Below are 57,671 nucleotides of genomic sequence, written 5' to 3'. Positions count from 1 at the left end.
ACTTTCGTGATCGAAGCCGCCGAGATTGCCCTGGGGCTGCGCCCTGGTCGGTCCCGCAGTTTTGCGTTTGAAAACCTTGCGGGCTTCGACCCTGACCGCTGGCAAGACATGCGCAGCGAGTCAGAGGTCGCTGAGTGTTTTCTCACCTTCTGTGGCTCTGACCGCAACGCCGGAGCTATCGAAGCCGCAACAGCCAACGCCCATAGAGCGCAGGTTAACGCCAACACGCGTTTTCAACAGCTTTCCGTCAGTGACATCAAACCCCCTGCGGGACCCGCCGGGCTGGTCATTGTGAACCCTCCCTACGGGGCGCGAATTGGAGATGAAAAGCGTCTGCGCTCTGTCTACGGAGCCTTGGGTAAATCTTTGATGAGCCGGTTTCGAGGATGGCGTGTTGGGATTGTGACCAGCGCTCCGGCTTTGGCTCGGGCGACCCGCCTGCCTTTGCTGGCGCCCGGTCCGGTCGTGGACCACGGAGGCACCAAGATCCGTCTGTACAAAACGGATCCGCTGCCATGAGAGTCTCGTGACCTGTTTAGCCCGTCCGTTACCGATCCAAAGACGGAAGATTAGGATGATCGCTTCTCAAAATCCTCTTGCGCATCGGCAAAGCCGCGTATAGATCACCCGCCACGGTCGGAGTGTAGCTCAGTCTGGTAGAGCACTGTCTTCGGGAGGCAGGGGCCGGAGGTTCGAATCCTCTCACTCCGACCAATAATTCCAGATACTTAGCCCGTTTAGCTATGACCCTTGTTGAGGGTCGGTCCGGATTATGCGGCTTTTGAGGCGGTTTTTGGTGAGTTCAGCCTCCTCAGAAACCGAAAGGCCGCTGACTGGGCTGGCACCCGCGTCAACGGCCAAATCGAAAAGATTGCTCAGACTGGATACCAGATCGCGCCCGTGATCGCAATCGCGGGAGGGGCCGATGTCTGAGCTTCTGCCCTTCTGCAAGATCAAGCTGCAATTCCTGCTCGAGATGGTCACCGACCACGAGTTGGACGACAACGCCCTGCGCGTCGCCCTCTACTTGGCGTTGGCCCATGCGGACCACGAGACCGGCGAGAGCCGCCCATCTTTTGAGACCATCGGCGCGGCCATCGGCAAGCACGCCAAGTCGGTCAAGCGGGCGCTGAACAAGGTCGAGGCGGCGGGCTACATGACCATTGAGCGCGGGACCAACAAAGGGAACTCGTCGCGCTATCGTCCGACCGAAGCGGCCCTGAAACGGGCAACGGATCGTCGCCAGGAGGGGGACAAGAACGCGCCCTGCTTCGGTCAAAAGAGGTTCCGGGTCTGCAACATGGGTAAGCACTGTGTGCATTATCACGTTATCAACTGAGCCATCATCCAGGGGCAGCGACGCTCCACCAGCGACCTCAAACTCCACATTGTCGTGGCCCCCAACCCGCGCTCTTGCTTCGGTCACAAAGCCTACAGACGGCTCGAAACCAATGACCCGCGCGGGTTTGGCCTTCTCCGCAATGCGGCGCGTGACAGCTCCCGCACCGCACCCGACTTCAACCGTCAGGCTATCTTTGGCAAACTCAAGTTTGGTCAGATAGTTTTAAACGATCTTTTCCATTGTGGGATCGGCCTGACGCGCGTCCATCGAGTCGGCAAATGCGGAAATGAACTCCGCACCCGCAGCATCTACATCTTGAAACGGATCAGCCATCCCAACCACCCTCCATTAATGCTCAGTATTTTCTACCAAAAAACCCTAGCATCACCTGAACCAAGAACAAGCCGTGCCAAAATGGGTATACTTGGGACAAACAGGAGGTTCATGCCATGCGTCAGCTAGTTTCAAATGGAAATCCGATGGAAGAAATCGTTGGGTTCAGCCGAGCAGTTCGGGTTGGTCCACACATATCTGTTGGCGGCACCGCACCTGTCGATGCTGAAGGCAAGACCGTAGGGGTCGGAGATGTATTTGCCCAAACAACCCAGTGCTTTGAAATCATCAAGGCGGCTCTCGAACAGGCAGGTTCCGGAATTCAAGACATTGTTCGGACGCGAGTCATACTGACAGATATCGACAATTGGAAAGAAGCCATCGAGGCAAGGAAGAAGTATTGCGTCGATGCACGACCCGTCGACACAATTATGGCGATCAATCGGTTTGTGAACCCTGAATGGTTGGTCGAGATCGAAGTCGATGCAATCATAGCCGACGACGCATAGCTGAGAAGGCCACTACGCGGTTACGTAGCTGTCACTTACAGCTCGCAACTGCCTTGGATGTGATCTCGTTGCCTTATTTGGCCGATTGTCACCAAGTGTCGTCAGAACCTTCCTGGATACAGACTCATCATGTTCTGCACGTCCAGTTCACTCGAAAACGCAGCGGGATTACTCCAGATCACGTCATTAATATAGTCGCGTTCCGCGTGAAGATCGTTGGCTGTAGGCTGCGGCTTACGGGTTTCGGGGCAGGCTCTTTTGGTCCAACCGAACAGTCCACCAAATACGGTCCAGATGCTGGGTGACATTGTATGGGAAGCCATCTCATGTTCCTTTCCGAGTTACTTGCGCTGTCGCAACAAAGGTAACTGTTCACCTGTTTTTCTGGTATCCGGCACAAGATTGTGCTGTTCTACAAAAATGAAGAATGGGTTCCGAAATTGGTCGGATATTCGTGTGTTCCTCTCCGTCTTCAGAGAAGGGTCGACGCTTGCGGCCTCTAGAAAGCTAAAGGTCTCCCAACCAACGGTTGCCCGACGCATTGATGTTCTCGAAAGAGAAACAGGCTTAACGCTTTTTGAGCGCGGTACGCACGGGTTCAAACCAACCCCAGAAGCCCTTCGCCTCGTTCCTCTCGCCGAAGCAATCGAGGCTTCAGTCCGCGAATTTGCCGATTGCGCGAAGGAATTGACGTCGACACAGCCCATCCGGATTACAGCTTATTCAGCAAACTTCTCTGCACGCATGATTGAGATCGTAAACGAGTTCTCTGCCGACAATCAGGATGTCGCATTCGAGTTCTTGTCCAGCGTTCGGGCGCTGGACCTGATGGCCGGTGAGGCTGATATCGCGTTGCGCCTGGCTCGAACCGATCCCGATCCTGACCTGATCTGTCGTAAGATCAGCACGGCCCGCTGGTCTTTGTTCGGCAGCAGAAATTACGCGGACAAATTTGGCTTGCCGGAGTCAACCGATGATCTGGCCGGGCATCGGTTTGTTACCTTTCAGCGGGACGATGTTCCGAATGTATTCCACGAATGGTTGACCAATCATGTGGCACCGGACCAGATCGCTATGTCTTTCACTGAACTCGAGCTGATGCATGCAGCGATCAGATCAGGCCAAGGCCTTGGGATCAGCAATGTGAAACTGGTTGAAACAGACGACTCCTTTATCCGGTGCTTCGACGAAATCCCCGAACTTGCGGTGCCGCACCTGATGCTCATTTCGCCGGAAGCTTATCGCCGGCCCGAGGTCAGAGCCTTCGTCAAGTTCTTCGCACCTCGCTATGCGGCAATCTACAAGTGATGGTTATCCCCGCATTGGACCGCGAACTGACGCTGATGCCAAGGGCGGAGAGCATCAGTAAAGAGCCCCGAGCGAACCTCGCATTCAGGCAGTTGGAGTAGAGGGCCGCATCATCTATCGTCGAACGCATGTCGAACAAGGGACAACAGTTGCAACGAAGGTTGGCGGCAATTCTAGCCGCGGATGTCGTTGGGTATTCGGCGCTTATGCACAAAGATGAGCAAGCCACAATTCTAATGCTTGATCACCTGGAAAGCGACATCGTCACCCCAACGATAGCCGGCCAATCAGGTCGTGTCGTGAAGAGCATGGGCGATGGTTGGCTGGTGCAATTTGACAGCGCGGCGCAAGCTGTAACCGCAGCAATGCAGCTACAAGAGCAGTTGGCTGAATACTCGTTAATAAACATGCGGATCGGTGTTCATGTGGGTGACATCACAGAAAAAGGTGATGACATCCTGGGTGACGGTGTGAACATTGCCGCACGGCTTGAGAGCATTGCGCCAACCGGTGGTATCGCAATTTCTGAACCCGTACATCTGAACCTTGAACACAATCTGGCAGACGCTTTCAAAGCAGTTGGGAAGAAGAGGCTCAAGAACATCCAACGCAGCCTGGATGTGTGGATTCACGATGGACCACAACTGAGTGCACCGCAAAGTTCGCCTTCTTTTACAGAGACGAGCTTGCCAAAGCTATCCATCCATCCTGTCACGTGCAGCGACCAACGCGCTGAGCTCAAGGAAATGGCCGCAGCTCTCACTTCAGATTTCGGTTCTTATTTTCGGACGATCAACTGGTTAAACGCGGCAATAACCTCCACGGAAGCATCAGAGGGATATGCACTTCGCGGCGTGCTGCGTGGACACGGCGACCGATTGCGTCTGGAAGCACGCTTAAATGACTCTTCTGGTTCTGAAATCTGGACTCAGAAGTTCGACGGTTCGGTCGAAGCTATCTTTGATTGGCAAGACGAGGTTGTAGAAAAGCTGTTGGATGCCGTTAGCGGGATCTTGATCCAGTCGCTGACCGCAAAGCTCTCTGCTTTACCTGAAGACGAGCTGACTGCCGAACAGTGCGTCTTGATGGGCATGATCACATGGTCGGAGGCCAGCATCGACAGCTATAAAGAGACGTTGTCGTACCACGCCAGGGCCATCGAGGCCAAACCAACCCTCGCCGCCGCTTATGCCGAAGCTATTTGGACAATGAATGGTGCGAGAACCTATGATCTTCGACGCGATCTGTCATCCAACTACGAGAAGCTGCCACACTGGATCGAGGCCGGACGACACATGGCGGGTCAAAGCCCAACGCTTGATCTGAGTGTTGCAGTGGCTGACTACAATGTCGACGGGGACGCGGATCGACTTTCCGTGGCGCTGGAGCAAATCCGGCAACGAGCGCCACTAGATGCCCGCCTGCATTTGTTCATGGGTTGGGGATACAACTGGGCCGGGTTTCCTAAAATGGCACTAAGCTGCTTTCAGACGGCGCTCCGGTTGGGCCGATATGGGGCCGTTTTCGTGGGTGCTTCCGGAGGGGCCGCCACCTCTTGCGTAATGCTTGGTCGAGACCATGATGCTATCGCCTATGCTGAGGCAGGTTTGCGCTTTTCAAAGAACTATGCCGCACTTCACAGCACGAGAGCCGCTGCTCACGCTATGCTTGGGGAACCTGAAAAGGCGTCTGCGGCGTTGGCGCAAATGCTGCAAATGGAACCTGATGAAACGATCTCGAAATGGCGTAGCAACGTGGACTATGGCGGTTCAGAAGGCGCTGAACGTTACTTTGAAGCGCTTCGCCGGGCAGGGTTGCCAGATTAGCGGTGCCGGAACCAAGTTGCGCTGGGAAAACCGGCAGCTTGATCGCGCATTTCAGTAACTGCAAAGCTCGGATTTGAAGGGCCGCTTAGGGCTGCGAGCGGTCAATCATGCTCATCGCAGAAAATGGCAGCGCTGAGCCCAAAGCGGACTGAAATGTGCTCACCAAAAATGAAGTGCGGCGATAGACATTCTCTTGAGCGGTCTAACCCATCACTAAATGCATTCACCGCCATCGATAACCAAGGCTTGCCCCGTCATAAAAGCGGATTCATCTGAAGCTAAATAGACGATCCCATGGCCAATCTCTTCAACTGTCGCCCACCGACTCATAGGGATCGCCTGCTCGATGTAGCTTTCCAGTTTGGCACGGCCACCCATCTGCTTTTCGAAGCCTGCATTGAAGGGGGTGTCTACAAATCCTGGACAAAGGGCATTGAAACGGATTGCATGGACGGCGTAGTCGGCTGCCATCTGCCGGACCATCGCAACAGCTGCGTGCTTTGTAGTCGCATAGGCGATCATGCCCCGGTCGTATTGAACCCCAGAATTGGAGGCCGTGACGATCACGCTGCCTCCACCTTGTGATTTCATATGGGGGACGGCTGCGCGCGCGGCAATGAAGTGAGCGCGGACATTCAATGCCCAAGAAGCATCCATTCCATCTGGTTCCACTTCTTCCAGCGTTCCTTCGATCTGCAACCCAGCATGAGAGTGCAACACGTCAAGCCGACCGAAGTTTTTTACTGCTTCGTCTATGGCTTTGGTAAGGGCATCGTCATCGGTCACATCAAGCTGTATGGCAGATGCTTGATTCCCCTGCGCAACGATCGCGGCCACAGTGGCTTCAGCAAGTGTTGCATCGCGATCCGTTACCACAACATGCGCACCCTCTTGTGCCATTGCCATTGAACCCGCCCGACCAATTCCTGATCCCGCGCCCGTCACGAGCGCGACTTTACCTGCAAGCCGCATTTCACTTGGCTCCTTTATTTAACTATTCGATTTTGAGGCGCCTCGGCGCAAAAGCAGTTGCGCTGCAACGAGCAACAAGAGCGACGCGCCCATAACCATAGTGCCGATGGCATTGATCTCGGGCGTTACGCCGCGCCGGATGGATGAGAATATGTAGATAGGCAGGGTTGTTTCTGAGCCAGCTACGAAGAACGCTATGATGAAATCATCAAATGAGAAAGTGAAGCTGAGCAGGAAGCCCGCCAAAATTGCCGGTGCTATCAACGGCAGGGTCACCTGCCGAAAGGTGCCCCAGGGCGTCGCAAAGAGGTCAGCCGATGCTTCCATGAGGGCACGGTCCATACCCGATAGCCTTGCACGTACGATGATTATGACCAGCGCCATTGTGAACATGGTGTGTGCGGCGACAAGCGTGGGCATCCCCATGGAAAGTTGCGGGGGATTTGCTCCATCGGGCCATAGGCTCGCAAGAAGCGGGTTTAGCCAGCCAAATACGGTGACCAGGGCAATGAGTGTCGCGATACCGATGACGATACCTGGTATCATTATCGCAATATAAATCATCGCATCGAATAAAGTTCGGAGCCATCCCTTAACCCCTTGTAAAGCGATGGCCGCCATGGTTCCGAGTGTGGATGCGAGGCAAGCAGTTATGAATGCCGCAAGCAGACTGGTCTCGAGCGCGTCCATAACAAATGGGTTGTTGAGCGCTTTGCCATACCATCGGGTCGAGAACCCCATGAACTGGCTTGCGTGTCGTCCGGCATTAAAGCTGAAAAGCGCGATGATGCCGATTGGAATATAGAGAAAAAGGTAGACGCAAATCGCGTACAAGCGCATCGGACCCTCACATCAGCGAGACATCTTCGCGCTGGCCACCCAGGCGCGAGATGAATTTCATGTAAATTGAGACAGTGACAAGCATTACGACAACCAGCGTCATTGCGACCGCCGATCCGTACGCCCAGTTTCGAGACTGCAGGAACAGGTCCACCAGCGCATTTCCGACGAAAAACACTTTTCCGCCACCTAAGATCGCTGGGATCAGAAATTCGCCCATGAGTAGGATGAAGACCAGCATGCAGCCAGTTGCGATACCTGGTATTGACAGAGGAAGTGTTACCTGACGGAACGTACGCCACGGAGTAGAGCCGAGATCCGCTGAGGCTTCCAGAAGGCGTTTATCCAGTTTGTCCAAGCTTACAAAAATTGGGAAAACCATCAACGGTAGATACCCATAGACAATCCCCACAAGCACAGAGAACGGCGTATTTATCAGGCGGACATCATCGATGCCGATCGACTCTAGTAAAGCGGGCAAGCCACGCCCCCCAAGGATGAAAATCCATGCGTATGATCGGATCAGGATCGATGTCCAGAACGGCACGATCACCAGGATCAACAGCGAAGTTCTCCACTTTGGTGAACAACGCACCGCAAGAAAGTAGGCGAGCGGGTAGGCAATTACCAACGCAGCGATAGTCCCCAGAGGTGCAAGGATCAAGGTGTTCTTAAACGCCGTCCATCGCGCAGGAAGGTTGGCATATTGTTCCAAAGTGAACGCTGGAACATAGCCTCCGGCGGCACCCCGTTCGCCAAAGGAAAAGACGAAGACGACCAGTAGTGGAAGGGCAAGCATTACCAAAAGCCATATTCCTGCCGGTGCCAGCAACAGTGCTTTTCTGCCTCGTTCGGTCATATTGTCCTCGTCTTTTCCGATATTGCGGCCTTGCCGCTTAGGCCGACTTGAAGCGGGCGAGCAACTCGGCACGGTTTGGATCGGTTAGCGTAGCCGCCGCGCCAAACTCGAGCGCATTCAGAAGGTCAGCTGCCGGATAAAGGATCGGATCTTCCAGCAATTCCTTCGGCAGCAACGCATTGGTGCGAGCATCAGCCGATGGATAGCCATGAGCGAGGACTTCTTTCGCATTAACTTCCGGGTTCAGCAGGAAGTCGATCAAGGCATAAGCGGCATCCATATGGGGTGCGCCCTTAGGAATAGCGTAGTAGTCGGACCAGAGTTCACCGCCCTCGGCTCCCAGAACGTAGGCGATTTCAGGCATGTCGACATTCATCTGCTTGCCGTCACCTGTCCAGCACATCGTCATCCACGCGTCACCGTTACGCATCGGTGGCTGATAATCCGACGAGATTGCAAACAGATGCGGTTTAGCATCCAGCAACAATTTCTCGGCATCCGCCAGTTCCTTCTCATCGACCGAGTTGAAGGAGTAGCCGAAGTATTTCAGGGCATTACCGATGGTGGTGAGTTGGTAATCATGCACCATTGTCCGACCTGAGTAACCTTCCATAGTAAGGTCCCAGAACTCTTTCCAAGTGGTTGGAGTCGGAGCGCCGTCAAGCTTACTAGTATTCACTGCAAAGCCGGTCGTGCCCCAGTTTTTCGGCACCGCGTAAAGCTGGCCATCGACAGAGCCGGCATCTGAAAAGCGCTGTTCGAATGAACCTGCGTCGTAGTTTGGCAGTTTGGACGTATCGAGCGGGATGATCAGATCTTCGCCCACATACGTAGTGATCGTGTAATTGGTTGGAACGAACACGTCCCAGCCAGACCCTCCGGCTTGCAGTTTTGCCAACATCTCTTCGTTCGAGCCAAAAACATTGACCTGAACGTGGGCGCCAGTGGCTTCCGTGAAGGCTTCGAAGTTCATCTCGTCATGGTAGTTCGGCCACGTGGCGAGGATCACTCGGTCGCCAATGTCTCCGGCAGCAAATGCCGGGCGTGGACGCAACCCAGGCATAGCCGTGCCCAGAACGGCCGTTGCCATCCCAAGACCTGTCACGCCCAAAAAATGTCGCCGTGTGACCGAACCCTTTTGGTACCGGCGAAGCTCTTCCATGAACTTTTGCTTGGAAATAGTCCCATTATCCTTAGTCATTGTGAACCTCTCTGTTGTTGGATTGCGGGATCTGTTAATTTTCCAGGATCAGCAGTGCGCCTTCGCCCCATGAAACAAAGGCCTGTTCTCCTGCATTGAACGTCCCCTCGTTCAATTCCGCTTGCCTTGGCACAAGTACGTGGAAATCACCCAGTGCTTCGTTGCGCGCAAGGTATTCTGTGTGCTCCCCAAGGAAGATCCGATTTTGAATGGTAACTGGCAAAGCAATTTCAGCTGCGGGCAGCGCGCGGGTCAGCGTGATCTGTTCAGGACGGATACTGACGCAAACTTCCTGCCCTGCATCTATTGGAATCTCCGGAGTTCCGTGCACCTTTTGGCCACTCGCTAAACGCACAGTGATTTGGTCGGCTACTGCGTCAGTTACAGTTGCATCAAAGAAATTTGAGGTGCCTACAAATCCAGCCACGTAGCGGCTGCGGGGCATGTCATAGAGTTCGCGTGGGCTGCCAACCTGCACAATACTGCCGCCTTCCATCACACAAATTCGGTCGGACATTGAAAGCGCTTCTTCTTGGTCGTGCGTGACGAGGACAAAAGTTATTCCCAGTTGTCGTTGCAGGTTCTGCAGTTCAAACTGCATTTCTTTTCGAAGCTTTCGATCCAGAGCAGCCATTGGTTCATCAAGCAGCAAAAGCTTGGGCTCGTTTACGATCGCACGCGCCAAAGCGACGCGTTGCTGCTGACCACCAGACATCTCCCAGATGCGACGTGGGCCAAACCCACCAAGACGGACAGTTTCCAGCGCTTGCTCAACCTTTGTCGCGATTGTTTGTTTGTCTACGCGTGGTCGTCGTTGGCGCAGGCCGTACGCGATGTTGTCGAACACGCTTAGGTGAGGAAAAAGAGCGTAGTGCTGAAACACCATGTTGACTGGGCGATGGTGCGCATCCAAGTCGTTGACGACTTCGCCATCGAGCAACACCTGACCTTCGGTTGGTTTCTCGAAACCCGCCAGCATCCTAAGTGCAGTGGTTTTGCCGCAACCAGATGGGCCTAAGAACGACAGGAACTCTCCTTTCCCAATGGAAAGATTCAGGTCTTTGGCGGCGACCACATTCCCGAAGGTCTTGGTCACTCCTCTGAGTTCCGCAATCGTCTGCATGGTGACGCTCATGTCAAAGCTCATATACTGCTGTTTTCCTTTTGCTTGATTTTTTGGCATTTGCTGGCATACCACTCAAACAAGGAAAAAGTAACAATAACTCGGATTAACTGTATATACCACAATTGGGGTATAGAGGTGCTTTTCGAAAATCTGGAGCGGCGTGTGTACGATTGGATGGAAGAGGCCGGCAGGGTCGTAGAGAAGATCGGAACCCCAGAATTTCCATGTGCTTTGGCAGATGGCTTACGGCAGGTCGCACCATTTGATTTTACGGTGGTGTTTGGCCATGTCGGAACCGAAGCACCAATAGACCTTCACGACGATTTTCCCAAAAGCAAACGGCGTATTTTTGTTGAGGATTACCAAGCAGGGCCCTACGTACTTGATCCATTTTTTTTGGCCGCGACAAAACCGATAACACCGGGTCTGTACCGCATGCGCGATATCGCACCGGACAGGTTCTATCAGGGCGAATACTATCGCAGCTATTACAAAAGGACTGGGTTAGCAGAGGAGATTGGCTACTTTATCGATATCCCAAGCACTGGGATGGTTGTGGTCTCGCTCATGCGATCAGCGAAGCCTTTTTCAGCCAAGGAAATTCGTCATTTGCACGCTCTATGGCCGCTCGTTCGGGCAGCCTGTTGCAAACATTGGAGTGACTTTCCAACGATGGCCCGCGGCGCCGCAGCGAATGGCGTTAGTCGTCGCGTTGATCTAGCATTCCAGGCATTTGGCGATGGCGTTCTGACGCCACGAGAACGAGAAGTCGTTGAGTTCACATTGAAGGGCCATTCGGCAGAAGCTGTTGGCACAATTCTCGGCATCTCTCCAGGCACAGTCCGCATCCACAGACGCAACATTTACGCGAAACTTAGGATCAACTCGCAGGGTGAGCTTTTTTCAAAGTTCATTGAAAAGGCTCTTTAAAAGGTTCCTTGAACACCCACTTTATCCGTTTTGCCGACCTTGCTACCTTGTGACCCGGAAAGCACCAAACATTTGGACGGCACTGTCTGATAGCCAAGGAACCCAAAGTGAGAGGATTGGGACGCCCGGGACCCGTGTCGGGCTAAATTAATACCCGGGAACGCTTTCGGGCCATTGTCTATCTAACCGGATCAGCCGTTTTAAAAATGGCGTCAAGATTCGAAAGGCAAAATTTCATGGACGCACCAGTTATCCAGTTGATTTTTATGTTCATCTTGCTGGTTGTCGTGATCTGGCTTTATATCCTGCCGATCACGATGGCGGGACGGCGCAACCGATCTAGTTTTATCTGGTTCCTGATCGGTTTGGTTGGATCACCCCTTTTGGCTATCCTTTTGCTGCTGGCTCTGGGTGACGCACCCGAGCAACCAACAACCTAATTTTGCGGACGATACCGTCTGACACCCAAAAGGGCTTAACCGGAGGGTATCTAGACGCTCGTGAGCCATAAAGGACTGCTCAGCATGCAATGAGGGTGCCAATTGAGACCCTATACTTCCGAAAGTGAAGACTACTAGTCCTTCTCACTCTCCACAACCGTGTACTGTAAACCCAAGGATGGCCGATTTGTTTGGAGAACCATAGACCGCTTTGCCCGTATTGCTGCCGCTCGCGACATTTCAGCGAGCGTCTGTCTCGAGCCCAAACCGACACTTTAGGTTCAGTGATTTAGAGGTCATTGCGATGCACCCTTCCATCCTTCATGACAAAACGGATGACCGACGGGAATAACCTAGATTCGGTTAGGATTTACACAATCCAGAATTTTCTGAGCAGCTAACTGAACCGACTTTCTCAACTGCATGATCTCTGAGTTCGCAGCCAGCCGGGCCTTCATCTCTGCGTCCCCAAGGAGTTGGTTAATCGAATTATCCAACTGCTCCGGTGTCCAATCCCATCGATTTACCCTGAGTCCGACACTGGTCTCAACTGCCCGCTGGGCGTTATCGTGTCCGTCCCAGCAATAGGGAAGGATCAGCGACGGGACCCCGAAATACAGCGCTTCGCAAAAGCTGTTGTTGCCGCCGTGGTGAATAAACAGATCGCATTGTTCAACCACGGAAGGCTGCGGAAACCATTCCTGCAGATGAACATTGTCTGGGACTCTGGAATAGGCGTCGATTTGGGCCCCGACATTGACCAGAAACCTCATGTCCATTGTCTTGAATACGTCGAACAGGCTCTCAAAGAATGGGACATCCATGGCACCCAGACTGCCAAAACTCACGTACACCAGAGGCCCGTCGTTACGGGGCATTTGAGGTACACGGTAAGGACCTTCCTGGCGAACGCAGCCTTCGAGAAAGGTGAATTGTCCAGAGTCCAGTACCTGATCACGATCATGGCGAATGATAGATGGCGCTAAAAGAAGGTTTTGATGCGGTGATGTTTCTAGGAACTCACCTTCAGGCAATAGCTCAAGCCCCTTATCCAGGCGAAATTTGTTGTAGCGAGCATGAATTGGGCCAAGGGTCTCCAGGTACTGGTCTCGGAATGCCGCACACCCGGCGGCGTCAGATGCCGGCAGACCGGACAGGTACGGCGGTAGGCAGTTGTCTGGCAACTCGGTTTCCGCGCAAGAAATAACCCTGACCCATGGGCGCTCGGATCGTACGATGGCCGGGAACATGATGACGTTGTCGAGGACGACGACATCTGGGTTGGTCCGCTCTAGCGCCGTTTCCAACCCCTGTTCGACCGATTCCGCTGTCTCGACGATTGCGTTCCAAACGGGCTCTACATAGGTGGTCAGTTGGTCAGTTGGATGCATGTTAAAATGCGGCAGATGATGGCTCAGGAATTCCTGCCAGTAGGTCTGGGTTTCCTCTTCTGTCAACTCTGATTGAACAGGGACGGCGAACTCGTCAAAACCGTAATCTGCGAATACGCCACCAAAGCCACCGTGGGTCAGGAAAACGGGGTGTGCACCCATTGCGCGAAGTTCCTGAGCGATCCCCACACAATTCAGTGCAGCCCCAAAACTAGCTTCGGGGAAAAACGCGATTACGGGTGCTTCCTTGCGGTTCATCATTCACTCACCGGATTGACCCGCAGGTTGCTTGGACTAGCGCCGGAGCACCACGATTGGCGACGCTGGGCCTTTGGTGCATTGAAAGCCGCAAGTGCACCCTCATCTGATCCGCCGCAAGATCGAAATGATCTTGTTCGATGAAATCAAGTATACGCAGATGTTCATCGAGCGCCTGCCTCATCCGAAAGTCGATCATACCGAATGATCCGCCCGGCAGGTGGCGCAACCCATGATGGGCCATGAGAGCAGAAGCTAGATACTGGTTTCCGGACGATCGAGCGATGAGCTTGTGAAAGGCAAGATCCGCGTCTTGAAAATCCTGGCTATTGAAAGAGTTTTCCGACTGCGCCAGAAGCGCTTCGGTCTGGCTGCGGACCAGATCGGCGCGCTTGGTGTCCAACTTGAAACCGTCGGACAGAATGGCCTGCGGTTCCAGTATCAGACGAAATTCGTAGCTCTCTATTCGTCCGGAGCGGTCTCCCGGCATGCGCGTGAAAACCCAGGATTGACCTTCGGCTTTCTGAATCACGCCTTGGGCCAGGAGGGCTTCGAGCGCACGCTGTGCAGCGCTGCGGGAAACCGAATATCTGCGGATCAGGTCTGTGACATTGATGGCACCGTCCAGGCGTCGGGCGCCGCGATCTCGTAGGATGGCACCAGCGAGATCCACACCTGCTCCGACCGCATGCTGGTTGAGTATCGAATGCCCCTTTTCGGGTTCGCATTCTAGGACAAACCCGCCTTCTGCCGCTTTGCGTGCCATCCCCTCCTTTTCCAGCAGCCTCAATGCGGATCTAACCGGAGTGCGAGAGACGCTGCACGAATCAGCAAGGGTTTTTTCCACCAGTCTGTCGCCCTGATGCAAATCGAGATCCATCGCAACATCCAGTATTTTTTGAGCAAGTTTCAAGTATTTGCTTGGTGGCATAAGAAGACGGCTTTCGTCATACCTAGTTAATATACAATAAAAACGGTATCTTAAATGGCTTCTCCGGGCCATACAAAAATGATTCAAAAAAATGTTGAGTTTTATTTCATCAAAAAATACCGTGATTGCATCATATATCTCGCCCCAGAAGCGAGCGCGGATGTCAAGGGAGGAAGACATGACCAACAAGTTCACCAATTCGTTCCGTTTGCCATTTGCTTGGCTCACCACCGGGGCGGCCTGCGCACTCAGCTTATTCGCCGGAGCGGCCCAAGCAGAAAAAATCGTGATCTCGAACTGGGACGGCTACATGCCGCCGGACCTGCTGGAGAATTTCACCAATGAAACAGGTATCGAGGCCGAGCTCTCGGTGCATGGCACTAACGAAGAAATCATGGGCAAGGTCGTAGCCGGTGGAGGCAAGGGCTACGACGTTCTTTTCGTCTCGTCGCCTTTTGCCGAGGCGTTAAACAACCTGGGGCTGGTGGCTGCAATCGACCACGACAAGGTTCCGAATGCCTCTAACCTGTATGACGAAGCTAAAGAACTAGCCCATGATCCGGGCAACAACTATTCAATGCCATACGCTTGGGGCACGACGGGCTTATGCTACCGGTCTGACCTGATGGCAGAGCCAACTTCGTGGAACGATCTGCTCAAACCCTCTGAAGACCTTAAAGGCAAAGTGACAATGCTCTCGACGGATCGCTGGCTGATGGGGGCTGCTGCGCTAGCCCTCGGAAAGTCGCTTAACGATACGTCGGATGAGACGTTGGCGGCTGCAAAGGACCTGCTGGTTGCGGCGAAGCAGGATCTGCTGGCCTACGATGACGCAACTTTTTATCTGAAGTTGGTATCGGGCGAGGCAACGATGGTTCACGCCTGGGATGGCTGGTGCAACTACGGCATCGGTGAAAACGCGGACATCAAGTACACGATACCATCAGAAGGATCGGATCTGTGGGTAGATGCGCTAGTCATCGCGGATGCATCTGAAAACAAAGATGCGGCGCATGCCTTTGTGAACTATGTCTTGGGCGCGGACGTCGGTGTCTGGGTTGCCAGCAATATCCTTTACAAAACGCCGAACAAGGCTGCGATGGAGGCGCTGGACCCGTCCTTGATCGAAACCTTCCCGAACATGGGAATGTCGCCTGCAGACCTTACCAAGTACGAGCAGTTGCGCGATCTCGGCAATGGCCAGAAACCCTTTGCACGGACCGTGACCGAAATCATGGCCGCACAGTAAGTGATCAAACCCTGAGCAAAACCCGACCCGAACAAAGGGTCGGGCCTGTACGACATCACTCCACAGATTGCCAAGTATATGACCAATCGACTGAAATCGGTGATCTTGCTGGGGCCGGGCCTGGGCTGGCTTGCGCTTCTTATGGTGGTGCCGTGTGGCCTTATTTTTACCTATGCGTTCTTTGAACGCGGTATCTATGGCGGCATCGACCACGTCTTTACGTTTGAAAATTTTGTGCGGGCCGCCGATCCTCTTTACCTCGGGATCTTCTTACGCTCGGCCAAGATCGCGTTTCTGGCCACGATAATCGCGATCCTGATCGCCTATCCGGCGGCCTATGCCATCACGCTGGCGCCGCGCCGTTGGCAGACCGGTTTGCTGATCTTGGTGATCTTGCCGTTCTGGTCCAACTACCTAATCCGCACTTACGCCTGGATCGTGATGCTTAACCGCGAGGGCTTGATCAATAATACTCTCCAGGGGGCAGGCTTGATCGATGAGCCGCTGTCTCTGCTTTATAACAATTTCGCGGTGATCGTTGGGCTTGTCTACAACTACACCCCCTTTGTGGTTCTGGCGATCTATTCGTCGCTGAACCGCATAAATGTCGAAACCATAGAAGCCTCGGAAGATCTTGGAGCGCCCGCTTGGACCACTTTCTACCGGGTGATACTGCCACAGACCGTTCCCGGGATTGCGGCAGGTGGTGTCTTTGTTTTTGTATTGTCGATCGGCAATTTCATTACGCCCGATTTGCTTGGCGGCGGGCGACTTCAGATGGTTGGAAACCTGATCTATGACCAGTTCCTGAGCGCCCGCGACTGGCCGTTCGGAGCAACGCTGTCGATGTTCCTGATTGCGATTATGATGGGGCTTTTGTTCGCACAGGCGGTATTGGCCAATCGCGCAGCGGGACAGAGAGGGCAGGACTGATGCGGGACCGATCCAACATGGGCCTGAAGCTGCACCTGGTTTTGTTTTACACCTTTCTCTATGTGCCGATCCTTGTGCTCATGGCGTTAAGCTTTAACCGGGCCGGACTTCCAACTGTATGGACCGGGTTTTCGTTGGAATGGTACGGCAAGTTGTTTACCGCGGATCCAATACTGTCGGCGGCGCGCAACACGCTAATCGTGGCCTTAATCTCGACCGTTCTGGCGACAATAATCGGCACGCTTTTGGCGGTCGGTGTCGAGACACGGCGTAATTCTTCAGTTCTAGACGCGGTTCTGTTCGCACCGATGATCATCCCCGACATAGTTCTGGCCATCGCGCTCTTGTCCTTTTTCACCCTACTCAACATGACGTTGGGGCTTCATTCGATCATCCTCAGCCATGTCGTATTTAACATAGCCTTTGTTGTCGCCGTGGTGCGTACGCGGATGCGCAATTTCGACCATTCGATACTTGAGGCCAGTGCCGATCTTGGGGCCAGCGAATTCACCACCTTTCGCCGCATCCTGCTGCCCGCCATCGCGCCGGGGGTTATCGCCGGGGCGCTGTTGTCTTTCACCCTGTCTGTGGACGAATTCATTATTGCCTTCTTTACCGCCGGTGCTGGGCAATCCTCGACCACGTTGCCGATGCAGATTTACGCAATGATCCGATTTGGCGTCACGCCGGAAATCAATGCGATGGCTACCATCGTCATGTTCGTTTCATTCACGCTGGTCTTCTTCGCACAGCGTACCGACAAAGAGGTTTTCAGCCGATGAACCAAGGGGTTCAACTCAGGAATATAACCAAGCGATACGGTTTGGTGACCGCGATCGACAATGTTTCACTGGATATTCGCGATAACGAGTTCTTTGCACTTTTGGGCCCATCGGGCTGCGGCAAGACCACACTATTGCGGACGCTGGCGGGATTCGAAACGCCACAGGAAGGACAGGTAATCGTTGCCGGGCAGAACGTGACAAACATACGTCCCAGCAGGCGGCCCCTGAACCTGATGTTCCAATCCTATGCCTTGTTTCCGCACATGAGCGTCGAAAAAAACATCGCCTATGGGTTAGAAATGGAGAAATTGCCTAAGGACGAAATTGCCACGAGAGTGGCCGAGGTTCTGGAAAGTGCGAAACTTTCGGGATTTGCCGGGCGCAAGCCGGATCAGCTTTCTGGTGGGCAGCGACAGCGGGTTGCTTTGGCGCGCGCGCTGGTCAAAAGGCCAAAAGTCCTGTTGCTGGATGAGCCCCTTTCAGCTCTGGACAAGAAACTACGAGAAGAGATGCAGCTGGAGCTCAAACGGTTGCAACACGAGGTGGGGATTACATTTCTAATTGTGACCCATGACCAGGAAGAGGCCTTGGTCATGGCCGACCGGATCGCGGTCTTGCATGATGGTAAGCTGGCGCAGGTCGGTACTCCTCACGAGCTCTACGAACACCCCGGATCGCGCTTTGTTGCAGATTTTATAGGCGTGATGAACTTTCTGGATGGTAACGCCGTCGACGGCGGTGTCGATGTCCACGGGGCGGGAATGCTGAGGGGCGTTTCCGAGCTGCGCGGTGCTGCCACGATTGCTGTGCGCCCGGAACGGGTCAGCCTGATGCAGACCGCCCCTCGAGATGGGCGCAACTGCCTTCCAGGCACTGTCGAAGAAGTCGCCTATCACGGATCAGACCTGGGTGTGCATGTGCGCGTTCGCGGTGGGAGGAGCACCCTTTCCGCCCGCGTTCCCGCCAGCCAAGCCGACCGTGAAAATATCCAGCCGGGTCAGGATGTCCACTGCGTATGGGACGCGAAACATTCCCGCATCCTTCCCAACTGCTAAGCCAAATCTAACCGGAGACCTACAATGTCACAGAAAACCATCGCCTTCTTCCCCGAAGCTGCCTTTGGCCCTGCGCTGAATTCGGTTGGCATCGCGCAGGCCTGCGAGAAACTGGGCCATAAGGCTGTATTTCTAAGCGATCCCGGCTTTGTCGAGGTATATGAAGGTTATGGGTTTGAGGCGCATCCTGTTGCCCTGTCCGAGCCGATGGAACCCGAGGCGATGGCAAAGTTCTGGGAGGATTTCATCAACGGTCACATCCCAAATTTTCGCAAAGCCCCGATTGACCAAATCGATAACTACGTCAAGGATTGCTGGGAGGCGATCGTCGACAGCGCAAAATGGGCGCAAAAAGATCTGCCCGAGGTATTGGCAAAAATCAAACCAGATATGATCTGCGTGGATAATGTCATTATGTTCCCAGCCATCAAGCAGTTCGGCGTACCGTGGGTGCGGATCATCTCATGTTCCGAAAACGAAATCCCGGACCCGATTGTGCCGCCGCACTTATCGGGCTGTCGGGTGGATGACCGCGAGGGCATGGAGGCCTATGAGGCAAAGTTCCACGATGTGATCAAGCCGATCCACGACGACTACAATGCGTTCCTAGCCAGATGCAACGAAGACGCCTATCCGATTGGAGAGTTTTTCGAAGCGTCGCCCACAATGAACCTTCTGCTTTATCCCGAGCCGGCAAAGTACGAACGGCAGAACCCACTGGACCCAAACCGGTTTCAGTATCTTGAAGGTTGCGTGCGCGAAGAAGAACCCTTTGAGGTGCCAACGTTTAAGTCCAACAATGACAAACCACTTCTCTATGTATCTTTCGGGTCGCTTGGCGCAGGCGACACCGACCTGCTAAAGAGGATCATTTCGACCATTTCCAGGTTGCCCTACCGGGCGCTCGTAAATGTCGGGGATTACATTGACGAATACACAGACATTCCCGACAACGTGCACATACAGAGCTGGTATCCCCAGCCTTCGGTAATTCCGCAGGTTGACGCGGTGATACATCATGGCGGTAACAACTCGTTCACAGAGTGCCTATATTTCGGCAAAACAGCAATCATTATGCCCTATGTCTGGGACGGCCACGATAACGCCACCCGTGTTCAGGAAACCGGCCACGGGTTCGGGTTTCACCGATACGACTGGACCGATGATGAATTGGCTATTGCCCTCGACAAATGTATCAACGATCCAGGAATGCAGGCGAAGATGGCGGCAACCTCTGCTCACATGCAGTCACGGCATGGCCCGACCAAGGCAGCTGGCATTCTCGACGAAATCCTGAAAGCCGCGGAATGAGCAGCGCCCCGCATCTTTCGGAAATCTCGACCCGCACCGACCTCACGGACTGGGGGCTACAGCCGGACATGATTGAAGGCCAGTCGCATTCATCGGGTATGCTGGTTCACAAGGGTCCTGACAACCGGCCGGAGATCGGCGCATGGGTCTGCACTCCAGGCCGCTGGCGCCTAACGATACCGCGTGACGAGTTCTGCTATTTTGTGCAGGGCCGCGCGGTCTATCGGTCGGATGCAGGCGAAAGCATCGAAGTTACGCCCGGAACGGCCGTACTATTCCTCGCCGGTTGGGTAGGGGAATGCACGGTCGAGGAAACATTGCGCAACACCTACTACCTAACGGACCGCGAACCTGAAACATGACCACGCCACGTATGCAAAACCCGCTCCAGCAGACTGATCTTGTCGATTGGGGGGTAATCCCGACGATGATTGAAGGGCAATCCCGCACCTCGGGAAAGCTGATCCACAAGGGGCCTGACGGCCAGTCCGAATGCGGCCTTTGGGTCTGCACTCCCGGTAAGTGGGAATGTCACGTCACCAAGGACGAGTTCTGCCACTTTCTGGAAGGCCGCTGTACCTATATCCATGAAAGCGGCGAGGTAATTGAGATTACGCCCGATACGGCGGCCTTTTTTCCGCAGGACTGGAAAGGCGTTTGCACTGTCCACGAGACGGTCAAGAAAGTGTACATGATCCGCTAACGGCGCAATGCCTGTCAAACAAGGGGGCTGCCCAATGCGTGACCCGTTCAAATCTACCTACTACCTCAACCCCAAGCATGTGCCATTGGAGGGTGGTGGGACCACTCTGGTCAACCCGTCTACCTTGCAGCCCGTCGGGGTTTTTGGTGAGCCGTCGCCGCAGATCGTGAACCAGGTCCTGGACCGGGTAAATGCGGCGCAAAGGAGGTGGTCCGCGATGGACTGCAAATCTCGCGCGCGGGTATTGCACCAGATCGCCAACGACATCGAAAGCGGCGACATGACTGAGATCGCCCGCTTGATGACATTGGAAACGGGCAAACCTTACCCTGAATCGATCGGCGAGATTGCGAACATCCCGCCGGTTTTCCGCTACTATGCCGAGATGGCGCGCAATGACGCGGGCAAGATTGCCGGCACGATGCAAACTGGATCTTTTCAGTATCAGACATACGAGCCCTACGGCGTGTCCGTGCATGTGGTTCCGTACAATTTCCCCCTCATTCTTGGCTGCTGGTCGATGGCCGCATCACTTGCGGCAGGTAACGGTGTAGTGTTGAAAGCCTCACCTGCAGGAACTTTGTGCACGATGGCGTTCATGGAGTTTTTTCGGGCGTTGCCCCAAGACCTGATTGCTTGCCTGCCGGGTGGTGCAGACGTGGGCAAACAGCTGATTGCCAGCCCCAAAACCCATGTGGTCGCTTTTACAGGGTCCGTGCCGACAGGTCGTGCAGTCGCAGTGGCCGCAGCGGAGAACCTGAAACCCGCAGTGATCGAGGCTGGGGGAAGCGATCCACTGATCGTCAGTAAACACGCCGACATCGCGGTCGCTGCTGCCGGGGCGGTTACCGCTGCATTTTTGCAGTCGGGCCAGGTTTGCACATCGTCTGAACGGATTTTTGTAGTGGATGACGTGTACGACGATTTTGTCGATGAATTCGTGACCCGAACCCGGAAACTGCGCATCGGCGACGGAATGGGGGTGGCGGAAATCGGACCTTTGGCCTCCAAGGAGGCACGCGACAAGGTCGAGCGTCTGGTGCGCGATGCAACTGAGAAAGGCGCGGTGGTTGAGGTAGGAGGCGGTACCCCGGATCACGTCGGGCCGGGTTGGTTTTTCGAACCAACGATCCTGACCGGCGTGACGACGGACATGGCGCTAACTCAGGAAGAGGTTTTTGGGCCAGTCGCCTCGGTCATTCGGGTGAGCGACTTTGACCAAGCGCTTGAACTGGCAAACGCGTCACAATTCGGTCTTGGCGGATGCCTGTTTACCGGCGACTTGGACGAGGCATTTCAAGGGGTGAACAAGCTACAGGTGGGGATGGTCTGGGTCAACAACCCGCTCGTGGACAACGATGCCTTGCCTTTTGGCGGCGTCAAGAATTCTGGGCTTGGGCGTACGCTAGGCCTTCAAGGCCTCGAGGCTTTCAGACGACCCAAGATGGTCGTGATTGATCCGAAGGCGAAGGAGGCGGACTGGTGGTATCCATATCCCGACGACTGGTTCTATTCAGATGACGTACAGGGCGGGAGAAAGCACACCGGCTAGGGTGATGATCGGTGCGACCTGATCGACTCTACAACTGAAGATGAGCTAACGGCAGGATTGTCCGCGTCTTACCCATTTGCGGGCAATGACGCGGATGGTAGTGTTTCCCGATAGCATACATTCGTGCATCGAGCGGCGAAGGTGCAAGGAGAGCCCTGAGCGGCCCTCTCAAATTTACGCTGCGTGTGCATAGTGTAGCGAATTTTCTGCGCAGGCGAAAAAGTCCGCGCCGCCACGCGGCGGCGATCTCGGCCATTCGCGCATCGCGCAGCATTTATTGAGGTGGGAATTTACAAGTCGCGGACTTAGCAGCCAATAGCGTTCACCGACGCAGTGTCCGCACCCAGACAATTAGGGAACATTCAAGTTCGCGACCCAGGGCTGTGTATGTCTATCTCAGCAAGTGCAGTACTTGTACGCCTAAAAATAGGAAAGCGGACGTTAAGAGTTGAACTTTAGGAAAGTGTCCGCGTCCGCTTATGCATGCTTCGCGAGGTTGGTGTGGTGTTAAGTCCCTGCGCTAGATGCTCCACAGATCATTGACCAATGGTCGCTCCCAGATCACTGTCAGTCATGACTCATGAGTCATGAGTTAGGCAAAGCGCAAGTTGCGACCAGACTCCACCGACTAAACAGCTTGAGCTTGCGCGAATGGCGCACTGATCCATCGGTTGCGAGTGTTTTGGGCATTTTGCATGGCATGCGGACAAGACGGAGGGACTGTCAGGCATCTGCACTTATCAAGTCGCTTGCCTTTTCGCCTATCATAATTGCTGGCGCATTAGTGTTGCCACTGACGATATCCGGCATAATGGAGCAATCAGCTACCCTTAGGTTCTTTATTCCATGCACATTTAGTTTTGCGTCGACAACGGACATGCCATTGCTTCCCATCGCGCAAGTTCCGGTTGGGTGATAGATTGATGCGGTGTTGGATCTGGCCCAATCTAGCGTGCCTTCGTAATCGTCGCAACTCAGCTCTGCCGTCGGTCGAAATTCCTCGGAAATTTTTGAAGCCAGAGGGGCCAGTTTGGCAATCCCACGTGCGATATTCACGCCATCGACGATCGTTTTGCAATCCGTTTCCGTGGACAGGTAGTTAGGGACGATTTTGACGTGTTTAGACGGATCGGGACCGTTCAACCGCAATTCTCCGCGGCTTTCCGGGCGCAGTTGGCACACCGACATCGTGAACGCTGAAAACGGATGCACTCCCTCGCCAGGACTGTCAGCGGACCAGGGTTGGACGTGAAACTGAATGTCGGGGGTTTCAACCTCGGGGCGGGTTTTCATGAAACCGGTGGCAAGGCTGGCGGCCATGGTCATCGGGCCTGCGCGGAACAGCGCGTATTTCAGGGCAATTCGCGCCTGATTGAACAGGCTGCGGACTTCGTCATTCAAAGTCGGCTCGTTACATTTAAACACAAGCCGCGCCTGTAAGTGATCCTGCAAACCCTTGCCGACACCCGGCAGGGCGTGCAGCGGTTCGATACCGTTTTCCTTTAGATGATCTGGGTCTCCGATTCCCGACAACATCAGAATTTGGGGGGAATTGATCGCCCCACCGGACAGAATGATCTCGCGCCGGACTTTTAGAGTTTGTTCAGCACCCGAACGATCCCGATAAACCAGTCCGGTTGCCTTTTTCCCTTCTAAAACCACCCGCGCTACCAAGGCATTGGTAATGATGTTGAGGTTCTGACGACCCCGGATAGGTTTTAGATACGCCACGGCTGCGCTGCAGCGTCGACCATTGCGGGTGGTCAACTGAAAGTACCCGACGCCCTCTTGTTCGGCCCCGTTGTAGTCTGGATTGAACGGATAACCTGCGGCCTGCGCTGCAGCGACCCATGCGTCGCAGATGGGACGTTGGATGCGCATGTTGGACACAGACAAAGGTCCACCGACACCGTGGAATTCATCCTCGCCGCGCTCTTGATCCTCGCAGCGTTTGAACAGTGGCAACACGTCCTCCCAGCCCCAACCTTCGTTGCCCATCTGACGCCAACGGTCGTAATCCTCTTTCTGGCCGCGCACATATAGCAACCCATTCAAAGAGGATGACCCACCCAGCACCTTACCGCGTGGCCAATCGATGGATCGACCGTTCAGGCCGGGATCGGGTTCGGTCCGATAACACCAGTCGACCGATGGATTGTGCATTGTTTTGAAATAGCCAACAGGGATGTGAATCCACGGGTTCGTATCGCGGCCACCAGCCTCAAGCAGCGCAACCGTCGTATTGGGATCAGCGCTTAGCCGATTGGCAATGACACAGCCCGAAGACCCCGCGCCAACAACCGCATAATCCACCTCCATGACTGCCTCCTCCGAAAGTTGCTGAAAAAAACTCTATGCAAGTTGATCGAATTATACTAGCCTTTTTTGATACAAAACGTCTCAATAATTGTGATCAGGGAGGTAAGCAATGGAGATTGGTCGGAAACTAAGTGGTATTTCGCGTCGGAATTTCTTCCGAGTTGCGGGCCGTTACGGCATGAGCTCGACCTTATTGGCAGCAGGCGGGTTCGGTGGCGCAATGAGCCTGGCGAATCTGGCACAGGCTGCCGAATCAACTTACGAGAAACGCTTTTCGAAAGAACCGAAGCACACGCTGAAATTCGGCGCGTCGGGCTTCAACACCCGCAACCTGCTGATTGAACGCGCAGGCGCAATCGAGTTCGCACGGGATCTGGAAGAGCGAACGGATGGCGAGATTCGGATTGAATTCATCGGTGACAATCAGATCTGCGGACAGTTGAGCTGTGTTGAGAAGACACAGCAGGGTATCGTCGACATCTATGCGGCATCGACCCAGAACTCTGCCGGCGGTGCGCCCTATCTGAACGTGCTGGATTACGCGTATATGTTCCCCAGTCGCGCGGCACAGTATCATTTCTTCTACAGCCCGGCGAGCCAGCGCATCCTGCGTGATCCGCTGGAGAAACGGCATGGGCTGAAGTTCCTGTTCACTCATTGCGAATTGCGCGGTCTGCAAATGGGATCGACCTTTTCAGACAAACCGACCGTCACCAAACTGGAAGAACTGTTTGGCACCAAAAACCGCGTGACCGGCACGCAGTTGGGCCGGATTGCGATGCAGTTATTGAACCTGAACCCGGTGCCGGTGGCATGGGAAGAGACTCTGGACGCGCTCAAGACTGGTCTGATCGACGGGGCCGAAACATGGGCCTCGGCCGTTGCCTATGCCAACATGGCGCCGGTGGTCTCGCAGTCAGTGAACCTGAAATTCTTCTGCGGAACCGAACATACCTCAATGTCAGCAAAGGTGTTTGATGGGCTGAGCGGCGAGTTACAGGATGCTGTGATGGAATCTTCGTACTTTACGCAGGCGCTGATTCAGGGCGCGAATGAGGCGGCGCTGTTGAACACCGTGGGCTTCTCGGACCCGCAACTGCCTGACACGATCTTTGCCGAAAACGGCGTGCGCCCGGCATTTCTGGCGGATGATCAGATCAAACTGGCCGAGGAAATGTGCGCCCCAAACTACAACCCCGAGCCCTGGGCGCAATGGCGTGAACGCCTGAACAAATGGGCAGGTGGCATCGATACCTATCAGGAAATCTATGACATCGCGCGTGAGATTCCAGCCGATACACTACCGGAAAATGTCGAGCCGCGCCGTTGGTGGAAGGGCGAAGCCTGATAAACTTACACGAACCGGCCCCAGGCGGGCCGGTTCATCCAATTACCGACTGGGAGGACGGGGTACATGTCGTTTTGGGCAGACATAGGCGCAATTTTCAGCGCCTTTCTCAGCCAGGATTCGTTCGAGATTCAATCCGCACTGGAATCCGACGCGACCTGGGTGTTGGGCGCGATTGTCTCGGCTCTGGGCGGGTTCGTGATCATGCTGATCTATCGGGCCGTGCCCTTCATTGAACGGCATCTGGAACGATCGGTAATGGTGTATTCCTACCTTGCCATTGCCTTGATCATCTTTTGGGGCGTGATCGACCGGTTCGTGTTCAACGATCAAGAGCCCTGGTCGACCACTATTCCGCCGCTGCTGTTCATGGTGATGGCGTGGTTCGGGGCCTCGTATAACGTCCGCCTACGTACACATCTGAGCTTTAGCGAATTCCGCTCTGCCATGCCGCGCAGTGGTCAATTGGCCTGCCTGATCCTTGACGCCTTGCTGTGGTTCATATTCGCAGTGATCGTCATCGTGACCACGTCCCGGCTAGTCGCCCTTTCGGCATCGAACTTTCAGATCGTTCTGGGGACTGACAATATCATGCAGTGGTGGTTCCTTCTGGCCGCACCACTGTCGTTCTTTCTGATGGTCGGTCGGGTGTTTCAAAACCTCGCCGACGATCTGCACAACTGGAAAACAGGTGAGCCGCTGATCAAGCAGGCCGTGATCGGAGCAGACTGATGACAGATGGAACCATGGTCACACTGATCTCGCTTGGGGTCACTTTTCTGTTCATGTTGGGCGTGCCGGTCCTGTTGGTCATCGGTTATTGGGTCATAGGCTGTTCATTTGTCCTTGGCCTGACGCTGGACAACATGGGTGCCGAATTGCTGAACGTGTTCAACAAGGGTTTTGCCCTGTTGGCGATGCCACTGTTCATCCTGACCGGAGACCTGATCAACAAATCGGGTATTGCGCGGCGTCTCAGCGATTTCGCCTATGCCTGTCTGGGCTGGATACGCGGCGGGCTGGCGATGGCCTCGCTTGGCGCCTGTGGGTTGTTCGCAGCAATCTCAGGATCCAACTCGGCGACGACAGCAACCATTGGCTCAATGCTGCATCCCGAGATGGTGAAAGGCGGCTATGACGAACGTTTCAGCGCGGCCACAGCGGCGGCGGGTGGTACGGTGGGCATCATCATTCCTCCGTCGATTATCTTTATCGTCTACGGATTTCTTATGAACCTGCCGATTTCCGAACTGTTCGTTGCAGGCATCCTTCCGGGGGCACTGATGGTCTTTGGCATGCAATTCGCGTGCTGGATCATTTGCCGCATAAACGGTTGGGGGTATCTGATCCCGTTACAGCTGAACCGAGTGTTGAAAACCGCCTTTGGTGCATGGCTTGGGTTCTTCGCAATTGGACTGGTGCTTTGGGGCATCTATACGGGCAAATTCTCTCCGACCGAAGCAGCGGGCGTGACGGTTGGATTCTGTGTGATCGCAGGATTGGTCAGCTATCCGATCAACCGGATCATGGGCGCGCGGAATGATATTTCGCCGACCGAGAAGAGCTATGCCGAGATGTTCGTAGTCGAAGGGTTTACTATCCCCGAGATCCCATCGATCGTGATCCGTTCGGCCCAGATCACCGGAATTCTTGCACCGCTGATCGCGATTTCGGTGGTGATGCAGCAGATCCTGTCCTTGCTTGGCGCACAGCAGACCATTGGGGATTTCGTAACCTCAATGGGTGGGTACCATGCGGTTCTGTTCACCTCGATGGTGGTCGTCTTCTTCTCGGGCATGGTGCTGGAAAGCCTGCCTGTGACGATCATTCTGGCCCCGATCCTTGCCCCGATTGCGGCGTCAGTTGGAATTGATCCGATCCATTTCTCAGTGATCTTCCTCGTGGGGGCGTCTATCGGGTTCATCACTCCGCCATATGGCTTAAACCTGTATGTGGCCTCTGGCGTGACCGGAGTGCCCTATTTCCGGCTGCTGCGGTACACAGTACCTTATCTGGTCGCATTGCTGTCGGTGTGGATTTTGGTGTCACTTGTGCCCGATCTGGCCTTGATCCTGCTGCCAAATAACTAGACTGTTAAGGAATGGCCGCAACGGAAACACAAGATAAAGAGACACAGATACCGACCAACTTGCGCCTTCTTCTCATCCTTGAGGAGGTTGCGCGACGCGGGGTCGCCGTCAAACCGTCAGACCTGATCGAGTCACTGGGCCTGGCCAAGCCAACCATCCACCGCCTGTTGCAAACCGCAGAAGCCGAGGGCTTCCTGCAGCGCGATCTGGATGGGCGTTCATACGGCCCTGGACACCGGCTGCGATTGCTTTCGGTCAATACGATGTCTTCCGAGCACCTGCGTACGGCGCGTCTGGCGATCTTGCGCAGCGTCGCCGAGCAGGTTGGTGAAACCTGCAATCTCGCCATTCCAGACCGAGAGGGGATGATCTATCTGGACCGGGTGGAAACGAAGTGGCCACTGCGGATTCAACTTCCGGTTGGTACTCAGGTACCCTTCCATTGTACGGCCAGCGGCAAGATGTACCTGTCCACACTTCGGCAAAAAACGCTGGGCGGTTTTCTTTCAGCGGGAAATCTACAACCTCAGACGGAGCGCTCACTGACTGATCCCAAGTCGCTGCGAGCGGAGATCCAACGTATCACTGAGAATAGTTATTCCACCGATGACGAGGAATTCATGACCGGAATGACTGCCCTAGCTGTACCCGTTCAGGATGGGCAAGGCCGATTGGTAGGCACGCTTTCGGTTCACGCGCCGACACAACGTCATGACGTCAACAGTCTGATGTCGTTTCTGGGAATACTGCAAAAAGGGGCGGATGAGCTTTCGGCTCTTTTGACCGAGTGACTAGTACCGGAGATGACAGTCAAAACGTAAACTTTTTTACTAACTGCGAATTCGGTAATCGACCGGTTTGGAGAATTCTGCACCTCAGTGAGTGAGAGTGTGATCAAAGTCCAGTGTGCGCCGTTCGTTCAGCGTTGTAGAGTCAACATTTGCGCACTGCTGCCATTCCTGGCTGGTGCAGCATCTGCCGCTCTGGGCTCCGAACGGCCCAATGCATCCGCAGCGTTTCCCAAAGAACGCGCAACCGACAACGGCCATTCAAATCACAAGTAAATTGAGGCGTCAGCACGGTGCTGATGTCTGGGTTTGGCGGGAGGATTGGAGGGCGCACTATGCCAAGAGTCCAACTTCCTGCTGTCACCCCGAAACGAAGAGCCTGGAACAAGGGCCGGATCATCGGCCAGAAACGACCACTGTTGCCGAAACAGGTCTGGGCGATCCGCGCGCGGCTCGAACTGTCGGGCAACCTGCGCGATCTTGCGCTTTTCAACGTGGCTATCGACAGCAAACTACGAGGATGCGATCTGGTGAAACTGGCGGTTGCTGATCTGGTCAAGGATGACCGCGTGCGGGAGCGAGTTTCTGTGATCCAGAGTAAAACCAAGCGGCCCGTTCAATTCGAACTGACGGGAAACACGCGCGAAACTGTCCTGGCTTGGGTCAAGTCGCCCGAGATGTTTGCGTGCCGGTGCATGTTCCCGAGTCGGTTCCATGACCGCCCGCACATCTCGACGCGCCAGTACGGTCGGCTCGTCCGCGACTGGGTGACGGCGATTGGTTTAGAACCGAGCGGGTACGGCACCCATTCGCTTCGCAGGACAAAGGCGGCCGAAATTTATCGAAAGACCGGCAATCTTCGCGCAGTTCAGCTGCTACTTGGTCACACCAAAGTGGACAGCACCGTGCGCTACCTTGGCGTTGAGCTGGAAGATGCGTTGAGCATCGCCGAGCAAATCGACATTTGAACCACGTTGGCGGGCGGCACTTGCCGTTCGCCAATCCGAACCGGACCTGCGTTCGCGCCGCAGCAGCGGTTCGGATCGAGCCCCTGTCTACCATTTGATTGACGCGTGATCTAGCCGACGATAGGCAGAGTTCTATGGAAAACACTACGATAATCGCAACGACTTGGTGGCTGGCCTCCTAACAAGGTGGCCGGATGACCAAACGTATTCCGAGGCCGCCGCATGGGCGGCCTTTTGTTTTCCGAGCTTCCCGATGCGCTGCCTCTCTCGTTTCATGGGAAGACGCAAATGAACAGACCAACCATTCTGACAGGCGACCGCACGACGGGGCCGCTTCACATCGGGCACTATGCAGGCTCGCTTGCAAACCGGCTGCGCTATCAGGACAGCCATGAACAATTCCTGCTGCTGGCGGATACCCAAGCCCTGACCGACAACGCCCATGACCCGGAGAAGGTGCGGCGCAGCGTGATGGAGGTCGCGCTGGACTATTTGGCCGTGGGCATTGATCCCTGTCGCACCACCATCTGCCTGCAATCGCATCTTCCGGCGTTGGCCGAGTTGTCGATGCTCTACCTGAACTTCGTCACGGTCGCGCGGCTGGAACGGAACCCGACGATCAAGGACGAAATTCGCGTGCGCGGGTTCGGACGGGATATTCCCGCCGGATTTCTGTGTTATCCGGCGGCACAGGCGGCGGACATCACAGCCTTCAAGGCGACGGTCGTGCCGGTCGGCGAGGATCAGGCCCCGCTGATCGAACAAACGAATGAGATCGTGCGGCGCATCAACGCAACCTCAGGCCGCGCCGTGTTGCCCGAGGCGCGGGCGATCATCCCCAGGGCGGGCCGGTTGCCCGGTATCGACGGCAAGACCAAGATGTCGAAATCCGGTGGCAACGCCATTGCGCTGTCCGCGTCGTCCGAGGAGATCCGAAATGCTGTCAAGGCGATGTTCACCGATCCGAACCACCTGCGTCTCGAAGACCCGGGCTGCATCGAGGGCAATGTTGTCTTTACCTATCTCGACGCCTTCGATCAGGACCAGGACGGGCTTGCCGAGCTCAAGGCACAATATCAGCGCGGCGGGCTTGGCGATGGCAAGATCAAGGCGCGTCTGGAAGCTATCCTTCAGGACCTCGTTGCACCAATTCGCGAGCGCAGGGCACAGCTCTCTGAGGACCGGAGATACGTTATTGACGTGATCAAAGAGGGCACGGAACGGGCGCGAGAGCGCACCGAGGCGACAAAGCGCGATGTGGTTAGTGCCTTGGGTCTGTTCCAGTTGTAGGCGGGCAGTGGCGGGCGATCCGGATGAAGGTCCGTTTCGTCCGCTCCTCGTGTGTCGACCAAAGCTGCGGCGAAAGAGAGATTTGGATTAGGCCGAATTTTGCGCCGATGAATGACCGCAAACGAGAAATCCTCTGCGATGCAACAAATGGCGTGTCGCGCCTGCGAGGGGTTTCTGCGTCAGCAAAAGCGGCGTGAGCAAAAGTCGGCTCCATCCCGCAACTCGGAGTTTGCAAAGCACGATTTTGAAGGTCCGGTTTGGGTTGCCCTTGATCACTGATGGGATGGCAAGCGTTTCTTGCGGTATGCTGAAGCCGGCATACCCACATATCTTCGAAAGGCATTTCGGAAGCTTGATGGCTCGGTATATCCAACTTCAGCAGCTATTTCGTCGATGGGCAAATCGGTCGTCTCAAGCATTTGCTTGGCTTCCTCTACCCTGAGAGTCTGAATGTACTCGACTGGCGTCTGCCCCGTGGCTTTGCGAAACCGCCGCAACAGACTACGCTCCGTCAAACCGCTTCGGGCGGCCATGGCGGTAACCGGGGTTGGCAGGGCATAGTTATCCGCGGCCCAAACCTGAGCATCTGCAACCAGAGCATCCTCGTGCTGTGCTCCCGCAGTCAAAGAAGCGTAGTGCAACTGTCCTTCAGTGTGAGGCTGGAGCAGATAAATCTTGGCGAGGCGTCGGGCCTCATCCTGGCCAGCAACTCGGCCGACCAGATACAGAACCAGATCACCCCACGCAGACGCTCCGCCTGCCGTCACGATCCGGTGCCCGTCACCCGCAGGTATCAGAATCCGTTCACGGCGCACGCGGACATCCGGGAATTTCCGGGCAATGACATCACAGAAACTCCAATGGCTGGTGGCATCAAGCCCATCCAGCAATCCTGCCGCCGCGAGTAAGAGCGCACCAGAACAAACAGAAGTTATGATCGCGCCGTCAGCATGCGCCTTGATAAGCCACGGGACCACAACCGCGAATTCATCTGGCAACGGTGCGTCAGGCGCAAGATGCAGGTCAGGAACGATTACCAAGTCAGGCTGACCAAATTCGGCCAGTGATCCGTCCGGCGTGATACGTCGTCCGTTGATGTCGACATAGGGTGCTCCATCTACCGACAACATCTGGGCGTCAAAAACCTTCGCCTTGGGACGGGCCCCATGCAGCATTTCCCAATCCCGGCCGACCGAAGCGAGCGCATCGAGAATACTGTAAGCCGTCGAGGTTCCGACGCAGGGCAAAGTCACAACCACTGTACGGCAGGGAGCTTTGAATGCTGGCATCGATATGTCCGATATTCACCGATTTGGTCATTTGCAGGCATATCACGACTCGCAAGCTTGCGGCAATACCGACGCAGAAACAGACGAGATGAACCCTAATAGTACCGGAGAAACCACATGAACGAACAAGCAGCAGTCACTTTTGATGAGGCCAAGGCAGAGCGCTTTGGTGAGCAGATGGTCGGCACATTAAATAGTGCCGCGCTCGCGCTGATGACGTCGATTGGTCACCGTACCCATCTATTTGACGCGCTCGCCGATTTACCTAACGCCACCTCCTCAACTCTGGCCGAGAAGGCTGGCTTGGCCGAGCGCTACGTACGCGAATGGTTGGCCGTGATGGTGACATCGGGCGTGGTCGAATACGCCCCCGGAGCTGGAACCTACACTCTTCCCCCTGAACACGCGGCGTTGCTTACCCATGCGGCAAAACCCGACAACATGGCTGTAACCTGCCAGTTCATTGGTGTCATGGCTTCGGTCGAGGAAGATATGGTCGCGCGGTTTCGAGATGGTGCGGGCACCCATTACCATGACTACTGCCGATTTCACGAAGTGATGGCAGAAGACAGCGCCCAGCTGGTGGTATCAGCCCTGATCGAGCACATCCTTCCTGTGGAACCTGGCCTGATCGAACGTCTTGAGCGCGGCATCGATGTTCTGGATGTAGGTTGCGGTGCGGGCCGCGCGATGATGGAACTGGCACAGGCCTTCCCCGCAAGCCGCTTTGTCGGGATCGATCTATGTGAGGACGCCTTTACTGAAACGCAAGTCTCAGCGGCACGCATGGGTCTGAAGAACCTAACGTTTCGTGCGCAGGACCTTTCCAAAATCAATTCTCTGGGAAGTTTCGATCTGATCACAGCGTTTGATGCGGTCCACGACCAGAAAGACCCGCAGGGACTATTGGACCTTGTCTACCGCTCGCTCGCCGAGGACGGATTGTTCCTGATGCAAGATATAGGCGGGTCCCGGAACCTGGAAACCAATATCCAAAATCCGTTTGCGCCCCTGCTTTACTCCCTGTCGCTGATGCACTGTACCCCAGTGTCGATTGGACAAGGCGGGCCAGGCCTCGGTGCAATGTGGGGCATTGAGACAGCACAGGAATATCTCGCCAATGCAGGCTTCGGTCAGGTCAAGACCCATCACCTGCCTCATGATCAACTCAACGCATACTTTTTCGCGCGCCGTTAAGCGCACTGTTTTTGGAGTTCTCAAATGAAAGTTCCTCATTCAACAACCGCCATCATTATCGGAGCCGGTCTTTCCGGGCTGGCTGCGGCCTTTGAGCTGCGCGCCCGGAATATCCCGTTCACCATTCTGGAAGCGTCCGACAGGGTGGCCGACCCGTGGCGCGCACGGCATCCGAAGTTGCGACTGAACATTCATCGCCATTTCGCCAGCCTCCCCGGACATCACGCACCTCGTAAAGCGGACACCTTTTTGCCCCGAGATGCTGTTGTCGACTACCTGAGCGAGTATGCGCGTCAGTTTGCTTCCGATATCCATTTCGAGACCCGTGTCCTGTCAATCCGCCGTGAAGACGACATCTGGCAGATCGAAACCAACAGGGGCACCTATTTCAGCGCCCACCTGATTGTCGCAACGGGGCGGGAGAAAGTGCCTGATATGCCCGTTTGGCCGGGCATGGAGGAGTTTGGCGGTCAAATCGTTCACGCCGCCGACTTTGGTGACCCCAGTGAATACGACGGGAAGAAAGTCCTTGTCATCGGGGCCGGCAACTCAGGCACAGATGTGTTGAATCATTTGTCGCGCAGCAATCCGGCCCAGGTCTGGGTATCGGTCAGGCATGGGCCATCGATCCTGCCATCGCGCGTCTTCGGCTTTTCGTTACAGCGGCTGGCCAACCTGTTCACGCTATTCCCCAAATGGTCACTCGATCCGATCTTTTCGATCATGCAGCGTGCCTTCTTTGGAAACTTGCGCCGTTATGGCCTGCGCCGCCATGTCATGGGCGGTGGTTCCCGGATGCTGAAAGACGGAGTTACCTTCGCTCTGGATGATGGATTCGTTTCTGCGCTGAAATCTGGTCAGTTTACGGCCGTCAGCGAAACCGTCGGCTTTTCGCCCCACGCCGTTGAACTGGCCAGCGGTCGAAAGCTCCACCCCGACGTGGTGATCTGCGCCACTGGATATGGAGCAGATCTGGATGAACTCTTCGGGCACATGGGTGCGTTGGACAACAAGGGTTATCCACTACATCCAATGGGTCAGGAAGATCCTCAAAATCCCGGTCTTTGGTTCACTGGGTACGGATTGTTGTTTCAGGGATTTTTCCACGCAGCAGGCATAAGCGCAAGTCGTATTGCAAACCAAATCGAAGCGTGTGCCAATGCGTCGTCCCAAGCTCAATCATCAGGGTATCTGTCACAAGGAGCAAATCAAGGCGTTCAGTCTTTGGAAGGAGCGGTGCGATGAACTTTTCAAACTCCGCACTGATGTTGTCGCCGCCAAGGGGTTGGCGGCTGCATATCACGAACGCTTACCGACTCTTCAGACACTTACTGCGCCGGAAACGGAAGTATTGCTGCATGGATGAATTGCCTAGCCATCTGTTGCGGGACGTAGGTCTTGAGCGCCTCATTGATGTGAAACCTGATACTAGGTTCCAGCACCGTCTGATGTAGCACCGTTCGAGTGCCCGCTTTGGGCTGCCTTCAGTCGTAGACACGGGAGGTAGCGGAGGTCGACTACGAGCCCAAAGTGACTGGCGCTGCGCGATGAAAGACTGACTGCTTTCGATTCATCTCTGTTTAATGGAAGATGGACTTCAACCTAAGAACGAGAGTGGTTACACTTCAACCATGAGAAAGCAAAATCGCAGCATTAACGTCCAAGAGCACATTTTGCCCGACGGCTCCATGTCCCCTGAATTGCAGGAATTCCTAAAGAACGCGGCTGCAGAAATGAAAAAGAATGCAGTGGACTACAAACAGCCACCTTGGATAGCTTTCCCAGAATACGAACGGTATTCAATGGGCTGGAGGATGGGACCCGGCGAAGACTACTGGCGTGCATTCAGCTCTTGGATTCTCTCTTTGGAAAGTTCAGATGCAGACGCATTTTTTTTGAAATATCCAGAGCCCGAAGACTGGAAAGGGTTCTACGACAGCATTGGCTTTGGCAGTTAGTACTGCGTCGTTTTGCCAGCAGCACTTTCTTATTCTGAAACCGAAGTGCGATCCGCTTAGTCTCTGTCGATGAAGCAGCCATTCATTGAGATACGGTGAACGTCAGCTTAGTCCGCATTGTGTGAATTCAGCCAGCCGATGAATTTGCGCTTGCAGCGAACGGCAGGTTCGGCGGGCCGCGTCACAGCACCAGTTGCCGACGGTTAATGGCCGGTTAGGGCCATTGGAACTTCCGGATGAATACAAGGTTGGAAAAAACGCACCGGTTTCAGTAGCAATCAGTGATCGTTAAAACCGAAAGGATTTGAGTTTTTGTAATGAAATCAATGTGCGGTTTCTACGAACGCGAAGCGAACGTACTTCCATCAAGACATAGACAAAGAACAAGAAAAAGAAATTGATAAAGAGCACTCCATCCGCTTGTGTTACGCAAATCACGGTCGCTGTGTTTGCTGCACGAAGGACGCTTAATCAGAAAGCGGCAACCAGATTGTTTTGCCGGTCCTTCTGTCTCGACCAGCTTCGCGTTCCTTTTGTCCGTCACGGATCCGGGTGCGGGGATTTTCAATCGGGTCTAGGCTGTTCAGATAGGGTGTCAGGCAATAGAAATCTTGCGGATGCTCACGCGATGGTTTCCAGGTGATCATCGCCCACATCCGCTTTAACATTTTAGCACCTGAACGTTTGTATTAGCTGGGTTTTTCACCTGAATAGCATTGCATGGATTGGGTTGTAGCGACCAGCGATTTCTCTGGGAATTGGGTATTCACCGAAAAACCTCATCTCCTTATTGTGACCTTTAGCTGTAATGTGCCAGCTGCCTACTTTTTTGCTGCAGCCAACGCTCCTTATGCCCGCAACCCGACCCCTTTGTTGTGCAACTCGATCACTGTAGCGACTCAAGTGATTAATCGGTGTGGGAGAAATTGTAGCGGTTAAAGTAAAGCTCTGATTTTGGATGCTCAATATAGCACCACCTACATTTTTTCAGAATGCTTAGGTTTCGGACGAAAGTGAGAATTAAAGGAAAGTCCTTTAGCTTGAGGTATCGAACCCCGTGAATCAGATTACTTTTCAGTCAGTTAAGGCCTGCCAATTCTGAGGTGGAAGTGTCGCAAGGCTTCGAGAAAACCAATTTCGTATACCACAGTTGGCACTCGCGCCGATTTTCGGATAGCAAACAAGGAAGTTGAGAATGGTATTTTCACAAGGTGGGCCAAGGGGTGGGCTGTAAATAGAATCAAAAACACAACGCATTGATAATTAGATGAATTTTTTGGGGATATGGTGCGGGTGGAGGGACTTGAACCCCCACGCCTTGCGGCGCCAGAACCTAAATCTGGTGCGTCTACCAATTTCGCCACACCCGCAACTCAGCGCCGCAGCGCTGGATTGAAGCGGTCAATAACAAAGCTTGCTTCCGAGCGCGAGGGGTAAAATACATGTATCGCCAAGTTTGTAGATCCTCTGATGAGATATGGGGCAACCACGCTATCTTATGAAAATGTATAGCCCCAAGAGGCTCGTCAGTGGAAAGTTGATGGGAACATCAGTGGCCGTGAAACCCGATATCCTGCGGGACAATGTCCACGCTATTTAGGAAGAGCTCTTCATTCGTGCCGAAGTTAAAAATTGACCCAGCTAGCCTGCGAAATATCGCTCTTACGTTGACCAAAGTCCTAGAAAAAGCCGACAGCTTGTTGTCAGATCACCAATGGCGAACATGGAAATCCTACTTCATTGCCCTTGCGCGTTCATAGTTGAATCCATGGGAGGAGGCGCGGGATTACTCGCCACGACACCCCAGAAAACGCATCTGCGACCCTTTCCAACTCAGAGAGCAACTTCAGGTTTCTGAAACAACAAGAATAACTTATCCGACTAAAGTGCCCTTCAGGGCCACACAGATTATTGAATAACCCGCACCGTCAGGTTCAGGCAATTGTGTTCCGCCGGTCTCCGCTCGGTTTCATACAGTAGGTGCGGAATGGCTCTTGCGTCATAGGCATTCCCGCGCAGGTTGAGGCATTCTCAAGAGAACTCCACCACAAAGCTGCCACATTTCAAACGCCAAAAAATCTTATTCACGTCAAAATAAGACCGCCTTGAAGGGTCTTGTTGTTTAGCAGGAGTTAATGAGTCTTTTTTGCCACTTTGGCGCCGGTACGAGTTTCCTGCTCAACTCCAGTACAAGGTTTACTGCTGTGACCGATCTGAATCCCTCCGCTACTGCCGAGCAAGAGGCTGTCTTCTTTGCTCGCGAAAGCTTTCTTGGCGAACTCAAGATCCTGAACCGGGACCACCCGAACACGGGCTTTGGGATATCGCTCCGAACCCATTCCGGAGACCACTACCTGCTGGCCAATGCGCGTATGCCATTGCCCGCGGTCAAATCCGAGGGTTTCCCGACCGGACGCCGCGTTGCGTGCCTTGAAAACGGCGATCGCTTCAGCTCGATCGAAGTGCTGGCTGACGCCAAGGCTTACGAAACCATCAGCCCGCGCGCCGAGGCTGACATTCTGGGCAACGCTTTGGACCTGATCGCACGTATCGACACGCTGACAGGAATTCCAACGGGCCGTCCTTCGCATGAACCCCGCATCGCAGCTACGGGAACCGGAGGTTAAGCATGGCGCGCAATGATCACCTGTTGTCTGTAGGCAACGAAGCTCTGGCGCCAATGACTTCGGCAATGTCATCACTGACGGCGCAGATTGATCAATTGACTGAGGTGGCTGATGCGCGCTCCTCGGCACGTCTGGCAACACTCAAGACCCGGATGGAAAACTTCACCGCCAGCATCACTATGGTCGGTCAGGTAAAAGCGGGCAAATCATCGATTGTAAACATTCTTGCGGGGCGCCCATCTTTGCTTCCGTCGGATGTGAACCCGTGGACGTCGGTCGTCACAACCCTGAATATCAACACGCGTCCACCGGGCGATACCAAGGCCAAGTTCACCTTCTTTGAGCAGGAAGAATGGGACAATCTGATGGTCGGGGGCGGCCGGTTGGGCGAACTGGCCAACCGAGCCGGTGCAGATGACGAGATGGAGGACATTCGCCGTCAGATCGGCGAGATGAAAGCAAAGTCGGAAGAGCGTCTTGGAAAGCACTTCGATCTGATACTTGGCCAAAGCCACCAATACGATCACTTCGATGAAGAACTGATCCAAAGGTATGTCTGCCTGGGCGATGAGGACGACCCGGATATCAATCCAAAAACAGGCCGGTTCGCAGATGTGACCAAGTCGGCCGAGTTGTACATGGATATCCCTCAGTACCCGATTGCGCTGAAACTTTGTGATACGCCGGGTGTCAACGATACCTTCATGGTGCGCGAACAGATTACCCTGCGCAGCCTGCGCGGGTCCGAAGTCTGTGTTGTGGTGCTTGCCGCTAGCCAAGCCCTGACCACCATGGACATGGCCTTGATGCGGATCATCGCCCAATTTGAGAACCGCCAGATTGTCCTGTTTGTGAACCGGATTGACGAGCTGTCAGACCCGGTCAATCAAGTCCCCGAAATCCGCGACCGGATTCTGGATACTCTGAAACAGAACAACATCGACGCAAAGACAAGTGTCGTGTTCGGCAGTGCCTTGTGGGCCGAGGCAGCACTGACCGGGAACCCCGAGATTCTGAACGAAGAATCCCGCGAAGCACTCAATACATTTTACCTCGCTGCCGGGTTCGGTGATCAGGCCCCCTCGCTGGATAAAATCTGGGCATTGTCCGGTTTGCCTGACCTGCTGCTGGCGATAAACGAGCGTATTGCAGAAGGTGCCGGAACAAGGCTGATGGATCGGGTTCGCCATCGTGCCCGCAACATCGCCAGCCAGATTCGTGCCACCGCCGTGGCAAAGACTCTGTCAGAGGGTGAAGGCGTTGCGCGTGATCTTGACGGTGTTTCTCCGGAAGATGCAATTGCGAAAGTTTCTGCGGAATATGAAAAGAAAGCAGCCGAACTGACCAATGCATTACGCGACAAAGTATTGGAGCGCCTGAACTCAGCCGAGGCGAATTTTGTGAAGCGCGCCACGGATTCTCTGATCGCGCACCTTGAGAAGAATGGCGAGCAAGGCACGTGGCAATACGACCCTGCTGGATTGAGGACTTTGCAAAAAGCCGCTTATTTCAGTTTTGCCCGCGCAATGCGTAAGGATGCTGGCGCGCTCTACTCAACTGCGGCTGCGGATGTCGAAGCGCTGTATCACAAAATTCTTGGCAACCACCTGGGCGAATTCAGCATCGAAGCACCTATCGTGCCGCGCGTTCCACCACCATTGGGGATCGGCCGGACGATCGCTCTGGACTTGCAAAGTACCTGGTGGCGGCGCTGGTGGCAAAAGCGCAAAGGTTTTGAAGCATACGCTGCCGATTACACACGCCTGATCGCGTCCGAGGCGAATTCGATCACCAAGGATATCGAGGAAAACCAGATTGCGGCCGTGTTGGAAAACGTCCGCGCTATTCTGGCGGATTTCATGCGGGAACAGAAGGAAACGTTGCTGAGCATCTCATCATCAGCAGACAAAAACTCCAGCCAGACCTCGGCAGCGATGGCGGGCCTGCAACCTCAGAAATCGCGAGACGAGATTCTGGGTGACATCCTGAAAGACCTAAGCAACGAAGCGGCATAAGTAGAAAAATGGCAAAAGATTCACAAACACGCTTTGTTTCACCGAAAGCATGGGAACGTATCGAGCAGTGGTCCCGCCGCAAACCGGTTTTCGCTTTGATGGGTGAATTCAGCGCTGGCAAATCCACACTGATGAACTTTTTACTGCGAACGCAAACCTTGCCAACGCAGGTTACTGCAACCCAGTTACCACCGGTCTGGTTTAGCTGGGGCAGTGAAAAACCATATATCAAGCGGCATGACGGAAGCATTGAGCCAATCGAACTGGATCAGCTTGAGACTGTTGGCGTCAACGACGCGCAGTTCATTCGTATCTTCCTTGAGGCAGATATTCTGGAAGCCGTCGATCTGATCGACACCCCCGGCATCTCGGACCCCAAAATTTCGACAGATGTCTGGCAGCGCGCAGTCGGGCAGGCAAACGGCGTCATTTGGTGCACCCATGCGACGCAAGCCTGGCGCGAAACCGAACGTGCAACGTGGGTTTCGCTGCCGGACCGCTTGCAACACAACTCGCTGCTGTTGGTGACGCGGGCGGATGCACTAAACCTTAAAGACCGTCAAAAGGTTCTGCGACGCGTCAATCGCGAAGCCGGACATCTGTTCAACCGGTCCATTTTGTTTTCCGCCCGGGATGCGATCAATGCCCGTGACAAGACTGGCGACGCCGAAATGTGGTCGCGCAGCGGCGGCGGCAAGATGATCGACAGTTTTCTGGAAATCACAGAACAGATCATGGACAATCGCGCCGATCAGCTGGCGCGGTACCAGATCGACAAAAGCCAGTCCGGCGCATTCAAGGTTCAACCACTGCGCCCCGCCCGCAAACCAGACGACCGAGAGGCACTGGCGGACGGCATCGAAGCTACTCCTTTGCGGCTGGTCAATCCGCTGGAAAACGAACAGCAGCCAGAAGCCGACGATCATAATGTCGTAACAAGCTTCCCCATCCGGCCAGCCCGTGTAGAGCGACGCGTTGACGAAGGCGAACGGGTTCGGATCAACCCGGAAGACGCTGAACGGCTGCGGGCAGAAATGGTATCAGACACCGAGCAGATGTCTGAGGAAACCGACACCAGCGACGAGTTGCGTGCCTTCTTCAAGGACACCTCAAGCGATCCTCTTGAGTTGAAGAATGTCGCCGGTCTGGAAGAAGACGTGGACGAGTTCGACCTGTCCGGTGAATTCGGTGCTGCCGATAATGCTGACGACCTGCTGGGTGACGCTCCAGATGCTGAAACGGGCGACAAGTCCGTTGATGACGTGCTGACCTCGTTGAACACGACGTTGCGGGAAGCCTCGGCCGAAGCGGACGAAGTCGAAGTTTTCACGCCGGAAGTTGAATCGCGTGATGATCGGGGTATCGAAGTCTCGGTATCCTCCATTGCGGCTCTGATGGCCGCTCAGCCCGAGAACAACGCCGAGGATTACGAACCTGAGCCTGAGACAAACGGCTTGATAGAAGTCGTAGCCTCAGTCGAGGAAGACGCCCGCGATATCCGCCACGATGCGCACATCGATCTTCCAGAATCCGCAGCCGGGTCGCCGCTTAGCGCGTCGGATATGTGGCGGGAAATTACAATCAAGGAGGACCTGCCAAAGGACGCAGACGGGCTTCAGAACGTATTCAAGGCCTTTCTTGCCGAATTTGACCAGATCGCAGTTGAATATAGTGCGAAACATTCCAAACACGCCCTGCAAGCCATTCCAAAGTCAAAAGAAAACAGCAGTGCAGAGTGGCATGTTTTGTAAGGATGCCTTAATCAAGGCGCTGAGAAAAAGGACGATAAAGAGTTAAATGTCCATTCAGGATGCATTGAACACCGCGATTGAAACAATACCCGACTGCATCGCAGCCGGGTATATCGACATGGAGACCGGCATGCTTTTGGGCAGCAGTGTCTCTGATTCCGATTGCGCTGAAGCGCTGGACACTTTGGCAATCGCAGTGGCCAATCTGTTTCAGGGGCGGGGTGTCGCTGCATTTGAAGCGCTCTTGCACGAGGCCGGAAACACTGATGAGGAAAACGCCGGGTTCGGGGAAATCGCGGTGTTTTCAAAAGACCGATTGAACATCTTTTTGCGGACCCAGGAATATCCTGATCATGTGGTCTGCTATATCTGCCGCAACAGCGCGAATGTGGGACTGGCACTCACGAAATCGCATCTCAGCCTCAAGCCGGTTGCGGCCGCAGTCTGAACGGGACCAGAGGGGGTCACGGTATGATGGACACAGACATTCTCGACATGCTCGAAGATATCGGGCGGTCTTCGGTTGCCCGCCTGTCTCCGACGGTGATTGTCCCCGGTGAAACTGCTGCAGCCCGTCGGGCTGCTGTATTGCGTTTCATTCGCGGAACGATATTGCCCAGGCGACTGGAGCTGACCGCGGCAAATGGAAACTGCCTGAAAATCGAAGTGAACAGCTCTCGGATCACGGATGTGTTTCAGGTGCCGTCTGGGCAGATCCCTGATTTCGAAACGGAATCACGTACCGCGCTGGTCGATAAACTGGCCCAACTGGTTTCCGACATCTCAGCCGCACCTGCCCCATTGGAACTGATGTCAGGAAAGCCCGCCTCATCGCTGGAGGCTGATGATGTTGGTATTACGCTGAGTGAGATCGAGAGCGCCTGCGCCGGAATTGAGCTCTCCTCTGAGCCCATCGTGTCTGTCGTTCCCGATGTTGAAAAACCTTCAGACGACAGCCCTGCCCTGTTAGCACGGTCGGGCAATTCGTTGGCGCACCAGTTTTTTGAAGGGGCCGAACGCTTTGCCACAGGTCGTGTCCTTGTGGACAATATGGAAAACACGGCACTGGCTTGCGAAGGAACCTGCAAGCCCTCCGAGGGAATGCACCCCAATCAAGAGATTTTGACACGTTTTGTTTCGGATCTTGCTGGTTGGAACAATGACACCCGGGGCGAATTCGAAGGCCCGCATCTGATCGTCATGCGGCCATCGGGTGGTAAGGGTGCGGGTATGGCAGTTCTGAGCGATAACGAGCAGATCGCTGTGGCCATCCACGATGCCCGCAAGCTTGGGGCGGTAATCAATCTTTGGAAATCTTTGGAGGAGGCTGAGGAATGACCGCCCCCAAAGCATTCAAATTTTCGACTAATTCAATGCGTTGTTTTTTTGTAGTCAGGGTAAAGAGTAATGAGTGAAACACATCGCCGCGAGCTTATTCGCATCGCAGAAGACATGAATGGGACGAGCAATGATGAAACGCGTCAGTTCATATCGCGCATCATTGGTGATCTGGGGAAACTGAAACCGTCAGTTGCCTTCGTCGGGCAAATCAAAGCAGGAAAGTCGCGCTTGATCAACGGCTTCACCGGTCAGGCAGAATACCTGCCGTCGGACGTGAACCCTTGGACGACCGTGATCACCGACATGCATTTCGGGCACCCGAACGGTCGAACCGAAGGGGCCGAGTTCCATTTCTTCGACAACTACCAGTGGCAATCACTGATCGCCGAAGGCGAAGAATTGCGCAATATGTTCCCGGATGACGAGGACAGCTACAAGCGCGAGATGATCGAAGAGCAGGTCGAAGCCATGAAGACCCGGGCGCGTCGGCGACTGGGGGACAGTTATGAACAGCTGTTGGGTCAACACCACGATCTGGATCAACTGACATCTGATGATCTGGCGCGTTACGTGTGCGCCGGGGACGACCCTGCGGAAGATGGAACAATTGACCCCGGCAGTGATCGGGGACTTTACAGCGACATCACGCGCAAGGCCGAGGTCTATTTCGACATCGGGCATTTCCCATTCCCTCTGACCGTCACCGATACGCCCGGAGTAAATGACCCCCTGCTGATCCGTGAGGAGATTTCGCGTCAGTATCTCAAAGAATCCGATTTCTTTGTGGTGGTTCTGTCAGCGCATCAGGCGTTGTCGCGTGCGGACCTGAAACTGTTCAGGCTGATGCAGGCATTGGAACTTGGACAGATCGTTGTCTTCATCAACCGAGTCGATGAATTGGGCGGCGGGGCCGATGATGCGGCAAAGGTGCGTCTGGATGTTGTGGACGGGCTCGAAAAAGCGTTAGGCACGTCGAATATCGATGTACTGATGGGAAGCGCACAATGGGCGCATTATGCACTGACCGGCGATGAAACCGGTGTGAACCACGATCATATTCTGGCTTGGTTGCGGGCGCACCCGGAACAGATGCAACAGTACCTGAACGGCGTGGCCGAGATCAAACAAGGCCCGGGACCCATCAGCCGCGAGGCTGTACTACGGTTTGCCGCGATGATCGCGTCGGGCTTGCCCGACTTGCGCCGCCATGTCACTCAGGCGTTGGCGGACGGGCCGATAAACGAACAGCTTCGGATGGCGTGGCAGCATCTCGACAGCTTCGCGCGTGGCGATTTGGAGCGGTCCCAGGTACATCTTCGTGCCCTGAAAGATGAAGGCAGCGCGGGTGCACACACCGCTGAGGACAGCGACAAGACGCTGAGCGATCTGCGCAAACTGATTGCGGATAAATCGCAAGACATTGTCAAGGACATGGACGACGTTCTTTCAAACCTGCGTGGGGTCATGGACGACACGGTCTCTGAATCCGTCTTTGTTGTGGTGCGCGGGCCTGAAGGACAATCCCCATTGCTTGCCAAAGGCGGCGCTACCGAGTTGAATTTCACCCCTTTACGCGAACACATGCGCGAGCTGGTTCAAGGCGCATCGCAAGTGGTGCGGCAACGCATGTTGAGCGAGCTTTACGCGATCGACATGCAATGCAACGCCGCTTTGCGGGCGCTGCCAGGGTGGCAGGAACCAGTCGATAATCGCATGAACACAAGTGCAGTGCGTTGGTTCCGCCCGGACACCACCGCCCTGACCCGTGGCATTACGGTTGAGCTGCGTGTAAACTGGTTGTCGCGCCTGATATCGCGCAATAGCGTTGTGACGCGGGCCGAGCGCATGATCGTGCAGGAATTCGAACTGATTGGCGATGACCTGATCGACACAACGCGTGAAAACCTTCTGGACCGGTTGAAAACTGTTCTGGATCATTACTTGGCCCTGTTGGCAGGCCATCTTGAGCACCGTTCCGGAGCGGGTGAGTTGAATGCTCAGGCGGAAGCACAAGCTGCGTTCGAACGGGCGCGCCGTATAGCTGACGAGTTGGATGGTGTCTTTGGAACAAGCAACGTGGACGAACGACAAGCAGAGGCTGCGGAATGATTGAGTTTCCCGGAACCGAACAGGAAGTGCGCCAGCTGGAGCGTTTTCTGACAACGACAGAAAAACTGTCGTCGGACCCGAAATTGGAAGATATGCGCGCACGGGCCCTGGCCCACGCCGAGCGCCTGTCCAACGCGGTCAACATCGGTTTCGCCGGAGAGTTCGGGGCGGGCAAGTCAAGCCTTGCGAACATGCTGGCAGGGGCGGATATCCTTCCAACCGGTCCGCAGCACCTGAAGCTGCCACTTGTCATCGTTGCCTACGCGGATACGCCAGAGACGACAGTCGGCTGGTGGAACAAGGAGCCAAAGACATATTCTGGTATAGCACTGGAAAAGGCCGCTGCGGATGAGCCTGACTTTATTTCGGTTGGATTGAACACACCTGCTCTCAAAGAGATATCACTGTTCGATCTTCCCGGCTCTGGCGCATTGGATGATACATACAAACAGACACTGGACCTGCTGAAATTCGTCGACTGTGCCATCTGGTGTACCAATGGCACAAGCGCATGGCGTGAAACAGAACGGCATTTGTGGGCGCAGGTGCCGCCCGAGCTAAGAGCCAACAGCCTGCTGGCAGTTACACATGCTGATTTGCCCCCGGTGCAGGCCGCTCTGGATCGGGTACTGGCTCGATTGAACAAAGAAAAAGAAGGACTGTTTCGCGCTGTGGTCCCAATTGGCACGCCCGTCGCGGTGCGCGCCATGGCACAAGAGCCGGAACCAGATTTTGATCTTTGGGAAAACTGTGGCGGCCAGGAACTCGCGGAAAAGGTCCTTGATGCGGCGTCTGACCGGCGGCGCAGTGACCTTGACGCTGCCCGGAAGGATCTGAAGCACGAGTTTCTGCCATTCCTGGAAACATTGAATGGGCCAGAGCCGGAACCTTCCGTCAACGATGCTGCGTCAATGCAGTCAACGCTGGGGTCTGCCCTTCCGCCACTGAACAACCCAATTCTTGAAGACTGGTTGGCTGCCATTGCCAGCATTTATGAAGATCTGCGTGACACCGCCGCCATTGAACCCGCAGCGTTTTTGCAAAGCTGCCAGGAAATCGTCGAAGATTTCGCGGAACGGCTGGACCAAGGTGGCGAGATCGATCCGGATGCTGACTGGATTCCGGCCGAGTTCGAAAAAGCGACTGACTTGTTGTTGTTGCTTCAGTTTGAAAGCGGAGATGCGCCTTTGAAAGACGCAATCAGCATACTTGTACAGCTTGGTGACAACCTTGCCTGGGCTGGCAGTACCGTTGCCGCAGCACAATCCAAAACCGGTACCTAGCACATTCCATCAGGATTGAAGCGCTGTTCAGCGATTCGAAGGGCCGAAGAATCGGCACTTTATTGTTTCGAATTCGTAGACCAAGAGACCGATTTGGGGTCGTCAGTTTTCATTTATTCCACCCCGTTAATCAATATATTGTGCTATTGCTTCGAACTAACGCCATATATGCCATAATCAAAAAAACGATCCTTAGTGAAGCCATCAGGCGGCCCCATTAAAGTCAAATTTGAAACGTCTAACCGTTCTCAAGTGTCCTGCGGTTGTTTTTGGTTGTGAGTTCGTGGGCTGCCGGCCCTGTTTAATTAAGCCGCAAAATGAGTAGAACGGGCGGATTAAAATGAGCCACAACCAGGCTGTCGGTGCAACGCACGACGAACCAAAAATTGAAGGACTGCAACCGGGCGCAAAGCTGTTGCGCGGGCAGTATGAGATCCTCCGATATCTCAGCAACGGCGGATTTGGGATCACCTATTTAGCACGCGACAGCCTGGAGCGTGATGTCGTGATCAAGGAATGTTTCCCCGGTGCGTTGTGCCGTCGCAACGGGGACTTGGTTGAGCCGAACGACCCGTCCTACAAGGATGATTTGCGCGCCATTATCGACCTGTTTATTCAGGAAGCCCGCAATCATGCGCGTCTGGTGCATCCGAACATCGTCGACGTTCATCAGGTGTTCGAAGACAACGACACAGCTTATATCGCTATGGATCTGATCCGTGGTTGCGACCTGCTGGACTATGTTGAGAATCCGGAAAACGACGGTGGTCCTGACTTTATCGTGCAAGTCACGGAAAAGATGCTGTCCGCGGTGTCGTTCATCCACCAAAGCGGGATGCTGCACCGTGACATTTCACCCGATAACATCCTGATTGACGAAAACGGAAACCCGGTCCTGATCGACTTCGGTGCCGCGCGTGAGCAAGCCGCAAACAAGTCGGCCGCATTGTTGACCCTGCGCGTTATAAAAGACGGATATTCGCCGCACGAGTTTTACGTCCGTGGTGCCGAACAAGGGCCCAGCAGTGACCTCTATGTCTTGGCCGCGACTCTGTATCACGCAATCAGTGGCGAACGCCCGGTAGACGGCCAGAGCCGCCTGAATGCCTTCAACAACGGGCAGGACGACCCTTATACCCCATTGGCAGGCCGCTTTGACGGATACCCCGATGGATTCCTCGAAGCAATCGACAAGGCAATGGAAGTACACGCAACGGACCGGTTGCAGACAGCCCTGGATTGGCTGCGCATGTTCCGCGGCCCTGGCGTGATGTTTGATACCTTCGCCTATCGCCCGGTTTCCGTGATTGTCGGCATGGATCGCAAGGACAAGGAAGAAGAAAAGGCGCGGATCAAGGCCGAAAGTGAAAATGCCGAAGCGGTTGTGACGGCTCTGCTCGCCGGGAACTCGGACATTGTTCGCGAAACCGAAAAAAAGAATGAACCCGAGATGGCAAAGATTTCTGCAAAAGCGGAAACACCGGTCGCAGTTGATACCGTGGTTCAGAGCGGATCCGGTGGCAGCGGCAAGATGATCGCTGGTGCAGCAGTGCTTGTGGCAGCGTTGGCTGCAGGCGGTTTCTTCGTGATGTCCGGCGACAAAGGTGAAGAACAAGCTGAGGTTACGACGACGCTGCCTGAAGCAACCACACAAACTGCCGAAGCAGACCCGCCCGCGGTGGAAGAACCCGTGGCCGAAACACCTGAACCCGACGTCACGGTCGCTTCAGAGCAACAACCTGAACCAGAAGAGCCTGTCGAGCAGGCGCAAGTTGAACCTGCGGAACCAACCGCTACAGAAACAGCGTCCGAAGCTACCGAGACTGCCGGTGCCCAGGAACAACCTGCAGAACAAGAGGTTGCGGCTGTTGTGGACGAACCCAAAACCGATGCCGCTTCCGGCACTCCGGTCGAACAACAGGTATCTTTCCACCATTGGGATGTTGAAATCCCCTTCCAGACGTCCCGCCGCCGGACCGCAACAGGTGCAACAATTGCGGTAACCGGTGTGGACGCCAATCAGGACATGAGCGTTATCGGCGAATGGGTGGAACCCGGAGTTGTGATCTTTACTCTGAACGGCAACCCGGTTCGTCAGGACGTCTCTTTCGCGGCGCAAGTCCTGGACAAGCTAAGCGTCGACCCAGACGGCTTTACACGGGTTGCAGCCCGCTACCGGCCGCTTGGAAAGACCCGCGCGCAGAATGGCCTGCTGGCACTGCCTGTGCTGCGCTCGGTCGGATTGGAGAACGGTTACTCGTTCACAGTCAGCAGCTCGGGAGGTGAAGGGTGGCAAACAAAAGTAAGCTCGGTTCCAGCCGAGGCGACAGGCAGCTTGCAAAAAGGCGATGTTCTGTTGAGCGAAAGCCAGACCAACATGACATTGAATACGTCCGAAAGCCTTGATGGCATGCTGGCTGCGCTGGTTTCCGACAGTCAGCCAGAGGCAAAGCTGACCGTATTGCGCAACGGTGCTGAGGTAGCTGCGACCATGCAGTTAGCGCAGGAGTGATCTGACCGGTTCAATTTTGATCTGCCAGTGTGTGTTTACTGAGGGTGGCTTTAAGTTTGCCGCCCGGCGGGAACCGGCCCGCCGCAGAGAGTACCAGTTTCCATGTTTTCAATTGAGTGTCTCTGCGTTGTTCCACGCAGGGTTAGGTAGCAGCCCCATGGCACAAAAGGTCCGTGCCAACAATTCGAAGGTGTCGACACCATGTTCAAATACAAAAGCCCTCTGAGCCGGCTTCTCGAAGGTGCCGGCAAATCCAAAGAAGATGATGTTGCTGAAAACGCTCATGCAACTGACAGCGCGGCACCTGAAACCGAAAAGCAGGAGCCTATCGCAGACTTCAACGCGCTGCGTGCCGCACTGGCCGGTGGAAACATGACGTCTGAATCCTATGAGGAAACAGACGAGCTTATCCCTGAAGAGAAAATGCCGGAATTCGACGAAGTTGCGGCGGAGAACACGGAAGAGCCGGTTGAAGTGTCCATCTTCGTTGAAGATGCAACTGACGAGGACGACCAAGATACCAAGAACTTGATGGCCGACCCCGACGATGACGAGGATATCTCGGACGATCAAATCATCACTTTGCATGTAGCAGACGAGCTTGCCGAAACACCGGATGAAGTTGCGCCGCCTCTGGATGTAGCTGAAATGAGCGCGCCGGAAACGGTGGAAGCTGAGGTTGCAGCCCCGTCCGTGCAAGAACCGGCAGTGGTGGAAGAGGGTGCCGTACAGGCTCAACCCACGCCTGCCGCCCCAGCCGAGGACCGTCGCTCGCGGGTCAAAACAACGTTCCTTGGGTTTGAGCGTGCGGACACGCATGTTCAGGAATTGATCGAAACATCAGAACCCGTCTCAAAAACCGAAGCTGCTCAGGAAACATTCCCGGTTGGCTGGCTGGTGGTGACGGCAGGTCCCGGGCGGGGCGCCAGCATCACCCTGACCGAAGGCCTGATGCAAATCGGTCGAAACGATGACCAGGCGATCCAACTGGATTTCGGCGACACAGGCATTTCACGTTCGAACCACGCTGTTATTGCTTATGACCCGGAAGATCGGAAATGCTATCTAGGGCATGGCGGAAAGGCCAACCTTGTTCGCCTGAATGGTAAACCCGTTCTGAGCACAATCGCACTCTCCAGCGGTGATCTGATCCGCATCAGTGAAACATCAATCCGATTTATGGCCTTCTGCGATGAAGGTTTTGATTGGCGGGATTCCTGATAGATGCTGGCTACTCCGGCATATGATGTTGCGCTGATCCTGAACCAGGGTCAGCGGGAAACGCAGGAAGACGCGATTGCTGCGCGCATGTTCGACGCATCGGACGCGGGCTATATTGCGATCGCTGACGGTATGGGTGGCCACGAGGCGGGCGAAGTGGCTTCGGAAATGGTGATTGCCGCTTGGCGGAACGCGCTGGATACCGAGCTAGAAGCCGATACCTTGAATGAAGGCGCCGCAATTGACGCGCTGCCATTGGCTGCCATGCAAGCCAATGCAGCAATATCAGACCATAACGAGGCACAAGGCCAGGGTTTCAACATGGGCTCCACCTTGTTGGGTGTCCTCTTTCTGGGTCAGCGTGTGTTCAGGATTTCGATCGGAGACAGCCCCCTTTACCTGTTCCGCGAAGGCAAGTTGACACAGGTGAACGAAGACCACTCGATGGCCCCCGTGATCGACGCAAAACTGGCCGCTGGTGAGCTTTCGGAAGCTGAAGCACGGGGATTGGACAGGAACCAACTGACGTCGGTGATCATGGGGGGTGCTATTCCAAAAGTGGATTGCCCTGAAGACCCGCTGATCGTGTCTCCGGCTGATATTCTGATCCTTGGCAGCGACGGGCTTCAATATCTTAGCGACGCTGAGATTCAGGATGTTCTGCGCCTGCATCAGCAGGAGCTAGCACAGGAAATCGCCGAAGCCTTGCAACTGGCAGTGCAGGCCAAGGGCGACCCCGATCAGGACAATCTGTCGATCGCAGTCGCAAAACTTACGAGAAAATAACCAGGCAAAGCAACAGGACCCATGAGAAAACACCTATTCATATCAAGCCTTGCCCTTGCCGCCGCCACAGGCGCGGCGTCAGCGCAAGAGGCATGTTCAAACTACGAGATTCAGCGTGGCGATAGTCTGCGGGAATTGGCAATCCGAGTTTACGCAACCGAAGATTATCGGCCAATCTACGATGCGAACAGGGATGTTATCGGCACAAATCCCAATATCATTCGTGTCGGCGATGTTTTGAAATTGCCTTGCCTGGAAGATGTCGGGCGCGCGCCCGAGTTGCCCGACACCGAAGCAGGACGCCTCGCGGCTGAAATGGCCTCAGAACTGGTAAAAGCGGCAGAAGAACGCGCGGAGAAAGCCGTGGCCGAAGCGGAAGCCCGTGTCGCGGCGGCAGAGGCTGAGGCAAAGAAGGCAAGTGAAGATGCAGTCGTCGCTGCACGGGCCGCTGCCAAAGAAGAGATTGAGGCAGCCCGCTCGGAAGCCGCCGCACTGATCAGAAATGCTAACGCTGAAACGCGCCCGGAAATTCGTGATCGTCAGTTGCTGTTGATTACCGGTGGGAACTACGCTCCGTTTACGGACGAAGCATTGCCCAACCGGGGGCTTTACACGCATCTGGTTGAGACAGCGATGCTGCGTGCCGCGCCGGAACAAGCGTATAAAATTCAGTTCGTGAACGATTGGTCGTCGCACCTGGATCTCTTGATGCCAACACTTGCATTTGACGGCACCTTCCCCTGGTCACGCCCAAATTGCGAAGATGCAGCAGCGTTGTCGGAAAGTGACCGCAATCGTTGTGAGACCTACGATTTCTCAAACCCGTTCTATGAAGTCGTGGATACATTCTTTGCGCGCGATGGATCGGGGTACGAGCAGACGCTGACCTATGCCGACTTTGCCGGGACAACAATTTGCCGCCCGGAAGGCTGGTCGCTTTCACATATGGACGCGGTAAGTCTTTACGAACCCGTCATCAAGCTGATGCGGCCAACATCGCCTGATGATTGCTTTCATGCTGTGATGGACGGAACTGCCGATATCGTGGCAATCGAAGCGCATCTGGCAGAGGAAGCCATCGCTCGGCTTGGCTATAAACACCGGATTATCGAAAACCCCAACCTGGCGGCGATCAAGTCGCTTAATGTCATGACCCATAAAGATAATCCTGATGGGGAAGCGATCTTAGAGACGCTGAATCAGGGTCTGGCAATCATGCAGCAGTCAGGCGAATGGCGCGATATCGTGTCGACCGCCCTGCGTCACCAAATGGAAAATGGATAAGGCCCCGTCTGGCCTGACAAACAAAAGTCTGGAGGAAGTGGAAATGTTTAACGAGAAAATTAAGAAACTGGCGCTGTCGGCAACTGCCATCACAGCTCTGAGTGCGGGAGCCGCCGCTGCACAGGAAGCGTGCACGAACTACACCGTGCAAGATGGTGACACATTGGCAACCATCGCCATCGCCGCCTATGGCACCTCGAACTACCAGCCGATCTTCAACGCGAACAGGAACGCGATCACAAACCCGGGGGCTCTTAATCCTGGGCTGGTGCTGGCCCTGCCCTGTGAAGACGGTAGCTTGCCGAACGGCCAAAGCGCGCAGGAAATCATCGCTGCTGAAGAACAGCGCGCCGCCAGCGTAAAGCGGTCGAATGTCTATGCGCCGCCGATCAAAATGGTGGCTGGTAACGGTTGGGAACCGTTCACAACCGAAACACTGAATGGCGGGGGCATCATGACTCGTCTGGCAACGACCAGCCTTCAGCGGGCAGGAAACAGCCGTGAGTATTCAGTCAGCTTTGTCGACGACTGGAGTTCGCATCTGGATACACTGTTGCCGCTTGGTGCCTTTGATATTTCAATTGCATGGACCGTTCCTGATTGTACCAACCGTACATACGAATGGTCCCCTGAAACCGAAGCTCGCTGCACTCAATTCGTAGCTTCGGTCCCGGTTTATGATATCGTCGGCGGCTTCTTCACACTGCCGGAAAGCGAATACGCAAGCGCGACCAGTTTCAAGGACCTGGAAGGCTCGACCATTTGCCGTATGGCAGGCTGGAGTATGGTTGTTCTGGAAGAACAGGGACTGAACCGCGAGAACACGACTGTGGTTCAGCCCAGCTCGGCCCGTGATTGTCTTGACGCTGTATTGACCGGAACCGCAGATGTTGCGGCATTCGAAGTTGATCTGTTCGCATCGACAATGAAAGACATGGGTTTGACTTCGGCTGACATCGTTGAGAACCCCTATGTGTCCACACTGTCGTCGATGAGCTTCCTTGCGCACCGCACCAACCCGTTCGCGCGCGAATACATCGCTATGATGAACAAGGGTCTGATCGAAATGCGTCAATCCGGTGAATGGTACGCGATCATCTCGGATACGCTGCGTGAGCAAAACGCAAAGTTGAACGCAGCTTCGAACTGATCCCTCGGTTCAGCTGAAACTTTGGGGCCGGTTCTTGAACCGGCCCCCTTTTGCTGAATTATCGGCGCGATTCAATCGGATGCCAAAATTCGGCCATTTATCTGCTTCAGAAATACCTCATACGCGCAGCATCTTGGGAACAAAGTGCAATCATCCCTCAAGTGACACGTCCGAGCGAGCAAGAGTGACATATGATACAGTGTGCCTTGAATATCCAAAGTGGATCTCTGACACGGGCGTCGTGGCCGGGTTTGGAAATTGCTGTTATCTTGCCCTGTTACAATGAAGCCGTTGCCATTGGTGAAACAGTCAAGCAGTTCCGCGCCGCCCTGCCGGAGGCGGTAATTTACGTATTCGACAACAATTCCACGGACGGCTCGGCGAGAGTGGCGCAAGAAGCTGGCGCGCTGGTCTACTCTGAAACATATCAGGGCAAAGGTAACGTTGTCCGCAGGATGTTTGCTGACGTGGATGCGGATGTCTACGTCATGGCAGACGGGGATGCGACCTACGACAGTATGGCAGCACCTGAAATGATCAATCTGCTGGTCTCGCAAAACCTTGATATGGTCAATGGCGCACGGGTGAACGACGACATTCAAGCCTATCGACGGGGTCATAAGTTTGGAAACGCCTTGTTCAGCGGGCTGGTGAAATTCTTCTTTAACAGCAAAATCAACGACCTGCTGTCCGGTTATCGTGTTTTCAGCAGACGCTTTGTCAAAAGCTTTCCGGCGGTTTCCAACGGGTTCGAGATTGAAACTGAACTTACAGTGCACGCGATGCAGATGCGCATGCCGATTGGAGAAGTTGAGACAAAATACGTCTCACGGCTTCCGGATTCGAACTCAAAACTGGCCACCTATTCAGATGGGTGGCGAATTCTCAAGATGATTGGCCTTTTGATCAAAGACGAAAAGCCAATCGCGTTCTTCCTGTCTTTGGCATTGTTGATATTCTTACCTTCGCTGTCCGTATTCGTATCGGTTTTCCGCGAGTTTTTGGAAACTGGCTTGGTTGACCGAATTCCGTCCTTGGTTGTCGCGGTATCCGGTTTTGTCGGAACCATGCTGTCAATCGTGTGCGCGCTGATCCTGGAATCTCTGGCACTTGCCCGGCGTGAGGCGCGTCGCCTGTCTTATCTGCGACACAAAGGTGTTGCAGCGTACGGAACGAAAAGAACACAGACGCCGATTGCCAACCCAGAACCCCGGCGCGTTGGCTAAGACCCAATCTCCAGTATAATTGTGAGCACTCGATATAGTGTTCGTGTTCAACCATGGTTGAACTGCTTGGCTGCCCAGCAAATTCTGAGAACCAAAATGAAATGACCAGCACCCCAAATGCTGGTCATTCTCTGAGTGAGTGATAAGGCCCTGAGGCATCACCAGTGAAATTCTGTGTTATCCAAGGTTTAAAACAGTCAGAGCTGCCGTGCTATTAGGGGAATCCCGTAAGTACAAACAAATTCATTATAAAGCATTGTAAATGAATAATACTTTTCTCGACCCACTTTCCGTGACAGTGTCGACGATACAAAAAAGGGACCGCACAACTGTGCCGGTCCCTTTCCGTGTTTTGAACAGGCAAAGGATCACCTGTTTTGCCGTTAGCGATTAGCCGATGATTGCGTTCAACGTTGTGCTGGGCCGCATAACCGCTGCCGTTTTGGCCGGATCGGTGTGATAGTAACCGCCCAAATCCGCAGCTTGACATTGCGCTGCGGCCAACTCCGACAGGATTTGCCCTTCGTTGACGGCCAGATCCTTGGCCAGCGATGCAAACTCGGCAGCCAGTTCCGTATCTTCGGACTGGGCGGCCAAAGCCTCAGCCCAGTAGCGTGCAAACCAATAGTGGCTGTCGCGATTGTCCGGCTGACCAACTTTGCGGCTGGGTGAGCGGTTGTTGTCCAGAATACCCTGCGTCGCTGCTTCGGCCGCCGCACCCAGAATGCCCGCTTTCTCGTTGCCTTTGCTGTCAGCAAGGAAGTTCAGCGATTCACCCAACGCACAGAACTCACCCATCGAGTCCCAGCGCAGGTGATTTTCTTCGACCAACTGCTGCACATGTTTGGGCGCCGAACCACCGGCTCCAGTTTCGAACAAACCGCCACCGTTCATCAATTTGACGATGGAGAGCATTTTGGCCGAGGTACCCAGTTCCAGGATTGGAAACAGGTCAGTCAAATAATCCCGCAGCACGTTGCCGGTGATGGCAATCGAGTCATTACCTGCTGTGATCGTCTCCAACGACTGACGGGTCGCTTCGCGCGGGGCCATGATCAGGAACTTGTCGGCCACCCCAGCGGCCTCAAGCGCCGGTTTGACATATTTGATAAGCTCTGCGTCATGGGCCCGGTTTGCGTCCAACCAGAAAATCGCCTCGGAACCCGTCAGACGCTGACGGTCCATGGCCAACTGAATCCAGTTCTCGATTGGCGCCTTTTTGACGGTGCAGGCGCGCCAAATATCGCCGGCCTCAACACCGTGGCTGTGCAACGTTTCACCATTGGCCAGAACGATGCGGATTGTACCATCCGCCGGTGCCTCGAAAGTTGTCGGGTGCGAACCGTATTCCTCGGCTTTCTGAGCCATCAGGCCCACGTTCGCCACGGCTCCGGCAGTGGACGGGTTCAACGCGCCATTGGCTTTGAAGAACTTAATGGCCTCATCATAGACGGTCGCGTAGCAGCGATCAGGGATCACACAGTTGGTGTCACCTTTGGCACCCGTCTCATCCCAGCCCTTACCCCCGGCGCGGATCACTGCAGGCATTGAGGCATCAATGATTACATCCGATGGGACATGCAGGTTCGTGATTCCGCGGTCCGAATCCACCATATACATGGACGGGCGGTCCGCCTTGATCGCGTCGATGGCCGTCATGATGTCGGCGTGACCCTGTACGCGCTCCAGCAGCGCCCCCAAACCGGAATTTGGGTTCACACCCAACGCATCCAGTTCCGCGCCGAACTTTTCGAACACGGGGGCCAGCCAGGCTTTGACCGCATATCCAAAGATGATCGGGTCTGAAACTTTCATCATCGTGGCTTTCATATGCAGCGAGAACATGGTCCCGTCTTTTTTGGTGTCCTCAATGGCATCTGAAAGGAACGCAGACAGTGCCTTGACCGACATGAAAGTCGCGTCGGCTATGGTTCCTTCTTCCAGCGACCAGCCGTCTTTCAGAACGGTGACGTCACCATCCTTGCCCACAAATTCGATTGTCGCATCGCCTGCTTGTGCTGCGGTAATGGTGGCCGAAATCTCGTTTGCATAGAAATCATTGGCCGGCATGGACGACACTTTGGTCTTGCTGTCCGACGCCCATTCGCCCATCGAATGCGGGTTGTTCTGGGCATAGTTTTTCACGGCACGCGCCGCACGGCGGTCACTGTTCCCTTCGCGCAGAACCGGGTTAACAGCAGAACCTTTGATCGCGTCATAACGGGCGCGGATCGTCTTTTCCTCATCCGTTGCAGGTTCTGCAGGGTAGGTCGGAATGTCGTAACCCTGCGATTGCAGCTCTTCGACGGCCGCAACCAACTGTGGAACCGAGGCAGAGATATTTGGCAGCTTGATGACATTGGCATCCGGTGTCTTCACCAGATCGCCCAAATCAGCCAGATCGTCGCTTACACGCTGATCGTCGGTAAGGTTCTCGGGGAATGCTGCCAGAATACGTCCCGCCAGAGAAATATCTTTGGTGCCAACGCGGACGCCAGCAGCAGATGCGAACTTGCGGATGATGGGCAGGAACGAAGCGCTGGCCAGCTCTGGCGCTTCGTCTACAATGGTATACAATATGTCGAAGTTCGATTTATCTGCCATATTCTTTTACCTTTTTTAAGCCTTTCGGGGCGTGCGATCCAAGAGTTGCAACCACAATTGCGTGGCGTGAGAGGGGCTAAACCACGATACAGCCCCTGGGTGACTCTGTTTTGACAGGGCTTCCATTAAATCACGTTTGACTTGGAATCAATCGCATCTGCCCGCGCGTTTTGCCACGGGTCAGATAAAGTGTCGTGTAACTCTTGGGACGGGTAAGCCTGCCCGTGGGCTGGAAGGTCGTGGCTAACGATACCGTTGCCCGGTCTCTGGATCAAAAAACATCACACGATCTGGCTGTATGGCGATGCCGATCCGATCCCCGGTTCTGCTTCGTTGGTCGTCCCGTTCCTCAATGATCAGCTTATCACCATTTGGCGTCCGTAGATATGAATAGGAAACACCGCCCAAGGCTTCGGTCAGGTCCACGGTGCAAGTATCGGCCGAACGGTCAATCTGAATATGTTCGGGCCGCATGCCCAATGTCACCTTGGTCCGACCGGAGGGGATAGTCGCAGAAACGGGCAACGGCTTGCCTAGCGCGGGATGGGAGACATGGCCATCCCCATAGTCACATTCCAGAAAGTTCATTGCAGGCGAACCGATGAAGCCTGCGACAAACCGGTTGTCGGGATCACGGTACAAATCCATCGGAGCCCCAACT

Annotated in this window: 48 protein-coding genes, 2 tRNA genes and 1 pseudogene (2 of these 51 cut by a window edge); 38 read left to right on the top strand and 13 right to left on the bottom strand. The window is 54.7% G+C overall.

The features are described from left to right. The 3 genes from ACR0D9_RS13675 to ACR0D9_RS13665 all read left to right on the top strand — a co-directional run. Positions 1 to 519 carry the end of a THUMP domain-containing class I SAM-dependent RNA methyltransferase gene (locus tag ACR0D9_RS13675; RefSeq protein WP_480487447.1) on the top strand. 597 nt of this gene lie to the left of the window's left edge, so the window shows 519 of its 1,116 coding nt (coding positions 598-1,116); its start codon lies off the left edge, out of view; it ends in the stop codon at positions 517 to 519. A 118-nt stretch (positions 520 to 637) separates the two neighbouring features. Beyond that, positions 638 to 714: transfer RNA gene (locus ACR0D9_RS13670), tRNA-Pro, on the top strand. A gap of 211 nt (positions 715 to 925) precedes the next feature. Next, positions 926 to 1,339: a helix-turn-helix domain-containing protein gene (locus ACR0D9_RS13665; RefSeq protein WP_480483682.1), complete on the top strand. Its 414-nt coding sequence runs from the start codon at positions 926 to 928 to the stop codon at positions 1,337 to 1,339. Here ACR0D9_RS13665 and ACR0D9_RS13660 read toward each other — a convergent pair. Further along, a pseudogene (locus tag ACR0D9_RS13660) lies at positions 1,310 to 1,483 on the bottom strand (methyltransferase domain-containing protein); the annotation flags it as partial. The gene ACR0D9_RS13665 and the pseudogene ACR0D9_RS13660 sit on opposite strands and share 30 nt — an antisense overlap. A 308-nt stretch (positions 1,484 to 1,791) precedes the next feature. On the opposite strand from ACR0D9_RS13660, the gene ACR0D9_RS13655 reads away from it, so the two are divergent. The 3 genes from ACR0D9_RS13655 to ACR0D9_RS13645 all read left to right on the top strand — a co-directional run bounded on the left by ACR0D9_RS13655 (position 1,792) and on the right by ACR0D9_RS13645 (position 5,318). Next, positions 1,792 to 2,184 carry a RidA family protein gene (locus ACR0D9_RS13655; protein WP_480432013.1) on the top strand — a complete coding sequence of 131 codons (393 nt, stop codon included), beginning with the start codon at positions 1,792 to 1,794 and terminating at the stop codon, positions 2,182 to 2,184. 294 nt (positions 2,185 to 2,478) lie between these two features. After that, on the top strand, positions 2,479 to 3,492 hold the full coding sequence (locus ACR0D9_RS13650) for a LysR family transcriptional regulator (protein WP_480483681.1): 1,014 nt from the start codon (positions 2,479 to 2,481) through the stop codon (positions 3,490 to 3,492). A gap of 128 nt (positions 3,493 to 3,620) precedes the next feature. Then, the gene (locus tag ACR0D9_RS13645) at positions 3,621 to 5,318 is read left to right on the top strand and encodes an adenylate/guanylate cyclase domain-containing protein (RefSeq protein ID WP_480483680.1); all 1,698 of its coding nucleotides are present in this window, start codon (positions 3,621 to 3,623) and stop codon (positions 5,316 to 5,318) included. Between the two features lie 213 nt (positions 5,319 to 5,531). Here ACR0D9_RS13645 and ACR0D9_RS13640 read toward each other — a convergent pair whose 3' ends face one another. The 5 genes from ACR0D9_RS13640 to ACR0D9_RS13620 are packed head-to-tail and all read right to left on the bottom strand — an operon-like array spanning position 5,532 to position 10,325. Next, a complete protein-coding gene (locus tag ACR0D9_RS13640) occupies positions 5,532 to 6,290 on the bottom strand; it encodes an SDR family NAD(P)-dependent oxidoreductase (RefSeq protein WP_170463241.1) in 759 nt (252 codons plus the stop codon). 18 nt (positions 6,291 to 6,308) lie between these two features. Continuing rightward, positions 6,309 to 7,130 carry an ABC transporter permease gene (locus ACR0D9_RS13635; RefSeq protein WP_171176822.1) on the bottom strand — a complete coding sequence of 274 codons (822 nt, stop codon included), beginning with the start codon at positions 7,128 to 7,130 and terminating at the stop codon, positions 6,309 to 6,311. Between the two features lie 7 nt (positions 7,131 to 7,137). Continuing rightward, entirely contained in the window at positions 7,138 to 7,989 is an 852-nt protein-coding gene (locus tag ACR0D9_RS13630; RefSeq protein ID WP_171176820.1) for an ABC transporter permease, read from the bottom strand. Positions 7,990 to 8,026: 37 nt separating this feature from the next. Continuing rightward, entirely contained in the window at positions 8,027 to 9,190 is a 1,164-nt protein-coding gene (locus tag ACR0D9_RS13625) for an ABC transporter substrate-binding protein (protein WP_171176818.1), read from the bottom strand. 34 nt (positions 9,191 to 9,224) lie between these two features. Further along, positions 9,225 to 10,325 (bottom strand): ABC transporter ATP-binding protein, encoded by a 1,101-nt coding sequence (locus ACR0D9_RS13620; protein ID WP_253282989.1) that lies wholly within the window; start codon positions 10,323 to 10,325, stop codon positions 9,225 to 9,227. 165 nt (positions 10,326 to 10,490) lie between these two features. Between ACR0D9_RS13620 and ACR0D9_RS13615 the strand changes: the two genes are divergently transcribed. Continuing rightward, positions 10,491 to 11,246, top strand: coding sequence for a helix-turn-helix transcriptional regulator (locus ACR0D9_RS13615; protein WP_170463244.1), 756 nt, complete (start codon positions 10,491 to 10,493; stop codon positions 11,244 to 11,246). Between the two features lie 236 nt (positions 11,247 to 11,482). Continuing rightward, on the top strand, positions 11,483 to 11,686 hold the full coding sequence (locus ACR0D9_RS13610; protein WP_170666102.1) for a hypothetical protein: 204 nt from the start codon (positions 11,483 to 11,485) through the stop codon (positions 11,684 to 11,686). A gap of 353 nt (positions 11,687 to 12,039) precedes the next feature. On the opposite strand, the gene ACR0D9_RS13605 is transcribed toward ACR0D9_RS13610, so the two are convergent. Next, positions 12,040 to 13,338, bottom strand: a complete 1,299-nt coding sequence (locus tag ACR0D9_RS13605; protein ID WP_480484405.1) for a nucleotide disphospho-sugar-binding domain-containing protein — start codon at positions 13,336 to 13,338, stop codon at positions 12,040 to 12,042. Between the two features lie 4 nt (positions 13,339 to 13,342). Continuing rightward, a complete protein-coding gene (locus ACR0D9_RS13600) occupies positions 13,343 to 14,461 on the bottom strand; it encodes a GntR family transcriptional regulator (RefSeq protein ID WP_170666104.1) in 1,119 nt (372 codons plus the stop codon). Between ACR0D9_RS13600 and ACR0D9_RS13595 the strand changes: the two genes are divergently transcribed. The 8 genes from ACR0D9_RS13595 to ACR0D9_RS13560 all read left to right on the top strand — a co-directional run bounded on the left by ACR0D9_RS13595 (position 14,445) and on the right by ACR0D9_RS13560 (position 21,854). Then, positions 14,445 to 15,515: a polyamine ABC transporter substrate-binding protein gene (locus ACR0D9_RS13595; RefSeq protein ID WP_480487436.1), complete on the top strand. Its 1,071-nt coding sequence runs from the start codon at positions 14,445 to 14,447 to the stop codon at positions 15,513 to 15,515. The genes ACR0D9_RS13600 and ACR0D9_RS13595 overlap by 17 nt on opposite strands. A 78-nt stretch (positions 15,516 to 15,593) precedes the next feature. Then, on the top strand, positions 15,594 to 16,448 hold the full coding sequence (locus ACR0D9_RS13590; RefSeq protein ID WP_170463247.1) for an ABC transporter permease: 855 nt from the start codon (positions 15,594 to 15,596) through the stop codon (positions 16,446 to 16,448). Further along, on the top strand, positions 16,448 to 17,230 hold the full coding sequence (locus ACR0D9_RS13585; RefSeq protein ID WP_170666106.1) for an ABC transporter permease: 783 nt from the start codon (positions 16,448 to 16,450) through the stop codon (positions 17,228 to 17,230). The genes ACR0D9_RS13590 and ACR0D9_RS13585 overlap by 1 nt, the downstream gene beginning before the upstream one ends. A 44-nt stretch (positions 17,231 to 17,274) precedes the next feature. After that, positions 17,275 to 18,288 (top strand): ABC transporter ATP-binding protein, encoded by a 1,014-nt coding sequence (locus ACR0D9_RS13580; RefSeq protein WP_480484407.1) that lies wholly within the window; start codon positions 17,275 to 17,277, stop codon positions 18,286 to 18,288. 24 nt (positions 18,289 to 18,312) lie between these two features. Then, positions 18,313 to 19,599, top strand: a complete 1,287-nt coding sequence (locus ACR0D9_RS13575; protein ID WP_480484408.1) for a glycosyltransferase — start codon at positions 18,313 to 18,315, stop codon at positions 19,597 to 19,599. Beyond that, positions 19,596 to 19,961, top strand: a complete 366-nt coding sequence (locus ACR0D9_RS13570; RefSeq protein ID WP_170463251.1) for a cupin domain-containing protein — start codon at positions 19,596 to 19,598, stop codon at positions 19,959 to 19,961. Before ACR0D9_RS13575 ends, ACR0D9_RS13570 begins: the two co-directional genes overlap by 4 nt. Further along, entirely contained in the window at positions 19,958 to 20,302 is a 345-nt protein-coding gene (locus ACR0D9_RS13565) for a cupin domain-containing protein (protein ID WP_170463252.1), read from the top strand. Before ACR0D9_RS13570 ends, ACR0D9_RS13565 begins: the two co-directional genes overlap by 4 nt. Before the next feature lie 34 nt (positions 20,303 to 20,336). Beyond that, positions 20,337 to 21,854 (top strand): aldehyde dehydrogenase family protein, encoded by a 1,518-nt coding sequence (locus ACR0D9_RS13560; RefSeq protein WP_170463253.1) that lies wholly within the window; start codon positions 20,337 to 20,339, stop codon positions 21,852 to 21,854. A 723-nt stretch (positions 21,855 to 22,577) separates the two neighbouring features. Here the strand turns inward: ACR0D9_RS13560 and ACR0D9_RS13555 are convergent. Then, positions 22,578 to 24,173 (bottom strand): GMC family oxidoreductase, encoded by a 1,596-nt coding sequence (locus ACR0D9_RS13555; RefSeq protein ID WP_480483846.1) that lies wholly within the window; start codon positions 24,171 to 24,173, stop codon positions 22,578 to 22,580. A 109-nt stretch (positions 24,174 to 24,282) separates the two neighbouring features. Here ACR0D9_RS13555 and ACR0D9_RS13550 point away from each other — a divergent pair, with 109 nt between their 5' ends. The 6 genes from ACR0D9_RS13550 (at position 24,283) to trpS (ending at position 30,657) form a co-directional block, all read left to right on the top strand. Then, positions 24,283 to 25,521 (top strand): TRAP transporter substrate-binding protein, encoded by a 1,239-nt coding sequence (locus ACR0D9_RS13550; RefSeq protein ID WP_480483847.1) that lies wholly within the window; start codon positions 24,283 to 24,285, stop codon positions 25,519 to 25,521. Between the two features lie 66 nt (positions 25,522 to 25,587). After that, entirely contained in the window at positions 25,588 to 26,253 is a 666-nt protein-coding gene (locus tag ACR0D9_RS13545) for a TRAP transporter small permease (protein ID WP_480487433.1), read from the top strand. Then, positions 26,253 to 27,611: a TRAP transporter large permease gene (locus tag ACR0D9_RS13540; RefSeq protein ID WP_480487431.1), complete on the top strand. Its 1,359-nt coding sequence runs from the start codon at positions 26,253 to 26,255 to the stop codon at positions 27,609 to 27,611. The genes ACR0D9_RS13545 and ACR0D9_RS13540 overlap by 1 nt, the downstream gene beginning before the upstream one ends. A gap of 11 nt (positions 27,612 to 27,622) precedes the next feature. Beyond that, positions 27,623 to 28,402, top strand: coding sequence for an IclR family transcriptional regulator (locus ACR0D9_RS13535; protein WP_480487430.1), 780 nt, complete (start codon positions 27,623 to 27,625; stop codon positions 28,400 to 28,402). Between the two features lie 332 nt (positions 28,403 to 28,734). After that, positions 28,735 to 29,367, top strand: coding sequence for a tyrosine-type recombinase/integrase (locus ACR0D9_RS13530; protein WP_480483851.1), 633 nt, complete (start codon positions 28,735 to 28,737; stop codon positions 29,365 to 29,367). Positions 29,368 to 29,655: 288 nt separating this feature from the next. Next, positions 29,656 to 30,657, top strand: a complete 1,002-nt coding sequence (gene trpS / locus ACR0D9_RS13525) for a tryptophan--tRNA ligase (protein ID WP_480487426.1) — start codon at positions 29,656 to 29,658, stop codon at positions 30,655 to 30,657. A 272-nt stretch (positions 30,658 to 30,929) separates the two neighbouring features. Here the strand turns inward: trpS and ACR0D9_RS13520 are convergent, their stop codons facing one another. Further along, on the bottom strand, positions 30,930 to 31,946 hold the full coding sequence (locus ACR0D9_RS13520; protein WP_480474842.1) for a GlxA family transcriptional regulator: 1,017 nt from the start codon (positions 31,944 to 31,946) through the stop codon (positions 30,930 to 30,932). Between the two features lie 117 nt (positions 31,947 to 32,063). On the opposite strand from ACR0D9_RS13520, the gene ACR0D9_RS13515 reads away from it, so the two are divergent. From ACR0D9_RS13515 to ACR0D9_RS13505, 3 genes are all read left to right on the top strand, one after another. Then, complete coding sequence (locus ACR0D9_RS13515; protein WP_480474843.1) at positions 32,064 to 33,143, top strand: class I SAM-dependent methyltransferase; 1,080 nt, start codon at positions 32,064 to 32,066, stop codon at positions 33,141 to 33,143. A 24-nt stretch (positions 33,144 to 33,167) separates the two neighbouring features. Further along, a complete protein-coding gene (locus ACR0D9_RS13510) occupies positions 33,168 to 34,388 on the top strand; it encodes a flavin-containing monooxygenase (protein ID WP_480483854.1) in 1,221 nt (406 codons plus the stop codon). Between the two features lie 338 nt (positions 34,389 to 34,726). After that, on the top strand, positions 34,727 to 35,101 hold the full coding sequence (locus ACR0D9_RS13505; protein WP_480539120.1) for a hypothetical protein: 375 nt from the start codon (positions 34,727 to 34,729) through the stop codon (positions 35,099 to 35,101). Positions 35,102 to 36,386: 1,285 nt separating this feature from the next. Here ACR0D9_RS13505 and ACR0D9_RS13500 read toward each other — a convergent pair. Next, a tRNA-Leu gene (locus tag ACR0D9_RS13500) sits at positions 36,387 to 36,471 on the bottom strand. A gap of 834 nt (positions 36,472 to 37,305) precedes the next feature. Between ACR0D9_RS13500 and ACR0D9_RS13495 the strand changes: the two genes are divergently transcribed. The 13 genes from ACR0D9_RS13495 (at position 37,306) to ACR0D9_RS13435 (ending at position 54,406) form a co-directional block, all read left to right on the top strand. Continuing rightward, the gene (locus ACR0D9_RS13495) at positions 37,306 to 37,728 is read left to right on the top strand and encodes a hypothetical protein (RefSeq protein WP_209507691.1); all 423 of its coding nucleotides are present in this window, start codon (positions 37,306 to 37,308) and stop codon (positions 37,726 to 37,728) included. Between the two features lie 2 nt (positions 37,729 to 37,730). Further along, positions 37,731 to 39,743, top strand: coding sequence for a dynamin family protein (locus tag ACR0D9_RS13490; protein WP_480487410.1), 2,013 nt, complete (start codon positions 37,731 to 37,733; stop codon positions 39,741 to 39,743). A gap of 8 nt (positions 39,744 to 39,751) precedes the next feature. Continuing rightward, the gene (locus ACR0D9_RS13485; protein ID WP_480539118.1) at positions 39,752 to 41,494 is read left to right on the top strand and encodes a dynamin family protein; all 1,743 of its coding nucleotides are present in this window, start codon (positions 39,752 to 39,754) and stop codon (positions 41,492 to 41,494) included. Positions 41,495 to 41,540: 46 nt separating this feature from the next. After that, positions 41,541 to 41,942, top strand: a complete 402-nt coding sequence (locus ACR0D9_RS13480; RefSeq protein WP_480483676.1) for a hypothetical protein — start codon at positions 41,541 to 41,543, stop codon at positions 41,940 to 41,942. 23 nt (positions 41,943 to 41,965) lie between these two features. After that, positions 41,966 to 42,832, top strand: a complete 867-nt coding sequence (locus ACR0D9_RS13475) for a hypothetical protein (protein WP_480539116.1) — start codon at positions 41,966 to 41,968, stop codon at positions 42,830 to 42,832. Between the two features lie 69 nt (positions 42,833 to 42,901). Then, complete coding sequence (locus tag ACR0D9_RS13470) at positions 42,902 to 44,944, top strand: dynamin family protein (protein WP_480539114.1); 2,043 nt, start codon at positions 42,902 to 42,904, stop codon at positions 44,942 to 44,944. Further along, positions 44,941 to 46,227, top strand: coding sequence for a dynamin family protein (locus tag ACR0D9_RS13465; RefSeq protein ID WP_480539112.1), 1,287 nt, complete (start codon positions 44,941 to 44,943; stop codon positions 46,225 to 46,227). The genes ACR0D9_RS13470 and ACR0D9_RS13465 overlap by 4 nt, the downstream gene beginning before the upstream one ends. Positions 46,228 to 46,567: 340 nt before the next feature. After that, positions 46,568 to 48,739, top strand: a complete 2,172-nt coding sequence (locus ACR0D9_RS13460) for a serine/threonine-protein kinase (RefSeq protein ID WP_480487408.1) — start codon at positions 46,568 to 46,570, stop codon at positions 48,737 to 48,739. Positions 48,740 to 48,940: 201 nt separating this feature from the next. Further along, on the top strand, positions 48,941 to 49,960 hold the full coding sequence (locus tag ACR0D9_RS13455) for an FHA domain-containing protein (protein WP_480487406.1): 1,020 nt from the start codon (positions 48,941 to 48,943) through the stop codon (positions 49,958 to 49,960). A 3-nt stretch (positions 49,961 to 49,963) separates the two neighbouring features. Continuing rightward, positions 49,964 to 50,746: a PP2C family protein-serine/threonine phosphatase gene (locus tag ACR0D9_RS13450; protein WP_267366226.1), complete on the top strand. Its 783-nt coding sequence runs from the start codon at positions 49,964 to 49,966 to the stop codon at positions 50,744 to 50,746. Positions 50,747 to 50,767: 21 nt separating this feature from the next. Further along, positions 50,768 to 52,030 carry a type 2 periplasmic-binding domain-containing protein gene (locus ACR0D9_RS13445; protein ID WP_480483670.1) on the top strand — a complete coding sequence of 421 codons (1,263 nt, stop codon included), beginning with the start codon at positions 50,768 to 50,770 and terminating at the stop codon, positions 52,028 to 52,030. A 43-nt stretch (positions 52,031 to 52,073) separates the two neighbouring features. Next, positions 52,074 to 53,180, top strand: coding sequence for a transporter substrate-binding domain-containing protein (locus tag ACR0D9_RS13440; RefSeq protein WP_267366224.1), 1,107 nt, complete (start codon positions 52,074 to 52,076; stop codon positions 53,178 to 53,180). A gap of 191 nt (positions 53,181 to 53,371) precedes the next feature. Beyond that, entirely contained in the window at positions 53,372 to 54,406 is a 1,035-nt protein-coding gene (locus ACR0D9_RS13435; RefSeq protein ID WP_480487404.1) for a glycosyltransferase family 2 protein, read from the top strand. Between the two features lie 390 nt (positions 54,407 to 54,796). On the opposite strand, the gene ACR0D9_RS13430 is transcribed toward ACR0D9_RS13435, so the two are convergent. Together ACR0D9_RS13430 and ACR0D9_RS13425 are read right to left on the bottom strand one after the other, a co-directional pair. Then, on the bottom strand, positions 54,797 to 57,010 hold the full coding sequence (locus ACR0D9_RS13430) for an NADP-dependent isocitrate dehydrogenase (RefSeq protein WP_480539110.1): 2,214 nt from the start codon (positions 57,008 to 57,010) through the stop codon (positions 54,797 to 54,799). A 243-nt stretch (positions 57,011 to 57,253) separates the two neighbouring features. Next, positions 57,254 to 57,671, bottom strand: partial view of an ABC transporter ATP-binding protein gene (locus tag ACR0D9_RS13425; RefSeq protein ID WP_480483667.1) — the end only. 641 nt of this gene lie beyond the right edge of the window; 418 of the gene's 1,059 nt are visible here — the last part of the coding sequence; the start codon falls outside the window, past its right edge — the gene reads right to left on this strand; it ends in the stop codon at positions 57,254 to 57,256.

The organism is Ruegeria sp. AK11, from assembly GCF_056541095.1.
This window is presented reverse-complemented; position numbering and strand designations above follow the sequence as displayed.

Coding starts and splice junctions, on each gene's coding strand:
- ACR0D9_RS13665 (WP_480483682.1), top strand. CDS start 926: ATGTCTGAGCTTCTGCCCTTCTGCAAGATCAAGCTGCAATTCCTGCTC.
- ACR0D9_RS13655 (WP_480432013.1), top strand. CDS start 1,792: ATGCGTCAGCTAGTTTCAAATGGAAATCCGATGGAAGAAATCGTTGGG.
- ACR0D9_RS13650 (WP_480483681.1), top strand. CDS start 2,479: ATGCTGGGTGACATTGTATGGGAAGCCATCTCATGTTCCTTTCCGAGT.
- ACR0D9_RS13645 (WP_480483680.1), top strand. CDS start 3,621: ATGTCGAACAAGGGACAACAGTTGCAACGAAGGTTGGCGGCAATTCTA.
- ACR0D9_RS13640 (WP_170463241.1), bottom strand. CDS start 6,290: ATGCGGCTTGCAGGTAAAGTCGCGCTCGTGACGGGCGCGGGATCAGGA.
- ACR0D9_RS13635 (WP_171176822.1), bottom strand. CDS start 7,130: ATGCGCTTGTACGCGATTTGCGTCTACCTTTTTCTCTATATTCCAATC.
- ACR0D9_RS13630 (WP_171176820.1), bottom strand. CDS start 7,989: ATGACCGAACGAGGCAGAAAAGCACTGTTGCTGGCACCGGCAGGAATA.
- ACR0D9_RS13625 (WP_171176818.1), bottom strand. CDS start 9,190: ATGACTAAGGATAATGGGACTATTTCCAAGCAAAAGTTCATGGAAGAG.
- ACR0D9_RS13620 (WP_253282989.1), bottom strand. CDS start 10,325: ATGAGCGTCACCATGCAGACGATTGCGGAACTCAGAGGAGTGACCAAG.
- ACR0D9_RS13615 (WP_170463244.1), top strand. CDS start 10,491: ATGGAAGAGGCCGGCAGGGTCGTAGAGAAGATCGGAACCCCAGAATTT.
- ACR0D9_RS13610 (WP_170666102.1), top strand. CDS start 11,483: ATGGACGCACCAGTTATCCAGTTGATTTTTATGTTCATCTTGCTGGTT.
- ACR0D9_RS13605 (WP_480484405.1), bottom strand. CDS start 13,338: ATGATGAACCGCAAGGAAGCACCCGTAATCGCGTTTTTCCCCGAAGCT.
- ACR0D9_RS13595 (WP_480487436.1), top strand. CDS start 14,445: ATGACCAACAAGTTCACCAATTCGTTCCGTTTGCCATTTGCTTGGCTC.
- ACR0D9_RS13590 (WP_170463247.1), top strand. CDS start 15,594: ATGACCAATCGACTGAAATCGGTGATCTTGCTGGGGCCGGGCCTGGGC.
- ACR0D9_RS13585 (WP_170666106.1), top strand. CDS start 16,448: ATGCGGGACCGATCCAACATGGGCCTGAAGCTGCACCTGGTTTTGTTT.
- ACR0D9_RS13575 (WP_480484408.1), top strand. CDS start 18,313: ATGTCACAGAAAACCATCGCCTTCTTCCCCGAAGCTGCCTTTGGCCCT.
- ACR0D9_RS13570 (WP_170463251.1), top strand. CDS start 19,596: ATGAGCAGCGCCCCGCATCTTTCGGAAATCTCGACCCGCACCGACCTC.
- ACR0D9_RS13565 (WP_170463252.1), top strand. CDS start 19,958: ATGACCACGCCACGTATGCAAAACCCGCTCCAGCAGACTGATCTTGTC.
- ACR0D9_RS13560 (WP_170463253.1), top strand. CDS start 20,337: ATGCGTGACCCGTTCAAATCTACCTACTACCTCAACCCCAAGCATGTG.
- ACR0D9_RS13555 (WP_480483846.1), bottom strand. CDS start 24,173: ATGGAGGTGGATTATGCGGTTGTTGGCGCGGGGTCTTCGGGCTGTGTC.
- ACR0D9_RS13550 (WP_480483847.1), top strand. CDS start 24,283: ATGGAGATTGGTCGGAAACTAAGTGGTATTTCGCGTCGGAATTTCTTC.
- ACR0D9_RS13545 (WP_480487433.1), top strand. CDS start 25,588: ATGTCGTTTTGGGCAGACATAGGCGCAATTTTCAGCGCCTTTCTCAGC.
- ACR0D9_RS13540 (WP_480487431.1), top strand. CDS start 26,253: ATGACAGATGGAACCATGGTCACACTGATCTCGCTTGGGGTCACTTTT.
- ACR0D9_RS13535 (WP_480487430.1), top strand. CDS start 27,623: ATGGCCGCAACGGAAACACAAGATAAAGAGACACAGATACCGACCAAC.
- ACR0D9_RS13530 (WP_480483851.1), top strand. CDS start 28,735: ATGCCAAGAGTCCAACTTCCTGCTGTCACCCCGAAACGAAGAGCCTGG.
- trpS (WP_480487426.1), top strand. CDS start 29,656: ATGAACAGACCAACCATTCTGACAGGCGACCGCACGACGGGGCCGCTT.
- ACR0D9_RS13520 (WP_480474842.1), bottom strand. CDS start 31,946: ATGCCAGCATTCAAAGCTCCCTGCCGTACAGTGGTTGTGACTTTGCCC.
- ACR0D9_RS13515 (WP_480474843.1), top strand. CDS start 32,064: ATGAACGAACAAGCAGCAGTCACTTTTGATGAGGCCAAGGCAGAGCGC.
- ACR0D9_RS13510 (WP_480483854.1), top strand. CDS start 33,168: ATGAAAGTTCCTCATTCAACAACCGCCATCATTATCGGAGCCGGTCTT.
- ACR0D9_RS13505 (WP_480539120.1), top strand. CDS start 34,727: ATGGAAGATGGACTTCAACCTAAGAACGAGAGTGGTTACACTTCAACC.
- ACR0D9_RS13490 (WP_480487410.1), top strand. CDS start 37,731: ATGGCGCGCAATGATCACCTGTTGTCTGTAGGCAACGAAGCTCTGGCG.
- ACR0D9_RS13485 (WP_480539118.1), top strand. CDS start 39,752: ATGGCAAAAGATTCACAAACACGCTTTGTTTCACCGAAAGCATGGGAA.
- ACR0D9_RS13480 (WP_480483676.1), top strand. CDS start 41,541: ATGTCCATTCAGGATGCATTGAACACCGCGATTGAAACAATACCCGAC.
- ACR0D9_RS13475 (WP_480539116.1), top strand. CDS start 41,966: ATGATGGACACAGACATTCTCGACATGCTCGAAGATATCGGGCGGTCT.
- ACR0D9_RS13470 (WP_480539114.1), top strand. CDS start 42,902: ATGAGTGAAACACATCGCCGCGAGCTTATTCGCATCGCAGAAGACATG.
- ACR0D9_RS13465 (WP_480539112.1), top strand. CDS start 44,941: ATGATTGAGTTTCCCGGAACCGAACAGGAAGTGCGCCAGCTGGAGCGT.
- ACR0D9_RS13460 (WP_480487408.1), top strand. CDS start 46,568: ATGAGCCACAACCAGGCTGTCGGTGCAACGCACGACGAACCAAAAATT.
- ACR0D9_RS13455 (WP_480487406.1), top strand. CDS start 48,941: ATGTTCAAATACAAAAGCCCTCTGAGCCGGCTTCTCGAAGGTGCCGGC.
- ACR0D9_RS13450 (WP_267366226.1), top strand. CDS start 49,964: ATGCTGGCTACTCCGGCATATGATGTTGCGCTGATCCTGAACCAGGGT.
- ACR0D9_RS13445 (WP_480483670.1), top strand. CDS start 50,768: ATGAGAAAACACCTATTCATATCAAGCCTTGCCCTTGCCGCCGCCACA.
- ACR0D9_RS13440 (WP_267366224.1), top strand. CDS start 52,074: ATGTTTAACGAGAAAATTAAGAAACTGGCGCTGTCGGCAACTGCCATC.
- ACR0D9_RS13435 (WP_480487404.1), top strand. CDS start 53,372: ATGATACAGTGTGCCTTGAATATCCAAAGTGGATCTCTGACACGGGCG.
- ACR0D9_RS13430 (WP_480539110.1), bottom strand. CDS start 57,010: ATGGCAGATAAATCGAACTTCGACATATTGTATACCATTGTAGACGAA.